43 protein-coding genes, 1 other RNA gene and 2 pseudogenes (1 of these 46 running past the window's edge) are annotated in these 57,671 nt (G+C 64.3%); 21 read left to right on the forward strand and 25 right to left on the reverse strand.

Annotated elements, in window-relative coordinates; translation table 11 throughout:
• The 3 genes from RZV17_RS02940 to RZV17_RS02950 all read right to left on the reverse strand — a co-directional run.
• Nucleotides 1–274, reverse strand: the 5' portion of a protein-coding gene (locus RZV17_RS02940; protein ID WP_355607093.1) for a transposase. Its footprint begins 422 nt before the window's first position; the window shows 274 of its 696 coding nt (coding positions 1–274); its start codon is at nt 272–274; its stop codon lies beyond the left edge, outside the window.
• 261 nt (nt 275–535) lie between these two features.
• Nucleotides 536–1,462, reverse strand: coding sequence for a hypothetical protein (locus tag RZV17_RS02945; protein ID WP_355607096.1), 927 nt, complete (start codon nt 1,460–1,462; stop codon nt 536–538).
• A 44-nt stretch (nt 1,463–1,506) separates the two neighbouring features.
• A complete protein-coding gene (locus RZV17_RS02950) occupies nt 1,507–3,342 on the reverse strand; it encodes a 3'-5' exonuclease (RefSeq protein WP_355609135.1) in 1,836 nt (611 codons plus the stop codon).
• A gap of 176 nt (nt 3,343–3,518) precedes the next feature.
• Between RZV17_RS02950 and RZV17_RS02955 the strand changes: the two genes are divergently transcribed.
• From RZV17_RS02955 to RZV17_RS02980, 6 genes and pseudogenes are all read left to right on the forward strand, one after another.
• On the forward strand, nt 3,519–4,799 hold the full coding sequence (locus tag RZV17_RS02955; RefSeq protein WP_355607099.1) for a restriction endonuclease: 1,281 nt from the start codon (nt 3,519–3,521) through the stop codon (nt 4,797–4,799).
• Between the two features lie 300 nt (nt 4,800–5,099).
• Entirely contained in the window at nt 5,100–5,369 is a 270-nt protein-coding gene (locus RZV17_RS02960) for a hypothetical protein (protein WP_355607102.1), read from the forward strand.
• The gene (locus tag RZV17_RS02965) at nt 5,366–5,782 is read left to right on the forward strand and encodes a SymE family type I addiction module toxin (protein ID WP_355607105.1); all 417 of its coding nucleotides are present in this window, start codon (nt 5,366–5,368) and stop codon (nt 5,780–5,782) included. Before RZV17_RS02960 ends, RZV17_RS02965 begins: the two co-directional genes overlap by 4 nt.
• Nucleotides 5,783–6,958: 1,176 nt before the next feature.
• A complete protein-coding gene (locus RZV17_RS02970; protein WP_355607108.1) occupies nt 6,959–8,467 on the forward strand; it encodes a glycoside hydrolase family protein in 1,509 nt (502 codons plus the stop codon).
• Nucleotides 8,468–8,508: 41 nt separating this feature from the next.
• Nucleotides 8,509–9,664, forward strand: a pseudogene (locus tag RZV17_RS02975) (IS3 family transposase).
• A 24-nt stretch (nt 9,665–9,688) separates the two neighbouring features.
• Nucleotides 9,689–10,027: pseudogene (locus RZV17_RS02980) on the forward strand (XVIPCD domain-containing protein); the annotation flags it as partial.
• 199 nt (nt 10,028–10,226) lie between these two features.
• Here RZV17_RS02980 and RZV17_RS02985 read toward each other — a convergent pair.
• Nucleotides 10,227–11,048 (reverse strand): hypothetical protein, encoded by an 822-nt coding sequence (locus RZV17_RS02985; RefSeq protein ID WP_355607111.1) that lies wholly within the window; start codon nt 11,046–11,048, stop codon nt 10,227–10,229.
• Nucleotides 11,049–11,655: 607 nt separating this feature from the next.
• Between RZV17_RS02985 and RZV17_RS02990 the strand changes: the two genes are divergently transcribed.
• The 4 genes from RZV17_RS02990 (at nt 11,656) to RZV17_RS03005 (ending at nt 18,071) form a co-directional block, all read left to right on the forward strand.
• Nucleotides 11,656–12,228 carry an RNA polymerase sigma factor gene (locus RZV17_RS02990; RefSeq protein ID WP_355607114.1) on the forward strand — a complete coding sequence of 191 codons (573 nt, stop codon included), beginning with the start codon at nt 11,656–11,658 and terminating at the stop codon, nt 12,226–12,228.
• 94 nt (nt 12,229–12,322) lie between these two features.
• Complete coding sequence (locus RZV17_RS02995) at nt 12,323–12,646, forward strand: DUF4880 domain-containing protein (protein WP_355506883.1); 324 nt, start codon at nt 12,323–12,325, stop codon at nt 12,644–12,646.
• 722 nt (nt 12,647–13,368) lie between these two features.
• Nucleotides 13,369–15,816, forward strand: a complete 2,448-nt coding sequence (locus RZV17_RS03000) for a TonB-dependent receptor (RefSeq protein ID WP_355607118.1) — start codon at nt 13,369–13,371, stop codon at nt 15,814–15,816.
• A gap of 68 nt (nt 15,817–15,884) precedes the next feature.
• Nucleotides 15,885–18,071, forward strand: coding sequence for an Atxe2 family lasso peptide isopeptidase (locus tag RZV17_RS03005; RefSeq protein WP_355607121.1), 2,187 nt, complete (start codon nt 15,885–15,887; stop codon nt 18,069–18,071).
• On the opposite strand, the gene RZV17_RS03010 is transcribed toward RZV17_RS03005, so the two are convergent.
• The 6 genes from RZV17_RS03010 to RZV17_RS03035 all read right to left on the reverse strand — a co-directional run bounded on the left by RZV17_RS03010 (nt 18,016) and on the right by RZV17_RS03035 (nt 23,451).
• Nucleotides 18,016–19,764, reverse strand: a complete 1,749-nt coding sequence (locus RZV17_RS03010) for a lasso peptide isopeptide bond-forming cyclase (protein ID WP_355607124.1) — start codon at nt 19,762–19,764, stop codon at nt 18,016–18,018. The genes RZV17_RS03005 and RZV17_RS03010 overlap by 56 nt on opposite strands.
• Nucleotides 19,764–20,441: a lasso peptide biosynthesis B2 protein gene (locus RZV17_RS03015; protein ID WP_355607127.1), complete on the reverse strand. Its 678-nt coding sequence runs from the start codon at nt 20,439–20,441 to the stop codon at nt 19,764–19,766. Before RZV17_RS03015 ends, RZV17_RS03010 begins: the two co-directional genes overlap by 1 nt.
• Before the next feature lie 106 nt (nt 20,442–20,547).
• Nucleotides 20,548–20,700, reverse strand: coding sequence for a benenodin family lasso peptide (locus tag RZV17_RS03020; protein ID WP_276568395.1), 153 nt, complete (start codon nt 20,698–20,700; stop codon nt 20,548–20,550).
• A 47-nt stretch (nt 20,701–20,747) separates the two neighbouring features.
• The gene (locus tag RZV17_RS03025) at nt 20,748–20,888 is read right to left on the reverse strand and encodes a benenodin family lasso peptide (protein ID WP_166743756.1); all 141 of its coding nucleotides are present in this window, start codon (nt 20,886–20,888) and stop codon (nt 20,748–20,750) included.
• Between the two features lie 310 nt (nt 20,889–21,198).
• The gene (locus RZV17_RS03030; protein WP_355607132.1) at nt 21,199–22,014 is read right to left on the reverse strand and encodes a GntR family transcriptional regulator; all 816 of its coding nucleotides are present in this window, start codon (nt 22,012–22,014) and stop codon (nt 21,199–21,201) included.
• 102 nt (nt 22,015–22,116) lie between these two features.
• A complete protein-coding gene (locus RZV17_RS03035; RefSeq protein WP_355607135.1) occupies nt 22,117–23,451 on the reverse strand; it encodes an alpha/beta hydrolase in 1,335 nt (444 codons plus the stop codon).
• A gap of 461 nt (nt 23,452–23,912) precedes the next feature.
• On the opposite strand from RZV17_RS03035, the gene RZV17_RS03040 reads away from it, so the two are divergent.
• Nucleotides 23,913–24,230, forward strand: coding sequence for a hypothetical protein (locus RZV17_RS03040; protein WP_184374673.1), 318 nt, complete (start codon nt 23,913–23,915; stop codon nt 24,228–24,230).
• A gap of 65 nt (nt 24,231–24,295) precedes the next feature.
• Here the strand turns inward: RZV17_RS03040 and RZV17_RS03045 are convergent, their stop codons facing one another.
• Together RZV17_RS03045 and RZV17_RS03050 are read right to left on the reverse strand one after the other, a co-directional pair.
• Entirely contained in the window at nt 24,296–25,183 is an 888-nt protein-coding gene (locus RZV17_RS03045) for a DUF1932 domain-containing protein (RefSeq protein ID WP_355607138.1), read from the reverse strand.
• 379 nt (nt 25,184–25,562) lie between these two features.
• Nucleotides 25,563–27,152, reverse strand: a complete 1,590-nt coding sequence (locus RZV17_RS03050; RefSeq protein WP_355607140.1) for an SDR family oxidoreductase — start codon at nt 27,150–27,152, stop codon at nt 25,563–25,565.
• 360 nt (nt 27,153–27,512) lie between these two features.
• Here RZV17_RS03050 and RZV17_RS03055 point away from each other — a divergent pair, with 360 nt between their 5' ends.
• Both RZV17_RS03055 and RZV17_RS03060 read left to right on the forward strand, forming a co-directional pair.
• On the forward strand, nt 27,513–28,487 hold the full coding sequence (locus tag RZV17_RS03055; RefSeq protein ID WP_355607143.1) for a glutathione S-transferase family protein: 975 nt from the start codon (nt 27,513–27,515) through the stop codon (nt 28,485–28,487).
• 119 nt (nt 28,488–28,606) lie between these two features.
• Nucleotides 28,607–29,785, forward strand: coding sequence for a hypothetical protein (locus tag RZV17_RS03060; RefSeq protein WP_355607146.1), 1,179 nt, complete (start codon nt 28,607–28,609; stop codon nt 29,783–29,785).
• A gap of 92 nt (nt 29,786–29,877) precedes the next feature.
• On the opposite strand, the gene RZV17_RS03065 is transcribed toward RZV17_RS03060, so the two are convergent.
• The 5 genes from RZV17_RS03065 to RZV17_RS03085 all read right to left on the reverse strand — a co-directional run bounded on the left by RZV17_RS03065 (nt 29,878) and on the right by RZV17_RS03085 (nt 33,832).
• Nucleotides 29,878–30,339, reverse strand: coding sequence for a DUF4126 family protein (locus tag RZV17_RS03065; protein WP_355609138.1), 462 nt, complete (start codon nt 30,337–30,339; stop codon nt 29,878–29,880).
• Between the two features lie 282 nt (nt 30,340–30,621).
• Nucleotides 30,622–31,500, reverse strand: a complete 879-nt coding sequence (locus RZV17_RS03070) for a CPBP family intramembrane glutamic endopeptidase (protein WP_179453593.1) — start codon at nt 31,498–31,500, stop codon at nt 30,622–30,624.
• A 73-nt stretch (nt 31,501–31,573) separates the two neighbouring features.
• Nucleotides 31,574–32,083, reverse strand: coding sequence for a helix-turn-helix domain-containing protein (locus RZV17_RS03075; protein ID WP_355607149.1), 510 nt, complete (start codon nt 32,081–32,083; stop codon nt 31,574–31,576).
• Between the two features lie 42 nt (nt 32,084–32,125).
• The gene (locus RZV17_RS03080; RefSeq protein WP_355607152.1) at nt 32,126–33,016 is read right to left on the reverse strand and encodes an alpha/beta hydrolase-fold protein; all 891 of its coding nucleotides are present in this window, start codon (nt 33,014–33,016) and stop codon (nt 32,126–32,128) included.
• Nucleotides 33,017–33,211: 195 nt separating this feature from the next.
• On the reverse strand, nt 33,212–33,832 hold the full coding sequence (locus RZV17_RS03085; RefSeq protein WP_166749625.1) for a YiiX/YebB-like N1pC/P60 family cysteine hydrolase: 621 nt from the start codon (nt 33,830–33,832) through the stop codon (nt 33,212–33,214).
• A gap of 210 nt (nt 33,833–34,042) precedes the next feature.
• Between RZV17_RS03085 and RZV17_RS03090 the strand changes: the two genes are divergently transcribed.
• Nucleotides 34,043–34,378: a DUF3817 domain-containing protein gene (locus RZV17_RS03090; RefSeq protein ID WP_068838594.1), complete on the forward strand. Its 336-nt coding sequence runs from the start codon at nt 34,043–34,045 to the stop codon at nt 34,376–34,378.
• Nucleotides 34,379–34,577: 199 nt separating this feature from the next.
• Nucleotides 34,578–36,539, forward strand: coding sequence for a S9 family peptidase (locus RZV17_RS03095; RefSeq protein ID WP_355607156.1), 1,962 nt, complete (start codon nt 34,578–34,580; stop codon nt 36,537–36,539).
• A gap of 265 nt (nt 36,540–36,804) precedes the next feature.
• On the opposite strand, the gene RZV17_RS03100 is transcribed toward RZV17_RS03095, so the two are convergent.
• Together RZV17_RS03100 and RZV17_RS03105 are read right to left on the reverse strand one after the other, a co-directional pair.
• Nucleotides 36,805–39,129 carry a DPP IV N-terminal domain-containing protein gene (locus RZV17_RS03100; RefSeq protein ID WP_355607159.1) on the reverse strand — a complete coding sequence of 775 codons (2,325 nt, stop codon included), beginning with the start codon at nt 39,127–39,129 and terminating at the stop codon, nt 36,805–36,807.
• A 416-nt stretch (nt 39,130–39,545) separates the two neighbouring features.
• Complete coding sequence (locus RZV17_RS03105; protein ID WP_355607162.1) at nt 39,546–40,637, reverse strand: DUF1615 domain-containing protein; 1,092 nt, start codon at nt 40,635–40,637, stop codon at nt 39,546–39,548.
• A 652-nt stretch (nt 40,638–41,289) separates the two neighbouring features.
• Between RZV17_RS03105 and RZV17_RS03110 the strand changes: the two genes are divergently transcribed.
• A complete protein-coding gene (locus RZV17_RS03110; RefSeq protein WP_355609141.1) occupies nt 41,290–43,119 on the forward strand; it encodes a GGDEF domain-containing protein in 1,830 nt (609 codons plus the stop codon).
• 323 nt (nt 43,120–43,442) lie between these two features.
• On the opposite strand, the gene RZV17_RS03115 is transcribed toward RZV17_RS03110, so the two are convergent.
• Nucleotides 43,443–44,309, reverse strand: coding sequence for an SAM-dependent methyltransferase (locus RZV17_RS03115; RefSeq protein WP_355607165.1), 867 nt, complete (start codon nt 44,307–44,309; stop codon nt 43,443–43,445).
• A 347-nt stretch (nt 44,310–44,656) separates the two neighbouring features.
• Between RZV17_RS03115 and RZV17_RS03120 the strand changes: the two genes are divergently transcribed.
• Complete coding sequence (locus tag RZV17_RS03120) at nt 44,657–45,532, forward strand: DMT family transporter (protein WP_104579194.1); 876 nt, start codon at nt 44,657–44,659, stop codon at nt 45,530–45,532.
• Nucleotides 45,533–45,618: 86 nt separating this feature from the next.
• Here the strand turns inward: RZV17_RS03120 and RZV17_RS03125 are convergent, their stop codons facing one another.
• Nucleotides 45,619–46,386, reverse strand: a complete 768-nt coding sequence (locus RZV17_RS03125; protein ID WP_047697268.1) for a transporter substrate-binding domain-containing protein — start codon at nt 46,384–46,386, stop codon at nt 45,619–45,621.
• Between the two features lie 280 nt (nt 46,387–46,666).
• Here RZV17_RS03125 and RZV17_RS03130 point away from each other — a divergent pair, with 280 nt between their 5' ends.
• Nucleotides 46,667–46,882: a hypothetical protein gene (locus RZV17_RS03130; RefSeq protein ID WP_166743769.1), complete on the forward strand. Its 216-nt coding sequence runs from the start codon at nt 46,667–46,669 to the stop codon at nt 46,880–46,882.
• 457 nt (nt 46,883–47,339) lie between these two features.
• Here RZV17_RS03130 and RZV17_RS03135 read toward each other — a convergent pair whose 3' ends face one another.
• Nucleotides 47,340–49,112: an expansin EXLX1 family cellulose-binding protein gene (locus RZV17_RS03135; RefSeq protein ID WP_104579191.1), complete on the reverse strand. Its 1,773-nt coding sequence runs from the start codon at nt 49,110–49,112 to the stop codon at nt 47,340–47,342.
• Between the two features lie 550 nt (nt 49,113–49,662).
• On the opposite strand from RZV17_RS03135, the gene cycA reads away from it, so the two are divergent.
• Together cycA and RZV17_RS03145 are read left to right on the forward strand one after the other, a co-directional pair.
• Nucleotides 49,663–51,036 (forward strand): D-serine/D-alanine/glycine transporter, encoded by a 1,374-nt coding sequence (gene cycA / locus RZV17_RS03140; protein WP_184441196.1) that lies wholly within the window; start codon nt 49,663–49,665, stop codon nt 51,034–51,036.
• A gap of 270 nt (nt 51,037–51,306) precedes the next feature.
• Entirely contained in the window at nt 51,307–52,218 is a 912-nt protein-coding gene (locus tag RZV17_RS03145; RefSeq protein ID WP_355607171.1) for a CorA family divalent cation transporter, read from the forward strand.
• Nucleotides 52,219–52,584: 366 nt separating this feature from the next.
• Here the strand turns inward: RZV17_RS03145 and RZV17_RS03150 are convergent, their stop codons facing one another.
• Nucleotides 52,585–53,280 (reverse strand): AIM24 family protein, encoded by a 696-nt coding sequence (locus RZV17_RS03150; RefSeq protein WP_039410723.1) that lies wholly within the window; start codon nt 53,278–53,280, stop codon nt 52,585–52,587.
• Between the two features lie 203 nt (nt 53,281–53,483).
• Here RZV17_RS03150 and RZV17_RS03155 point away from each other — a divergent pair, with 203 nt between their 5' ends.
• Nucleotides 53,484–55,550, forward strand: a complete 2,067-nt coding sequence (locus RZV17_RS03155) for an NHL repeat-containing protein (RefSeq protein WP_355609144.1) — start codon at nt 53,484–53,486, stop codon at nt 55,548–55,550.
• 4 nt (nt 55,551–55,554) lie between these two features.
• Here RZV17_RS03155 and RZV17_RS03160 read toward each other — a convergent pair.
• A non-coding RNA gene (locus tag RZV17_RS03160) (sX9 sRNA) lies at nt 55,555–55,630 on the reverse strand.
• A 94-nt stretch (nt 55,631–55,724) separates the two neighbouring features.
• Nucleotides 55,725–57,398, reverse strand: coding sequence for an alpha,alpha-trehalase TreA (gene treA / locus RZV17_RS03165; protein WP_166752977.1), 1,674 nt, complete (start codon nt 57,396–57,398; stop codon nt 55,725–55,727).
• Between the last annotated feature and the right edge of the window lie 273 nt (nt 57,399–57,671).

Here is a 57,671-nt window from a genome sequence, read left to right on the forward strand (position 1 = left end):
GGCGGCCATTGAACAATGCGACGTAGTTTCGCCCAAGCCGCTGCATCAGTTGCCCGATCCGTCCCGCATCAGGTGGCGTGACTAACAAGTGCACATGGTTGTCCATCAATATGAAAGCATGCAGCTGACAGCCTGTGGCGTGCAGGGCCTCATGCATCAGGTGCAGATAGCGCAATCGATCGCCATCATCCAGAAAGCAGGGCAAGCGGTTGTTCCCGCGTTGCACGATGTGCTGCGGGATGCCGGGAAAGTCGATGCATGGAAGTCTGGCCATGGCACAAGACTCGCAGCCCGGCGTTGGTGCTGATAGCGAGGAAACTTCTCGAGAGCTGAAGACGTAGCCTGAAATTTGTGTAGGAAGTGAACCTGACCCCGTTAGCGCGCCATCTTCTCGACCGGCACGAGCTGCCAAATACCAAGGCGTCGAACTAGGGGGCTTCCAAAGAGTAGCCGACGTAAGTGGTCACCGATGACAAGTCCACATCGCCGTTACAGCTCATCTACCATCTACCATCTACCATCTACCATCTACCATCTACCATCTACCAAATACAGAGACTCCTGGAGGTGGTACACCGGGAATGCTATGGATCAAGTGGAATGCGGGATTGTTCGTATCAGAAAATTCTTTGTGTTCGCCCTCGCTAAATGCTGGGTCGATTTCTGGCATCTCATTTGCAAAAAAAATTGCGTTCTTCGCGTATATTTGGACTGTGAGATTAAGTGCGTCGACTTCTTCTCTATTAAGTTCGATCGTGGAAAGTCGCGGTTTGGTTATGTATGCTCTTGGTCGGCAAATAAGTACGCATATGCGTGGTGTGATAGGTGCAAGAATTTCTGGATAAAGTGGTGCTTGGCGAGCAAATTGGACGTTATGATAAAATCCGTCCCCAAATAAGAAATCTTTTTCCGATGAGAATATTACTACGAACTTCGCTTTTGATCCGATGCTGTCGGCAATGAGTCGCTGCTTGCGCCGCATATTCAGTCCAATCAATGTGTTTCGCTCGTTTCCATGTATACGGCCGCGCAGACTCTCGACCAATGAGGCTGACGCTTCCCGATTCATTGGGCTCCTGACAGCAAGCGAGACCACGCATTCAACAGTATCTACCAACTGCGCATTTGTTGCAGAAACTTCTATAAAACGCTCCGAAAGTATTTTGGAAATTATATTTTTGCGATCAAGTTGCTTCAGCCACTCAATTACTAGCGGAAATTTCGTGTCTGCGTCATCGAACTCGGATTCGAAGCTCTCGTCCCAAGGGGTAGGCGTGCCATCTCTAGACAGTTTGACGTGATGTCCGTTGCCGATCATCCCAAGTTTTGATGGCGGAAGACGAAGATGAGTGCCGTCAGGTTTGAGCCAGCCCGTCTTGCCATCCTCACCGGTCCAATGCTTCGATACGCATTCGGGCCACCAATGATGACGAGCTGATTTCAATGGGTTCTTTATTTTCACTTTCCTTCTGCCTCTCCGAATTAAATGGCGTGTCGGAATCAACGCTAAGCGGCTAATCTCTCTCGAATTTGCATGATTGCTAATCCGATTCTCTCTGTAATCGCGGTGCTGCCATGATGCAACATTGTCAAAGAACCAAGAGCCCTAGTCATTGCAACGTAAAGCAGCTTCGCCTCCTGAACCATCTCGTCGTCGTTGGTGCGGATACTCTGCCCGATTTCGCAGATTCCCGGAATAAATACATACTCAAACTCAAGGCCCTTGCTGGAGTGCATCGTTAAAACCTTAACTGCAGGCTCCCCATCGAATAGGTGTCGCTTGTTGCCTTCTTCAGCCAAGACCACTGGAAGTTCTGCAGCTCGGAGTCGCGAAGCTATCTGGGTGGCAAGCGCTTTACTGCGGCAAAGAACAGCGAAGTCATTCGCACTCGCGCCCTTGTTGATTGCTTCGCGTACCTGTTGGGCGATGATGCGTGATTCTTCCCAAATGTTGCTCGCCTGTATCAGCTCGGGGACGGCGCCTCGGCGTCCTGCGCTCTCTGGCGCTATTACGGGTACGTTGTCTTCATCGGCATCTTCCCCGGTCAAGAGCTCCTGGGCGAAGGCTTTTGCAGTGGAAAGGATCTCCAAGGTGTTGCGGTAGTTCAAACGCAAGATGGTGGTGCGGCCCTTGGCCTGGATGCCAACGCTCGCGAAGCTGAACTTTCGACGTCCGCCTGTGCTGTAGATGGTTTGCGCGTCGTCATAGAGCAGCAACAACGAATTGGTTTCCGGGTCGACCATCTGCGTGACGATTTGCAACCACTCGGGCGCAAAGTCGTGGCCTTCATCGATCATGACTGCCGCGTACTGTGCTCGCGGAATATGTTGCGACTCCACTGCTGCAATGACTTTGCTGACCAACGCTTCCAGATACTGCTGGGCGTTTGGTTGTGCGGACGGAGGCTTGATACCGTAGGCCTTCAGCTGCTCTCCACACCATCCATGGAAATGACGCACACTCACGCGGTCCTGGACGCCATGCGCGTGAATGATGTGCTCCAGGCGGCCGGCAAGTGTTTTGTTGTAGCAAAGCACCAGCACCGGCTTGCCTTGACGCTTCGCAATCTCAACGCAGCGATAGCCAAGTATCATTGTCTTGCCAGAGCCGGCCACTCCGTGGATCACGCGATGGCCGTCACCCATCGAGCGAGCAAGCTGTTCTTGCTGCAGGTCCATCACCTTGATCAAGTCGGGAATGGCTATGGGCTTGTCCGGCTCAGCTGAGGCGAACAATTGCACCTGTTCAGGAGGAACGATACGTAGCTGCGGAAACAGATGCCAACGTATCCGCTCGATCTGCGGCAAGCTGATTTGACATGAAAAGGTGGCAGGGAACATGTCCCAGAGCCGTTTCTGAAACGCCTCGGTGTCCACCGACTCGGTCATCTCGTCCCGGCAGATCACACTGCCCGCCGCAATCACATTGCCTAATTCGGCTTCGTCAAACTGGGCGCGGCTGATGTTGCTAAACACCACGCCAAAGCCCCACGGCATGATGAGCTTGCCCTGATATTTGTTTCCTTCCGGAAGGCGCAGGGCTGCATCCTTGAGCATCAGCTTGCCGACTTCGATACAAATGTCGCGCGCTTGGCGCAATGGATTTGACGTTACCTCACGGCCGCGCTCGGTATGGAGCACAGCGGTGTCGCGGTCGATCTCAGCGATTGTCTCCAGCTTCCAGTCCTTGACCTCCAGCACCAGGATCCCGCGATAGGGATGCAGCACAATAAAGTCCGGATGCCGGTGACTGGGGCCGATCGGCACGTCATACCAGCAGATGTACTCATCGTCGAGCTTGTCTTCCAGGCGATGCGAAAAGCGCCGCTCGCCAGATGTCATCCGGCCAGCACTACTGGACCTACTCGGGATAAGCGTAGCCATGGGAGCCCCCTCCTTGGTATAGGTCTAGCCTACCATTAGAAAAACTCCATGGATGAGCACCTCAGCCCAGACTCTGAACTCGCCGAACAACAAGGCTTTAGCTAACCTGGTCTCCTAGCCAGGAAAATATCTTGATGAAACGATTCCGGATGGGTGAGTTGTATCGCTACGCCAGACCCGCTCTGCCAGAAGTGCTTGAGATCGATGGAATTTCAAATTTCCACTATGTCGTTGCAGCTCCTGGCTCGCCTTCATTGCAGCTTGAGAGAGGCATCAATGCGCCGAGCGTAACCCGGGCCATCGATGGAGAGCGGGTCGCCGTGGTTCTGCTGGCGAGTAACGAGCACAAGCGTGGATCGATGGAAAATCCATGGCACGACACGCTCGCACCTGACGAAGGCTTTGCGCGCTACTTCGGCGACAATAGAACTCCCGATGTAGATCCGGGGACTGCTATTGGCAATCGAACCCTGCTTCGCCAATTCGAGTTCCATACTTCTCCGGATCAAGGCAAGCGTGAGCGAGCAGCGCCGGTGCTACTGTTTCGTTCAACGAGGAAAGGCTTCAAGGAGTTTTCGGGACTTGCGCTTATCGTGGGAGCGCGGCGAGTTACGCAATTCTCTGAAAAGAACGGCGGGTTCTTCACGAACTACCTTTTCGATCTGGCCGTCTTGTCTTTGACGGAAGAAGACGAAAGCCTAGCGATGCTTTGGATACATGATCGCCGTGATCCGTCGCGTGCGTGTGGCGTTGCTAACGCAATAGCACCGAAGGCGTGGCAGCGCTGGGTGAAGTTCGGTAGTCCGGAGATTGAGCGTATCAAGCGACGGGTTGCGCGATATCACATCTTGCCCAAGCGGGATCAGGTTGCTCCAGTTAGCTCAGAAGGCGGCAAGACCCTGGAAGCCATCTACAGGTTCTACGAACCGAAGCGGCATCGCTTCGAGGCACTGGCAAGCTTGGCGTGCGAGTCTATGGTTCGCGGTACAGGTGCCGAGTACCACCGTGGTTGGCTAACGCGAGGCACAGGTGATGGCGGCCTGGATTTCGTCGGCCGCATCGATATTGGTGACGGGCTCTGGGGAACCAAGCTTGTTGTCCTGGGCCAAGCCAAGTGCGAGAAGATCGATGCTCCCACCGGTGGCGTCCACATCGCCCGGACTGTTGCCCGTCTGCGCCGGGGATGGCTAGGTGCCTACGTGACCACCTCGTTCTTTTCTGAAGCCGTGCAGCGAGAAGTACACGACGATCAGTACCCCGTTTTGTTGCTCAATGGAGCCGGCTTGGCTGCCGAGGTGACCAAGTTGCGGCTAGCAGGCGGCTTCGCAAGTACGGAACAGTTTCTTGAACACATTGACGCTGATTATGAGGCGCAGGTCAGCAGCAGACGGCCAGAAGAAGTTCTGTGGGAATAGCGCGACAGCTAGCTTAGTCCCAGCCTCGCCTCCGGCAGTTGACATCGTATTTATCGCATCGCAATCTTTGCCTCAAGGAGCGTCGAAACTCCTCAGACAGCGGTACCCACCTCCGTCAAACCGGTGGGTTTTTTGTGCCTGCATCCTGCAGGTACAAGCCGACGCGATGCCTGCGTCGGGAGGGCGGCTAATACAACACCCTTCGGGGAAATACGCCCGCCGGCTGTCTGCGGTTTCGAACCTCCCGACATCCCGTCGCCGTTGGCGGCGGTTCTTGGGTTGTTCCAGGAGGGCGTTGCCATGTCTACCGCACCATCCATGCCGGCACCTGTGCTGGTTGATCTGATGCCAGCCTTCGCTCACCGCCTGCGGTGGGATGTGGGCGAGGTATTGCGCCGGCTCGTCGCACGCGCAGCTGTTGAGCAGGCGAACGACGATCCCGCGCATTCGCCGACTCGACAGCTCGTTGTGTTGCCGCGCACCTCGCGTGGCCAGTTCGAAAGAAGTGCCGTGGCGTTGCAGCAGCGCGTTGCCGCACCCATCACCCTCCGCTGCCCGGAGGCGCCATGACACGCCGCCGCCCACCCACCACATCTGCCAGCACGCGGCCCACCCGCACGCGTACGCGCCCCGCGCCGCCCAAGCGCGTGCAGTGGGTCGTGGTGGAACCCGACCGCACCAATCTGCCACCGATGCTGCCGCCCGACCCGGACGCCTCTCCGCAAGGCCCCGGCACGCTGCGCGCACCCCGCCGCGCCCGCCGCCCCCGCCAATGCACCGTCAGCTACACCCATTACCCCGGCGCCCACGACCACGCCGGCGACCAGCACGTGCCCCATGTCCGCCTCAGCGGCCTATGGCTGGAACAACTGGGCTTTGCCATCGGTACCAAGCTGCGCATCACCGCCAGCGCGGGGCAGTTGTTGATGGAGGTGTTGCCGCCGTTGGAGGTGCCGGCCGCATCCCGCAGAGCGCGACGGTAGCTGGAACGAGGTAGCAGTGGCGGTATCGTGGTTCAACAGGCCAACCGTCCCGACCAAGGATGCTCCATGACGACAACGCGAAGGAAAACGAAGGCTCGGGCCTTACATAACCAGGGGGCTGGGCCAGGTATGCGAATATCGATTGCTTTGCTTTCAGTAGCACTTCTCGTGCTTGGCTGTAGCGCTATGTCCGCTGCGAAGACGCGTCAGCCTGTTGCATATCCCACAGAACTCTATGGGGTATGGGACTTGGGCCCACAATCCTGCGAGCTGCCTGTGAATCCTGATTCGGATTCGCCCATACACATCGAGAAGGCCCAGTTGCGTGGGTACGAGCATCAGGAGAAGCCGGTCTCAGTCAGGCTTGTCTCTACTAATCCGCACGCTTGGGCTATCTCCGCAATCGAGGATTTCGCACCAGGGAAAAGAACTGATAATTTGTACGTCCTGAAGGGCGAACACCTAGTCATTTCTGACGGCGAGTCAGTCAGGCAATATCGTAGGTGTAAGTGATCGAGCTAGGTTGGTGTGATCAAGGAGAACCATCATGTCGGATGAGAATGAAAGCGCAGACTTTTAAACGCACTGCTCGCTCCAAGGCCTGGCGCGGCTGCCTGTGCCAACGGTCGATTTCTGTATGAATTTATTCGCACGCAAGGAATTTTCATGAAAATAAAGTCTGTTGGCTGCGTGGCGCTTGCTCTCTTCTTCATCACAGGATGTACGGTGGTATCCGCGGGCGCGGAAATGAGCGCTCCATCCGGCGACTCGCTTTGTGATCAGTCCCGTGGTTGGGGGGGCGCAGGTTCGACGCAAGCCCTACAAATCAATCCACAGGTCTCCGAAGATGATAGCGGGCGGTCTTATCGCTTTGATCTTGGCGGTCGAGGCGGGTTGAAGCGCTTGGACGCTAGTTGTGGGTGGGGCTCATATGCGGAATGTAGCTTTGAGGCAGTTCCGTCCGATGGAGCAAGTTATCGCTTCTCAGAGATGTCCACGTTTGGCCTCTGGGAGACGCAACAAGGGTTGTATCTTGTTTACCGTATCGTCGCGCCGAAGGAAAAGGCCGCAGAAGGAAAGCGGAGAGTCGTGAGGGTGGGTAATCCGCCTGCAGAGATCTGCAATCAGATCGGGGACTACTCTAATTTAATGTAGTTTTAGATAAGGAGATCAGTGATGCCTACCAACTATCGCGAGCTTACCCAAGAGCAGTACAACGCGCTCACCGGTGATCTGGTCAAGCTCACTGAAAGCTTGCACCCGCGCTCCCAGGATGTCGGCGATGGTCGGGCCACGATTGGCTATGGTTACACATTCAATCGTTCAAACAATGCTGCGATCTGGGCTGAGTCCGGCATCGACCTCTCGGATGCACAGCGCAGGCAATTGGCAGTGATCGATGCTGCAGCCCCTGGGGACCGCACAAGGCTGGGTCTGCAGTTTGATCGTACGCTCAATGCTGCAGAGGGGGACCGGCTACTAGCTGCATCCATGCCTGAGTACGAGCGGCCAATCAACGCGTTGAACATGCCAATGTCGCAAGAGCGCGCGGCGCTTGTGTCGCTCGTCTACAACCGTGGTGCGGGGTCGTATAACGCCAACATGCAGTCATTTCGGGATGCTGTAGTGGCCGGAGATCGCTCCGAGGCCTGGTTTGAAATGCGCTACAACGCCTGGGGAAGTAATGCTGCTGCGGAAGCGGGTCTTCGCAAGCGTCGTGTACTGGAGTCCGAACTCTTTGGCCTTTACAGCGATCCAAATAACGTCACAAGCGACGAAGCGCTGTCTACTTACCAGATGTATCAGCAACATCGCGAGCGCATCAATCGTGACGAAGCTCGCTGGGGTGTGGATATTGATGGAAATCCTGGTCAACGTAACTTGATTGCGGAGGCGAATCGCGACTATGCAACCTTGCTGGAAGGGCGAGGCAATGTGCAAACCCTTGCGGAGTCGTTGGACCCAGCGCGTTTGCGCCTGCTTTCTGACTTGCGCGAGCAGCATCCTGAAATTGCAGATCGCTTGAGCAACGAGGCATTCAACGCGGGCTCGATCCATGTAGACGCGGGGCGAGATTCTGCGCGCGTTGCCGTTGATGCCGATCACGCTTCGACAATCGATGCGACCCGCCGGAGGAACGGCGCAGAGGTCAGCAATAACGATCTGCTGGTTGGAGGCGGAGGTAATGACACGCTGATTGGCGGACAGGGTAACGACGTCCTGATCGGCGGGGCGGGCCATGATGTACTACGTGGCGGGGCCGGTAATGACACCTACATCGTTAACGATGGAGATGTAGTGCAGGATGCCGACCGCAATGGGCAGCTATTTTGGGATGGCCAGCAACTGACTGGAGGCACCCGGCAAGCGGATGATCCAGAGGGCGTCTTTCGTAGTGCAGATGGTCAAATTACCTATCGGATTCAAGGTGCTGATCTGTTGATTGGCAACGAGAGGGGACAGTCGGTAACGGTGCAGGATTTTCAGTCAGGAAGCCTGGGCATCGAACTCGGCCAAGCGCGTGTTCAGCGTGAGGGTGGTGCATCACGGACTGAACCAGGTGCGGTCAGCGTCCCGGAAAGCAGGACATATCAGCTGGCATCGCTATCCCAAGACCCACTCCATCGCCAAGCCGAAGATGCAGTTCGCCGCCTTGAACAGGGTGATACGCCCAGGGTTTCCTAGACATCTCATGGCCATGGAAAATGGTCGATTCGGAGGTGTCTATGAGCAGCAAGCGGTATACGGATGAGTTCAAGATCGAGGCGGTCCGGCAAGTGACTGATCGTGGGTTCAAGGTGGCAGAAGTCGCCGAGCGGGTGGGTGTCACGACGCACAGCCTGTACGCCTGGTTGCGCAAGTTCGGCAAGCCCGGCGTGGTACAGCGCGCCGAGGTGGACCAGAGCGCCGAGGTTCGGCGCCTGAAGGCCGAGTTGCGTCGAGTGACCGAGGAGCGCGACATCCTAAAAAAGGCCGCCGCGTACTTTGCCAAGGGGTAAAGGCAAAGTACGCCTTCATGCAAGCCCACTGCGGGGAGTTCAGGGTGTGTGCGATGTGCCGGGTGTTGCGGGTGAACCGGGCTGGATACTACGCGTGGCTAAAGGCGCCCGACAGTGAGCGTGCCAAGGAAGATGATCGGTTGCTTGGACTAATCAAGCACCACTGGCTGGCCAGCGGCAGTGTGTATGGGCATCGCAAGATCGCCAAGGACCTACGCGATCTGGGTGAGCGTTGCAGTCGCCATCGTGTGCATCGATTGATGCGCGCCGCGGGATTGCGTGCCCAGGTAGGCTATGGTCGCAAACCGCGCTTCCATGGCGGAATGCCGTGCAAGGCGGCGGCCAACCTGCTGGACCGACAGTTCGACGTGACTGAGCCGGACATGGCCTGGGCGAGTGATTTCACCTTCATTCGCACGCACGAAGGCTGGATGTACCTGGCTGTGGTGATCGATCTGTTTTCCAGGCAGGTCGTCGGCTGGGCGATGCGCGATCGGGCCGACACCGAGTTGGTCGTGCAGGCCTTGTTGTCTGCGGTGTGGCGGCGCAAACCCAACGCTGGTTGCCTGGTTCACTCGGACCAAGGGTCTGTCTACACCAGCGATGACTGGCAGAGTTTCCTGGCGTCCCATGGCTTGGTGTGCAGTTGGTGTGCAGCATGAGTCGGCGTGGCAACTGCCACGACAACGCACCCGTGGAGAGCTTCTTCGGCCTGCTCAAACGCGAGCGGATCAGGCGACGGATTTATCCCACTAAGGACGCCGCACGCGCCGAGGTATTCGACTACATCGAGATGTTCTACAACCCCAACCGCCGCCACGGTTCAACTGGTGACCTGTCCCCTGTAGAGTTTGAACGGCGCTATGCGCAACGAGGGTCTTGAGTGTCTACGGAACTCTGGGCGTATCAGGGTCTTGGCAGAGAGTACGACGACAACAGTGCCAGGCTGGCAGCAAGCAGCGCACATCTGGCCAAAGAACACGGACTGTCGCGAATCGATCATGTCGTGCTGAGCGAGAACACCAAGTCCGTGCGACAGGGTGAGAACGTTTTCGTGGTGGAAGGCGCGTTGAACGACCCCGCTCACAAGATGGCGCACATGAAGACCCACGACGCGATTGCACAGCCGGTCGAGCAGTCTCTGGCGCAGTTGCAGGCCTTGAACGAGACGCAGCGTCAGCAGCACTCCCAGCAGCAGGAGCAGCAGCGTGAGCAATCGATCGCCCCGCAGCACCGTATGGTGTGACGCCTCATACATTTGTCTGCCTCGTGCAGTGTTGCACGCATTCTCTTGCGGCCTGCTGCGAGAGGTAGGCGAGATGCTGAGCCGGCTGCTCGACGCCTGTAAACCATCGCTTTACCGCTGAAGGGGGCCCAGCCGTACGCCAGTCGCTATCTGTCGTACGCTACCCGATGTCTTTCGTATCCCAGCCTGTCGGTCACGACTAGCCCTTCTTTTGCCTGGCTAGCCCTTTTTTGCACAACCCAATATTGGTTCTAGCTGCACGGACGATTGCCAGATAGCGATCGGCAAGAACCGGCGGCCAGTTGTCCGTCACCGCATCGTCTGGTGACGCTGCATCTTCAGCGTAGTCGTGCAGCGTTTCCAGGCATTGTGTGTACTGGGAAGTCTTGTACTGGGTGATTGCCAGGTCGTTGCGCATATCTCCTTTCTCGTCCCATTCCAGTGTCTGCCCGCACCGCGTCAGGATGGGAGGCAGTGTAGAGAGTGCTGCATGATAGTCCTTGCGATCGTAGTGCTGCTGAAACACCGCGCGCGTGCGGACAATGGCGTTGCGGTCGCAGCCTGTCGTGGCACGAAGGTAACGCGCCTCAAAACCGCCGTTATAGCCGCACAAGGTTTTGCATTCCATCGGGGTGGGCGTTGTGACGTCGATGCCTCCGGCGACTGGTGAGAACTGAACCTTGCAGCCTGTAGCGCCAGCTTCATCCTCTGCGCTGCCTTGCGTGCCGCGGACGGTACCCTGCAGTGAACACATCGATTGGCCGGTGGTGCTTTCCACGGAGAATCGGAGCGCGCCATTGTCTTTGGTCAGCAGCAACCGGCCCCACCCCGCGTCTGTAATGTATTCACCTGGCTCAAGCGGCCTGGCTTCCACATGCTGCGCAACGGCAGATGTATGGGGAGCTGCCTTCAATGCGGTTGGCCCAGGCTTGCTGATGGTTGACTGTGCAGCAACTGGCGCGATGAAGAGGGTGCCGGCCAGCCCTGCGATCATCCAGGTGGCACGCATGAGGTAGTCCATTGCGTTGGGTTTCCTTTGCTTTTATGCGTGTGGCGTAAGTTGGTTCCATTGGTCTACGCGGTGTCTGAATCCGGATAGCAGCGTGCCCTGATTCCGTCATCAGCACTGCGGACGATAGTCTGCCCGTTTCGCGTTGTATCTGCCGCATGTATGTGCCAACTGACGGCAATGTGCGGTCTTAGTTGCTCCCGGCTATGCATTGGCCTGGTGCACGCGCCGCAGCAAGCGGCGTATTCGCTGGCTGCAGCTGCTGCAGTGTGCCGCTTTGCTGTCGCATGGAGTGCGCGGGGAAAAGCGTTGTAACCGTGCGATGCCGCGGGCAGGACCGCGCTTGCAGCGACCAGGGTGGAGTGCGTGTTGATCTCGACCGATGCTGACTAACGCGCAAAACGTAGGGGGTTAGCATCGCTTGCCGTCATAGAGGAAGAGGTGGGGCTGCGATTCGGGGTGCGGTGCCCACCACCCACTCTCCATCTTTTGGCTGCACTGCTCATGTTCAGATCCACTTGCACGGCCCTTGCGCGCGCATGGCGCTGGTGTGTTGTGTCGCAAGATGCGTGGGGGCGTTGGTGGGCAGCGGCACTTGGCCGAAGGCGCGGCGATCACGATGAGCTCGCGTGACGGGCCGCCTGCGGCGCGCGGCCAGCTGTCGTTTGGGGAAAGGGAGCGCCTGCGTGCGGAGTTCGACCATGCGCTGGCCGCACTGCATCCCGAGCTGTTGGCGTATCTGCGCCGCCGTACGCGCGATGCCGAGACGGCTGCAGACCTGGCGCAGGAGACCTTCTCGCGGATGATGGTGTACCGCGATGCGCCCCACATCGGCGACCGCCGTCTGTTGATGTACCGCATTGCGCACAATCTGGTAATCGAGTTACGGCGGCAGCGTCACCGGCGGCTGGCGGCGCAGCATGTGTCGCTGGATCAGGTGGCGCCGATCAGGGCCGACGAGGCCGGCGTGGACGAGATTGCCGAGGCGCGCCAGACGCTCGATGTGCTGCTCAAGCGCACCTTGCTCGAGCTGCCGCCGAAGTGCCGGCTTGCGTTCAAGCTGAGTCGGTTCGACGGGCTCACCTATCCGCAGATTGCCGCGAAAATGGGCATCTCCATCAAGATGGTGGAGAAGCACATCAGCCGTGCGCTGCTGGCGTGTCGTGCGGCCGTGGGGGAGTTGCCGCAGTAACCGGCCTGCGAGGCGGCTGGCTGGCGCCGCCGGAAGTTGCTGGTAGCATCGTGCGCGAGGGCGCAGGGAGACCGCCCGCCAGGAGTCACCAGCCATGCGTGCAGAGTCCGAGCGCATTCATGCGCAGGCGGCCGCCTATCTCGTGCGACACGGGCGCGAGAACGCGGCCGAGCGCGCCGCACGTGAGGCATGGCTGGCTGCCGACTCGCGTCACCGTGTGGCCTACCAGCAGCTGCTCGAGGTGGACGCACACGCGTCGGCACTGCTGGATGATCCCGAGTTGCAGGCCGTCACTGCACGCGATCTGGAACTGCTGACACCGGCCTCTGCCCGGCGTCGTCGCTGGCCCTGGCTGGTGCTGGCAGCGATGCTGGTTGCCGCGATCGGCTATGCGATGCATCAGCTGTTGAGGCAGTAGTGCGCACTCGGCACTCGGTACTCGGCACGCAGCACACAGCACACAGCACAAAGCACAAAGCACTCTGCACGGCGTGTCGCATGGACCGTTGAATGTGCGCTCTGCTGCAGCGCTGCCTGCCTCTTGCAGACGTTGCTGGTAGGGCATTGCGCTTGCGCAGCATCACTTGTTGTCGGGGGACGCAATGGCGATGGTGCCGCGCCCAGGACGCGAAGGATGCACATGCACGCACGACGGGCAGTAACGGGGAGCGGTGTCGGTTTTGATCATGCACGCAGCAGGCTGGCAGTGGCGGGGATGGCGCTGCTGTCGCTGCACGGCCACGGGGCGCAGCAACACGCTTCCGCCCAAACGCGTGCAGGTACCTGCGGTGGAAGCCGACACGCAGCGCGTTGATGCGCCTGCCAACGTAGCCGTTGCAAGGCGTGTACTGGCGATGGCGATGCGTGCATAGCGCGTCGAACGCGCAGCAGGTGGTGGGGGAGGGCAATAGCGCACACAGCGATTGACGTGTCGGGGCCCGGATGGGTGCCGAGGCACTGTGCGTGCGCGACGATTGCTCGCAAGCAAAACAGTTAGCGATTCTGATCACTGTTCGCCGCGTTGCGGTGACCGTGTTTCAGCAGTCAGGTGCAGGACCGATCTTGCTCAGCTGGCGATGCGCTCCGGGCCGACCGGGCGCGCTGTCGGCGGGCCAACCCAGGCAAGCCAAAGGACGCAGCATGAAGACACGCACATTACGCGACGCCATTTCTATCGCCCTGTTCGCCATGGCGAGCGGAGCGGCAGGTGCGGTGGGGGCACAGGCGGCGACGGCGAAGGTGGCGACGGGACCTGAGGCAGCAGCGCAGAAAACGCCGGCGGCCGTGGCAACGAACGCAGACGAGCCGCCCAGACCCAGCCCGCCGGAGCCTGCGACTGCGGCAGTTCCGCCGGCGCAGGCCGCCGCGACCGAGTTGGAGTCCATTGAAGTCACCGGCACGCGCATCAAGGGCGGTGCAGTTCCGTCGCCGGTAATCGCGATCAGCGCGGCGCGGATCCAGGAAGAGGATTTCAGCGATCTGGGCGAGGTGATCCGCAGCGTGCCGCAGAACTTCTCCGGCGGGCAGAACCCGGGGGTGCTGAGCGGCAATCTGGCCGGGGCCGGCAATGCGAACCAGAACATGACCGGTGGCGCGAGCCTCAACCTGCGCGGCCTGGGCGCCGATGCCACGCTCACCCTGCTCAATGGGCGTCGTCTGGCGTATGGCGGCTTCACCCAGGCGGTGGATCTCAGCGCGATCCCGGTGGAGGCCGTGGAGCGGCTGGAGATCGTGGCCGACGGTGCGTCGGCCATCTATGGGTCGGATGCAGTCGGTGGCGTGGGCAATGTGATCCTCAAGCGCGACTACGACGGAGTGAACGTCGGCACGCGCTTCGGGCGGGCGACGCAGGGCGGGCTCACCTCGCGGCAGTACAGCGTCACCGCTGGCACCACGTGGCGCAGCGGTGGCGTGATCGCAACCTATCAGGACGTCTCCGCAGACCCCATCTACAGCCGTCAGCGCAGTTACACCACACAGCTGGTGGACCCGTCCACGCTGTATCCGGGCAGCGACCTGCGCAGCGGGCTGCTGAGTGCCTACCAGGCGCTGGGCGACAACGCCGAGCTGCGCCTGGATGCGTTACGCACCGAACGCGACCAACTGCATTTTTACGCTGTCAGTGGCCGCAACAGCCGGGTCACGCCGACCACCACCAGCCTGCTGCTATCGCCGAGCCTTGCGGTGTGGTTGCCCAACGACTGGACGCTGACATTGGGCGCCACCGACGGCAACAGCAAGCACGATCAATACCGCCAGGAAACGGCGCTGGCCAGCGGTGCGGTGAGCGTGACCGACCTGTGCTACTGCAACGACAGCCGCAGCTACGAGCTGGGCGCCGAAGGGCCGCTGCTTGCGCTGCCGGCAGGCGATGCGCGCCTGGCCGCCGGGGTGGGGTATCGCAGCAACACGTTCCGCAACATCAACCACGTCAACGGCGTGGAGACGATCGACGGCAGCGAAAGCGCGCGCTTTGCCTATGCGGAGGTGAGCCTGCCAGTGGTGGACCCGGCGCAGGGCGTGCCCGGTGTGCAGCGACTGACGCTGACAGCGGCGGTGCGCGGGGAGGACTACAGCAGCTTTGGCGGGGTGACTACGCCCAAGTTCGGTGTGCTGTATGCGCCTGACAGCGATGTAACGCTCAAGGCCTCGTGGGGCAAGTCGTTCAAGGCGCCGACGCTGTTCGAGCGTAACTACGCGCAGGAGGCATGGCTGTTCCAGCCGGGTGCGTTCGGCGGGGTGGGCTTTCCCGCCGGGACGACGGTGCTGGTGGCCGATGGCGGCAACCAGGATCTGCAGCCGGAGCGCGCCATCACCCGCTCGGTCTCGCTGGCCTGGCACCCCGAGGCGCTGGATGGCCTGGAGGCGGAGCTGACCTGGTTCGGGGTGGACTACAGCAACCGCGTGCTGCAGCCGATCGCCAATGCCAGCCAGGCCTTGCGCAATCCGATCTACGCGCCCTTCGTGGACCGCACGCCGACACCGCAGGCGCAGGCCGATGTGATCGCGCTCGCCAGCCGGTTCTCCAACTTCGCCGGCGTCGCCTACGACCCGAGCCGGGTGGCGGCAATCATCTACACGCAATACGCCAACGTGGCGCAGCAGGACATCGAGGGTCTGGACCTGAGCGGTAGCTACCAGGTGGCGTTGGCGCCCGGCACGCTGACCTTGCGCGGGGCGGCGAGCTGGCTGGATAGCACGCAGCAGACATTGCCCACGCAACCGGTGTTCGATCTGTCAGGCACGCTGTTCAATCCACCCAAGCTGAGCAGCCGCATGGGTGCGGTGTGGAAACAGGGCGGGCTCACTGCCTCGCTGTTCGGCAACTACCGCGGCGGGGTGCGCAACCGCGCCGATGGGGTGAAGTCGGCATCGTTCACCACCTTCGATATGGCGTTGCGCTACGCCACCGGCGCACGCCGCGATGCATGGGCCGGGCTGGAATTCGGGGTGTCGGTGGACAACGCCTTCGATCGCGATCCGCCGCTGTATCGGGTGACCTCGCCGCTGTACGTGGCCCCGTACGACTCCACCAACTATTCGGCAATCGGCCGCTTCGTGAGCGTGTCGGTGTCCAAGCACTGGTGATGCGTCGGCTGCCGCTGCAGCCGACGTAATGGCGATGGTCCTTGAGCGTTGCTGAGAGGAGTGTGTGCGTGAGGAATCACAAACCATGGCGCCTGCTGCTTGCGGGCGTGCTGATGGCGGCAAGTGGGTGCGTGTGCCACGCGCAAACGGTATCGCCTCAGCGATTGCTGGAGGTGGTGGATATCGGCAGCCCCACGCTGTCGCCGGATGGCCGCAGTGTGGCCTTCCGCACCGAGCAGGCATCGGTGCAGCGCAATACCTACGACAGCGTCTGGTATGTGCAGGGCCTGCAGGATGCCGCGCCCAGACGCGTTGCCGATGGCGGCGTGCCGTTGCGCGATTCGGCCGGCGTGTCGTTGCCGGCGCCGGTGGCGTGGTCGGCCGACGGGCGTTGGCTCTACTACCGCGCGTTGATCGATGGCGTGATTGCGGTGTGGCGTGCGGCGGCAGACGGTTCCGGCGCTGCGCCGGTGACGCACGATGCGGCCGATGTGCAGGAGTTCGCGCTGGATGCGGACGGGCGCGTTCTGCGTTACCGCATCGGTGCGACGCGCGAGCAGGTGCTGTCGGCAGAGCAGGACGAGTATGCGCAGGGCATCCGGATCGACGAGACGGTGCCGCTCGGGCAGGGCCTGTTCCGTTCGGGCAATGTCGACGGGCGCCTGGCCACGCAGCGCTTCGGTTCGGTGTGGTTCGATCGTACCGGGCTATCGGCGGGAGTGCCGGCACGGTGGATCGCGCTGGATTTGACGACTGGCACCACGCAGGCGCTCGCCGATGCGCCGCGACCCGAGGCGGAGCCCGACGTCAACACGCTGCGCGGCCTGGCAGGCGATGCGTGGAAATCTGCGCGCGCGCCACAGGGCGGCGCGGTAGCGGTGTTGTCGCGCGTGGGCGACGGCACTGGGCAGCTGTCGCGGCCGGACGTGGTGCTGTCGGTAGTGCCGGGTGCTGGCGCACGCAAGGCAGTGCAGTGCGTGGCGGCAGCCTGCGTGGGCAAGGCGATCAGTGGCATGCAGTGGCGCCCCGGGAGCACGGAGGTGGTGTTCACCATCACCGATCCTGCCTTGGGGCTGGCGCAATCCATCCACCGCTGGGACCCGGCCAGCGGGAAGGTGCAACTGGTGGTGCAGGGCGGCGGGTTGATCAATGGCGGGCGCGATCCATCCGCACCCTGCGGCGCATCGGCCACGGCACTGGTGTGCGTGACGGCCGACGCCGATCACCCACCACGGCTGGAACGCATCGCGCTGGACGGCGGCACGCGCGTCGTCCTGTTCGACCCCAATGCGGCATTGGCGGCGGACATGGCTAAGGCGACGCCCGCGCGTCTGTTGCAGTGGACCGACAGCCGCGGGCGACACTACAGCGGGCAGTTCTTTGCGGCACGCGGCCACACCGACGGCCAGGTGCCATTGTTCGTTACCTACTACAGTTGCCCGGGCTTCGTCCGCGGAGGGGTTGGCGACGAGTGGCCATTGGCGGCGTTTGCGCAACTGGGAATCGCGGCGCTGTGCATCAACCAGTTGCCCGGTTACACCATGGATGCGGTGGAGCGGCACGGCCAGGGATTGGCGGCGGTGGAAAGTGCGGTGGACTTGCTGTCGTCGCACGCCGGCATCGATCGCACACGCGTGGGCATGGGCGGGCTAAGTTTTGGCGGTGCGGTGACCCTGTGGACGGCGACCGAATCGAACCTGTTGGCCGCGGCATCGGTGGCCAACCCGGTGGTGTCGCCGTCTTACTACCTGTTCGGCAGCATGAAGGGTGAGCCCTTTCTCAAGGGACTACGCGAGATGTGGGGGCTGGGAGCACCGGAGCAGACGCCGGAGCGTTGGAAGGCACTGTCGCCGGCGTTCAAGCTGGAGCGGATTCGCGCGCCCATCCTGTTCCAGCATTCCGAGCAGGAGTACCTGTACGCGCTGGATTATGTGATTCCGCTGCTACGTGCGCAGCGTGCCGAACTCTATGTGTTTCCGAACGAGCCACACCAGAAGTTTCAGCCCCGGCACAAGTTGGCGGTGTATGCACGCAATGTGGACTGGTTTCGTTTCTGGTTGCAGGACTATCAGGACGATGCGCCGGAAAAGGCCGCGCAGTACGCGCGCTGGCGTGCAATGAAGGCAGCGCCGGCTGCCGATCGCGGCCGGGGCCGCGATGCGACTGGCGCGTCGTCGCGCATGCGTGACGGTGGCGGCGTCAGCCCTGATGGCGGACCCAGTTCTCGACGGCGCAGAGGTCGAACAAGCGCATGAAGCTGTCGTCGCCATCGGCCGGCACTGCATCGAAATGGCGACGTAGCGCATCCGCATCCAGAAGCCCCTGACCTTGGAGCCGGCCATGTAGCAGATAATCGCGAATCTGGTGGCGGCTCTGACGATAGACCGCGCCAGAGTAGTTCATGAAGGTGCCCTTGCTGCGACGGTACAGGATCTGAGCGGGCAGCTCCTCTGCGAAGGCGTCACGCACCACGGCGCGATTGCGGCCTCCACTGATCCACATCCAGCTCGGCACTGCCAGGCAGGCCTCCACCACCGGTTGCGACAACAGCGGCATGCGCAGGTGCCATGACGCACTGCGCGCCAGTCCGTCCCGGAAGACCTGGGTGCCTGCCAGGTCGAAGATACGTTCGCGGTCGCCGGGGAGGCCATGCGCTGGCGCATTGAACCAGGGGTGGAACTCCAGCGGCATGTCCGGCTGCGAGGCAGGCAAGAACGCGCGCTCCGCCCTGCGTGGCTGGCCGGGCTTGGCGAAGTGTTTCTTCATCGTCAGCCTGGCTGCTTTCCAGAGCGTGCATTGATGTAGTTCGGCCAGCGCATGGATGGCGGTGATGCCGGCACGTACGCCTCGCTCCCGGAAGGCATCCACCGCTGGCGCGGCGGTTCTGGTGTAGCAGAACACCGTATCGCCACCGCCGCCGGAAAAGAAACTGCTGATTGCGAGTTGCCGGGCAACCGATTCCTTGAGTGCGTTGGAGGCATGCTGGAGAAACCAGGTGCTGGGGGCAACCGCATGTGCCGGCGGTGCGAAGTCGATGGGCGCAGCATCGAAACCGAGTGTGTGCACGATCAGCTCGGTGCCCAGAAGATCGGCCATCTGGCGGGCGTAATGGCGCTCGTCGGCCCCCGGCACCGGCGTCACCAGGTTGCAGCACGCGACGCGTGCTGTTGCGGGCTTCAGGCACGCGGCAATGATGGAAGAATCCAATCCGCCGGAGAGCTCCAGCAGGACAGACGCATCGGTCTGGGCCCAATGCGCGACGGTGGACGCGACCGCCTGACGCACCTGGGCCTGTGCGTCACGCAGGTCATGCTGCCGGTGCGGGGGCGCGACGAAATCCCAGGGGTTCCAGAGCTGGTCCACGCTGCCCTGTCCAGAGTGGATGCGCAGCTGACTGCCCGGCAGTAGTTCGCGCACGCCGACAAGCCCGGTGCGGCCGGTCTTGAGATGCGGGTAACGCAAGGTATGGGCGATGTACTCCCAGTCGACCTGCCGCGTATACAGGCCGGCATGGGTGGCGATGGAAATGTCCGAGGTGATGAAGCCGGCCTGCAGCGCGTACACGCAGGCCACGCCACCGGACGGGTCACGCATCACAGTGACGTTGTCGGCGTCGGTCTGCGCGCCGGTATCCTGGTGGGCTGCCTGCAGCATCAGATACTCGCCCCACTGGGTCTGGATGAGCTGCCGCATGCGCTGCGCCGTGGGCAAGGCATGCAGCCATGTAACGTCTGCCAGGGGGCTATTGTCGTGCCGCGAAAAGACGTGGCCAATCAGTGCGCCGCCACCGCAGATGTCGAGTACGGGAGTATCGTTCGATGCATATAGGGTCATGCGCCCACTGTGCAGCCGCGGAAACAGCCCGATCTGGCGCAGCGCTTCATCCATGTCGTAGCGCCTATTGCCGTGCACATGCGCGGGGCCGAGCACCAGCAGATAGCGATACATCACACCACCCGGATAGGTGTGTGGGCATGGACATTGCCAACCGTGTCGTTCAGGACAAGGTCGCCGGTCTGCACCCAGCAATGTGCTGAAAATGGGTTGAGTGCCACGCCGAAGACGATCTGTGCATCGAGCTGGCGCCTTCGCAGGAACTTCGCCAAGGCAAGCGAGTCAAGCAGGCAGCGCATCTCGACCGGCACCCACAGGCGTGCGCGCAGATACCTGCGTGTTGCATTGGCAAGGCGTTGCTCCAGCGCGAAGGTGGATTGGCCGTGCTTGCGTTGCCTGGGTGCTCCGGCAGCGAGACTGGCGAGCACACGCCTGAGCGGATAGCGCTGCAATGCCCGCCGCGTGGCCAGCACAGTCGCCAGCACTTCGATCGTGTCGAGGAGGCGTGGCCGGTGCATGGCGGTAGCGGTCTCCATGGCACTGCGCGCAACGGGTGTGATGACTGGCCGTGAGTGACTTGCTGTGGTCGATCGCTCGACAAGCAGGCCGCGTGCGACAAGGCCGCCGATCTCCGCATCCGACGATGAGCAGGGCTGCTCCAAGTAGGCGAGCAGGGCGCGTTGCAATGCGGCAGGCAAACGGAAATAGCGATCCGTGCCAACATCGAGGAAGACCAGCTGTTCGCCGACGCGGCAGAACGAGAGATCGTCGCGCAATGCGTAGTGGGGCATGGGGTTGTCCTGGTGAGAAAAGGGCGCACCGTGTGGGTGCGCCCGTGACTTGCCGTTGGTTTGAAATGCATCCGATCAACCGCACCCTACCGTGTCTCGGCAGCGCTTAGTCCTGGCTGATGCCCAACGTGGCGGTGCCACCCATCTCTTCTCCGGACAGTGGTCCGCCGCGCGTGTCGATGCTTGCTACACCGAGCACGATGAGGTCCTGCTCCAATGCCGTGGTGCGGGGTGCGTCATTGCTGGTGATATCCATCATGTCTGCTCCTGGATGGGAGAGGCGTGCGCTCAGGCACGCCTCAAGGTTCATGCCTCGGAAATGCCGGGGACGTTGAAACCGCCGATTTCTTCGCCAGCGAGTGGCCCACCTTTGGTATCCGTGCTGGCAACGCCAAGGACGGTGATGTCGTCGGATACATCGGTGTGCGTGTTGTCGTATGTGTTCATCGCTGTCTCCTGGTTGTGTCATGGGGCTCCATGACATGTGCAGGATAGGAAGCGATGTTTTTGATTCTCAAATGATTATCGCGTTGCACGCCGGTAATTAAATCCGGTCTGTGATCAGTTTCAAGGAAGGCTGCGCTGTCCTGGTCGTGGCGTATCGCTCGGCCAAGCAGCCCTGTAATGGGAAGACGGCGTGCAGAGCCCGTTGCGATGCTGCCATTGCAGGGTGGCGCTCTTCTGCTTGGAAACCTGGCCCCTTATGCAGCCGGCAGCCGGCGCGATGAGACGATGCTGGTCCGCGCTGGATGGACGACTATCGCGCGTTACGGCTTTGCTCGTTCAATGCGGCGACGATACGTGGCACTTCCTGCTTGCGTCGTGCGTGGTACGACCGCAGCGCGATCTGCAACGCAATGAAGTCGCGCCGTTGCCAGTGCTGTTCGAGATCCGCTATCTCAGCGTCGACAGCATCGAGCATGCCGTGTTTGGCGCGACGGATCGGGGCCAGCCGGTCATTTGCCTGTCTTACTGCGTGGTGCAGCGACCAGTGTGCGGTACTGCGCGCGATTGCATCGAACAGCTTCCAGGTTCGCTTCACCAGATCGGCGCGGTCGTCTTCCTGCATGATGCCGGCAGGGTTGCGGGAAGGCTGCAGACTGGCGATATCGCACGCCATCAGCAACAAGCGTTCCATCCAGTCATAGAGGTCGCGCAGGGCAACTTCAGTGAGCAGCGGGACCTGCAGGCCGTAGCGCGCGTGGTCGTCCACCAGCCCTTCGCCGACCAGGCGATACAAGGCAAAGCGTACCGGGGTGGGACTGGTGTTGAATTCGGCAGCGAGCTTGCCGGGATCGATCCGATGACCGGGCGGATACCGGCCCGATTGCAGTGCGCGCCTGACGTGCGCATAGGCAACTGCACGTTTGGAGTGGATTTCACTCATGACGGACTCCTTGTCTGACCGCGACTCCTCCCCTGGCTGGATCGTACATGCAAAGGCAGGGTAGGGAGTTGCTGCAGTAGTCCTTTCAGCCGCAGGCTTGTCAAATCGTACCGCGCACGAGGCAGGCTTGGAGCCGATACCCTGTCCCGAAAGTAATAGTTCTAATAACGCATAAAGTGAGACCAAAAAAACATGAGGGCCGCCTGGTCTGCCAGGGCGGCCCTCGTGTTCGTACGTTATCTGTCACTGCTCGAGAGGCACGACCATCATGCCAGGCGGTGTCCTCGCCTAGCGAAACGACTCACGCAGCCGCTTGCCTGCGTATTCCTGCGCGGCTTTCGCCTTGGCGACGACGGCTGCACAGCCGAAGAACTCGTGCGTCACACCGGTGTAGACCTCGCGCTCGACCGGTACGTTGGCCTCCTTGAAGGCGTCTTCCAGCTTGGCGCCGTCGCTGCGCAGTGGGTCGATGGTGGCATTGATGAGCGTCACCGGCGCCAGGCCGCGCAGGTTTGCGTTGACCAGATCCAGGCGCGTATCTGCCTTGTCCGCATCGCTGCGGATCAGGTGGCCGACAAACCATTCGATCATGGCTTTGTTCAAGGGTTTGGCGATCGCGTTTTCGATATAGGACTCTGTGTGCAGGCTGCCGGTTTGCCCGACGGGGTAGACCGCCAGGATATGCGTCGGTGCCTGCAGCCCCTTGTCGCGCGCGGCCACGGCCGTGGCGATGGCCAGGTTGCCGCCTGCGCTTTCGCCTGCGAGCGCAACGCGTTGTGGATTGCCGCCGATGCTTGCCGCGTTTGCCAGCACCCATTCGTACGCGGCGAGTGCGTCGTCCCAGGCGGCGGGGAATTTGTGTTCCGGCGCCTGGCGATAATCGATCGAGACGACGATGGCGCCGGTTTCCTTGGCTAGCCCGCGTGCGCCGCCGTCATACACCTGCGCGTTGGCAATCACCCAGCCGCCACCATGGAAATAGACGATCACCGGCAGTTGCGTGCCGCCGTTGGGGGTATAGATCAGCGCCGGGAGATTGCCTGCTGGCGTCTCCAGCGTGTGAGCCGTGCGTTTGACGCCGGGCACCAGGACTTCCGGGTCGGTGGTCTTGCCCTGGTCCTGCAACACCTTGTTGACCGCATCGGCGATGGTGGGCTGCTGCCGTGCTTCCTGTGGCGTCAATTTTTCGATGGCCTTGGGTTCCAGCGCATCGTGCGCCAGTGCTACCTGGTGCATGTCGTCATCGGCGCGCAGGGTGCCGATGATGTTTGCGAGGGTGTCGATGATGGGATTGGGTTTGCCGTTGTCGGTCATTTGCGCGTCTTCTGAGGAGTGGTGCGACGCTAGCGCCGATCTGATCAATGGTGTGGCAAGGGAACACGACCGTTGTGCACGTGATTGCAACAATTGAGCTCGCTTGGCCGCACGGCGACGCCGGAGCAGTTGGAGCAGGGGCAACGGTCCGCCCTTCCCTGCGCAGGTGCGCTGGCCTGGACGCTGATTGACCAGGGTGTGTCGTCGCTGCTGGCGCTGTGCGATTGCGCTGCGAACCATCTGCTGCGCGCGCAGCGCGGCGACGCGAGCCGCGTGCGTCGACGGATGAGTGCCCGTTTCATGCCCCAAGGCACGGGCAGTCTTGCAGGCGTGCACTGGCGCAGTCGCCCCATCGCCGGATAGGGCAACCAGCCGACGGCGTCTGAAATCAGCTGCCCGGACGCCGAACGCCGTACGGCATCGCAGCGCGGCAATGTACCGAGACGCGCCGACCTAGTGCAGGTGCGTGAAAACCCAGCAGGCGCCACTCAGCAGCGTGACGTAGCCAGTGACAAGTGCCGCATGGATGGCACGTTGATGCGTTCTGATCAGCTGCATGCTTCCCCTCGCACACAAACAGTTGCTGTTGGCATGCCGGCTCTGGATGTGCTCCGCATCCCACGAGATGAGCGGCCCATGGCATCGTGTCCGACAGCGTGATGTTGGTGTGAAGGTGGGTGCCAATCCAATAGAAAATTCCTATGGCTCGATTCCAGAGCGTGCCCGCCGGCTCACGGCGTCTCGACTCGCCATTTCCGATCATTGCGCGCATGAATAGTGGTAACCAGATCACAGCGCGAACCGTGACTGTCGCGCCCGGCGACACGGGGCGCGCCGGCAGCAAGATCACCGTCGAATTGTCTGCCCATCCCGACCCGCGGTGGCAGGCGTGCTTCCAGTTCGTGGTGCAAGGCCGCGACGGGTTTTTCATGGAGGCCAGGCCGGTGTTCGACCGTGGCAGCTTTGAGGGGATGGTGCCGCCCGCACACGTGGATGAGTTTCGTCAGGAACTCAATGACGTCATCGCAGCGGCCAATGTGCTTGCACGTGCGCAGGTCAACAAGGACGCGCCGCCTCGACGCCGCTGAGCCTGGCGGGTGCGGGTTGATTTGCGAGGGCGGGGGGCAGGCCGCGAGGATGCGCGCCCGCGGCGTCACCGCTGGCCCAGCGCCGCGGAGACTCGATCCCACCGCTCGCTCAGTACCTCACGACCGGCATCGAGCGCGGTGTTGCCGATCCGCTGCTGCCACGCGGCAGTCGCCGCTGCCATCTCGGCGGGCAGGCCCAGGGCGGCCACGGTGGCGGCAACCTCGTGCATCTCTGCCGCGCGGCGGACACCGTGCACCATCATGCGTTCCATGTTGTAGCTGGCCTGCTCGCCCCAGGTGCGTTGCGGTGCAGACGCATCGAGTGATGCGATGACCTGGTCTTCGACCCCTGCACGCCGGGCGGCGATGAAGCATTCGGCGCACAGCGCCTCGATACCCTTGACCATCACCGAGCGCAGCATCTTGATGGACGACGCTTGGCCGACGAGGTCGCCAGCGATCTCGGGCCGCATGCCCAGCGCCTGCAGCACGGTCAGTGCGGCGGGCGCATGCGGGCCGCTCACCAGCAGCGGTACGTGGTGCCGTTGCGGCAGCACCGGGGCCATGACCGCAACGTCGACATAGCGGCCGCCGGCCGCTTCGATCACGGCCGCTGCCGCCTGTTTGGTGCCGGGTGCACACGAGTTGCAGTCCAGCCAGAGCGCTGCCTTGCGCAGGGCGGGCGCTGCTGCGTGTGCTGCCGCTTGTGCACAGTCGGCAGTGACCAGGCTGAAGACGATATCTGCCTGTTCCACTGCGGCTGCGGCGCTTTCGCAGCCCACCACGGCATGGTCGAGGTAGCGCGCATGCATGGCAGGTTGCGTCTCGGGGTGGTCGCTCTTGATGTCGTAGGCCGTGATCCGGCGCTGGCCATCGAGTGCCCAACCCTCATGGAATGCGCGTGCGGCTTCGCCGAAGCCGATGAAGGCGAGTGCGCCGTACGATGCTGACATGCAGGAACTCCTGTGCCGCGGGTGGTCGATCGGGCGGGTGTGGGTGTCCGATGCAACGCTAAGAGGTGCCGGCAAGCCGGACTGTCTTGGGTTGGATGGGGTGGCCGACTCATGCGTTGGCTCGTTGATGCAACTTCAAACGCGCCCGGGGGCCCGGCGACGCGTTACATGTCTCTCATGTGTCTTGCACATCGGGCTGGCGACGCGCGGGAAGACAGTTCAGCATGCATGCCGAACCGGCACGGGGCCGGAGCGCGAACTGACGCGTGGTTCCGCGAATCGATGCAACGCCACGTGAGGCCTGCGCACGCACTGGCCGGCGCGTACGTGCGGAGCTGGCATTGCATCACGATGCGGTGCGCCGGTGCGGCCTGATCCATCACCAATCCGTCGGCGCGTAATCCTTGAGGAACTGGCCCCACACGTGCTCGCCGGTATTGAAGCCGTGGATGATCGGGTCGACGATACGGGCGGCGCCGTCGACGATGTCCAGCGGCGGGTGGAAGCGTTCCTGCTGGACCTTGAGCGCGGCAATGTCGGCCGGATCTTCGTCGGTGACCCAGCCGGTGTCGACGCTGTTCATGTGGATGCCGTCGTTTTGATAATCGGCCGCCGAGGTGCGCGTCATCATGTTCAACGCGGCCTTGGCCATGTTGGTATGCGGGTGGCGGGTGGTCTTGAAGTTGCGATAGAACTGGCCTTCCATCGCCGAGACGTTGACGATGTGCTTGTCGCGCTCGGGCGTGCGCAGCATCAGTGGCTTCAGGCGCGCGTTGATGATGAACGGCGCGATGGCGTTGACCAGTTGCGTTTCCAGCAGCTCCACCGATGGCACTTCGGCCATCAGCAGGCGCCAGGAGTTGCGTCCGCGCAGATCGACCTGCTGCAGGTCCTGGTCCAGCCGACCTTCGGGGAACAGGTGTTCCTGGCCCACCAGCTCGTCGTCCAGCAGTGCGATCTGCGACAGCTCTGCAGCGCGGGTGAGGCCGTCTGCATCGTCGAGACCACGCCCATGCACCGCCGGCAGCGCGGTGGCCGATGCGTCGCGCAGCAATTCGGGCGTGCGCAGGCCTTCGTAATGGCCGACGAGTTGTTGCACCGTGTCCGGCAGGTCATGCAGGGCCGCGGTTTCGTTGGCCATCATGTGCGCATAGAACTGCGGTGGGCGGCGCACGGTCTGGCAGGCGTTGTTGATGATGAAATCCAGCCGCTCGCGGGTGGCCAGCAACTGGCTGCAGAAGGCCTCCACGCTGGGCGTGTGGCGCAGATCCAGGCCGAAGACCTGCAGGCGGTGACCCCACTGCGCAAAATCCGGTTCTTCCGCATAACGCGCGGCCGAATCGCGCGGGAAACGCGTGGTGACGATCAATTCCGCGCCGGCACGCAGCAGCTTCAATCCGGCCTGATAACCGATCTTCACCCGCCCACCGGTGAGCAGCGCCACGCGCCCGCGCAGGTCGGCGGTTTCGGTGCGCTTGAAGAAATTGAGCTCGGCACAGGCCGGGCACATCTGGTCGTAGAAGTGATGCAGCTGGGTGAACTTCTGCTTGCACACATAGCAGTGCCGCAGCTCCGGCGAGTGCAGCTGCTCCGGTGCCTCGGCGGCGTTCTCGCCGTTGTGTGCGTCGTGCAGGCCGGCGGCATGCGGCGGAAAGTAGTTCGGCGTGCTGAACACCGGCTTGCGCCGCAGTGCGCGGATGCCACGCTGCTCCAGCAGTGCTTCGGCCTTGCGCACCTTTTCCTGATGCCGCTCGCGTTCGCGCTGCTTGAGCAGCTGCCGCCGCGCCTTCGGCTCGGGGTGATAGACCTTGGCGACCACCTGATGCAGGCGCACGCGATCGGCCTCGGGCAAGGTGTCGAGCACACTGCGGTCGGCCTCGATGGCCTCCAGCAGATCCAGCGCCGCGCGCAGGCGGTCTGTCAGGGGCAGGTCGTCGTTGGCGGGCAGGGGCGGGGTAGTGGTGTTCAAGGCAGATCCGGGAAAGACGTTGGGCATCGGTCGCGTGCCAGGCACGCGTGAAGGAGGCCGCGGCAGGGAGCGGCGAGCGTGCGCGCCGGGCGGCCCCAAGGCGCGATGACGCGTTATTTTCACCGATCCGGGCAGGTTGGCGCCAATGCCGCCGGCCGGGTGGCCAGCCACCTAGCTACGACGATGCGTGACCGGCAACCGAGCGGCTGCCAGGCGCTGCCCGCCGCGGATGTGTGCAGCAGGCCCGTCACCGCTGCCTTCGCCTAGCGGCAAGCGGTGCGGTGTGGATGGCTTAGCGCTCACGCACCCTCCAGTGCTGCTGGGCTAGGGTGGCCGTTCATGCTGTGGCGGGAGAACACGATGGGCCTGTTGGTCGATGGCAAGTGGCAGGACCGGTGGTACGACACCGACAAGAGCGACGGGCGATTCGAGCGTTCTCAATCGCAGTTTCGCAACTGGGTGACACGCGATGGGTCGGCCGGGCCGCATGGCGAAGGTAGGTTCAAGGCGGCCGCGGGCCGCTACCACCTGTATGTGTCGCTGGCCTGCCCGTGGGCGCATCGCACGCTGATCTTTCGTCGGCTGAAGGGTCTGGAGCCATTGATCGATGTGTCGGTGGTGCACTGGCTGATGGGGGAGCAGGGCTGGACCTTCGACCCTGGTCCGGGCGTGGTGGCCGATCCGGTCAACCATGCCACGCGCTTGTACGAGGTGTATCTGAAGGCCGATCCGCGCTATTCCGGCCGCGTGACGGTGCCGGTGCTCTGGGACCGTGAGCGCGGCACGGTGGTGAGCAATGAATCGGCCGACATCATCCGCATGTTCAATAGCGCCTTCGATGACGTGGGTGCCCGCGCTGGCGATTACTTCCCTGCGCACCTGCGTGAGCAGATCGATGAGGTCAACGCACGCGTGTACGACACCGTCAACAACGGCGTTTACAAGGCGGGCTTTGCGACCACCCAACAAGCCTACGAAGAGGCCGTGACGCCTCTGTTCGCCTCACTGGACTGGCTTGAGGCGCGCCTTGGCCAGCAGCGCTATCTATGCGGCGACACCTTGACCGAAGCAGACTGGCGCCTGTTCACCACCTTGGTGCGGTTCGATGCCGTGTATGTGGGGCACTTCAAATGCAATCTGAAAAGGATTGCCGATTACCCGCAGTTGTTCGGCTTCCTGCGCGAGCTGTACCAGATGCCGGGGATCGCCGAGACGGTGAATTTCCAGCATATCAAAGGTCACTATTACCAAAGCCACGGCATGATCAATCCGACCGGAATCGTGCCGATGGGGCCGCTGCTGGATCTGGATGCACCCCACGGGCGTGGCGGTTGAGGTGCAGGGCGTTTCAAGCAGCGCATGTGTTCGATTGCAGCCAGGCGCCCGCGCCCTGTCGTCGCATGTGCTCGACGACGCTGCCGACGCGGCGCGTGGCAGCCTGACCTTGCAGCCAGATGACCCCGGACACGCCACCTGACGCAGATGCATCCCGGTCCCGCGTGCGGGTGCTGGTGGGGGTTGTCGTCGATGCGCTGGCGCTGCTGTTGCCGTTTGTCATCCCGCTGGTTCTGCCAGTCGGGCTGATGTGGATCTACCTGGCGGGCGCGATGGTTGCGCAGTGGGTAGAGCATCACCTCCGCGGTGTGGTGGACGTCACCTGGCTCTGGTGGCTGGGCGCCTGTGTGGGTGCCAGTGTCGCGGTGGGGCGGCAAGCCGATGCGGTCGTCGCAGGGGTGTTGATGGGCGGCGGCGCGTTTGTCGCGCTTTTGCTGCTCGGCCGTGCGTGGGAGAAGATCGCCCGGCTGAGCGTTGCGCACGACGACCCGGGCCCGACGCTGGCGCGGATCGCGGGTGTCGAAAGGCCGAGCCGCAGTGCCTGGCTGGATACGGGGCCGCTGACGCCGGAAGGCGGGCGCCTGCGCATTGTTGGCTGCCACGAGCCGCGCAACAGTGCGCCCCTGCAGTACGACTATCTGTTTCCGGACGGGAGCGTGGTGTTTGGCGCAGGCGCCTCAACGGGCTTTTCGCCGGATGGCCGCTACTTCGTTTCGCCAATGCCAACGACGGGCTGGTGGGGGCTGTTGATCTATGACCGCCATGCGCAATGCATTTACCGGTGTGACAAGGTCGAAACCTTCGTGGACATTCACGCAGTGACGCAGACGCATGTCCAGGGCTGGGGGAGTCGGGTTGAACAGGACAACCGCATGCTGTCGGCCAGCCTCGACGATCTGATTGCGCACTCGGTGCGGGAGCCGATGGTGGAGATGGCTGATCTCAGACTTCCGCAGAGTCAGGCGGAGCACATACGCAGGCAGCAGGAGGTGGAACTTCCAACGGCACCACCAGGGGCACCGTCACTGGTGCTGGCGCCTTATCTGCCTGCGTGCCTGATGACACGCGACGATCCGCTCGACCCGCTGTTTGCACCATGGCTGGAGCCGATTGTCGATGACCGGCCCAGCGGCTTGCTTGTGTCGGCGCGTCATTCCGCATTGCGCTGGGGCGACACTGGCCAGACGCTTACCTGCCTGGCCAGGCCCAAGGGCAGCGACGAGGCGCCGCGCCATTGGCGATGGAGTGTGCAGCAAGGGTGGAACGCAGTGGCCCAGGCGCCCGAAGAGCGCGCCTAACGCCAGGCGAGTGCTGCAGCATGACCATGCTGCGGCCACGATGCAGAAGTCGAACCATGGTGCAGCACCGCATGCAGGCACGTCAGCGAGGATTAGCGCTTTGCGGCGTCCCGGATGATCAAGGTGGCCGCGCCCACCGAGATGGCATCTTCGACAATGCCGGTGCTGGTCTGGCCGTAGCGTTCGATGGCGCGCATGCGGGCGTTGAAGGTGAGATAGGCGGCGGCGACCGCGGTGGTTGCACCGAGCAGGGCGGCCGTGCCACGTTGCTCGCGCGGCGCCAACGCAGTGCCGACGATGACGCCGGTGGCGATGCGGGCGATCATCCCGGGGAGCACGATGCGGTCGGGGGCGGTCTTCATCTTGTCGCCCGCCAACTCACCGCCGGCCAGCGCCAGCATGCCGGCCGAGGCGACCGGGTTGGCAAGCAACGACGGGGCGCCATTGTCAGCAGGAAGCTTGCCGGTGCGGGCGGCGTTGGCCACTGCTGCCAGCGGCGTCATCGAGCGCATGCCGGCGACGGCGCTCATCAGGATGGAATGAATCAAAGCCATGTGCACCTCTGCCTGTGGTCGACGAGCGCAAACCAATGGCATTGCGATCGTCACGCTGTTGTGGATCGCCACACACTAGGGCCGGGCATGTGTGGGCGCTGGCAAGACCTTGTGCACGCCGCGCATCGGTTGCGCCCGTATGCCGGTGCTTGCTGTTCGCCACGCGCCGCCGGGTGGCGGCGCGTGGCACCGGGTGGTGCGTAGGTCATGCGGCGCGCAGCCTCTGCAGCTGTCGGGGCACAGCGAACGGATCAATAACGCCTGCGAGATGCGGGCGCCACCTTATTGCCTGGCGAATTGACCACGGCGCCATGCCAGCCACACGACCGAGAGGCCGACGGCGAGGCAGACCAGCATGCCGACCAACGATGCTTCGGGGCCGAACGTGCCGCCGGTCAGCCATTCCGGCAGCGCGGCATTGAACGTGCTGCGCGCGATGGCCGGGCCCGCTGCCACACCGGAGACGGCGGCGCCAAACAGGTAGCCCTGGGTGAAATTCCAGGCGGCATGCGCACCGATCGACACCCAGATGCGCCCGGTGAGCGCGTAGAAGGCGCCCATCATGACCCCGGCTTCCAGTGCGATGCAGAGCGCGGCAAACACCGTGGCATTGGGGTTGCCCAGATGGGAGATGCCGAACACTGCCGAGGACACTGCAAACGCCGTCCACGGGCCGAATGCACGCCATACCAGACGCAGAATGGCCGCACGCATCATCAGCTCTTCCACCACGCCGGCCTGCAGCGCTTTGCGAAGCGGCGTCCAGGCCGATGCCGGGCCGACGAACTGGATGTCGTACAGGCCGAACAGCGCCATGATGCCCATCACCGTGGCAAACATCGCGGCACCTGCCAACAGGCCGATGGTCAACTGCGGCAGCATGGGGCGTAATGCGATTTCCGATGGGGTGCGTTTTTCGGCCAGGCGGACCGCCAGCGTATAGATGCCCAACGCGACCAGCGCCCCGACCAGGCTGACCACGAACTGCACCGGCTCATTGGTCTTTGGCCACAGGCTGCCGAGAAACCGCGTGACCACGCCGGTTGGAATGGCCACCAGGAAGAACAGCGCCACTGCCCAGCCGCATGCGCGCAGCCAGCGCAGCCGGCCGGGGCGCAGGACGCCACGCTCGCCCAGTTCGATGCGCTGCGATGCCTGCATTGCTGGAGATGCCGCGAGGGGACCATTGGATTGCGTCATTGCATGCATGTGCGACTCCTTGTGGATGCTGCGGCTATGGGGCAGGTGCGGTCGCTGCCGCGGAAATACGGGTGGCGAAGGAGCGTTGGTTCAATGCGGCAATGGCCTCTGCAAGCACCGCAGACAAGGGAACGGACAGCTCCGCGTCCAGTTGCGCGGCGGCTGCATTGGTGGCCGCCCATTGCCGTTGCAATGCCGGAATCATCTGCCTGGTCCTGGCGGTGAGCACCACGATGCGCTCGCGCGCATCCGCACCGGGCTTGAGGGCGACCAGGCGCTGCTTGACCATCTGCGCAACGGTCTGGCTGGCGGCGGAATGGGTGATGCCGATCTCTTGCGCAAGCACCTTGATGGAAACGGGGCCCAGCCGCATGAGCACGCGCAACACCGGCGTATAGCGCGGCCGCCACGTCAGCCCAGAGGCTGCGTAGACCGCTTCCAGGTCGCCGTCCAGCAACTCGATCAGATGCCGGACCAGGGTGCCGAGGGTGGGTGAGGGCGTGCTCATGACACGAATATATAAGCGCTGTTGTAATTGCGCCATGTGCCGGAAGTCGGGGGGGGGGGCAGACCTTGGGTCGTCAGCTCAGCGGGGGGCGCGCTGCGCGGTTGCGGTGCCCAGCAGCGCCTTCAGCCCATGCGTGGCGCCGCGCGGGGCCACGCTGAGGTGGTCTTCGTCGTTGAGCACATCGAGGTCGATCCGCAGCGACGGATAGTGGCGGGTGCGCAGCGTCTGCACCATGCGCCGTGCATCGGGGACCATGTCGTAGTTCTTGTGGTAACGCACCTGTTCGTACTCGCCGACATACAGGTAAACCTGCGCGGGGAGATCGGTGTGGGTGGTGGCGTAGGTGGCTTCACGCTGCGCCATGACATGCGCGCCGTACCAATACGACGGGCTGCCCAGGATGTAGCCGGAAAACATCTGCGGTGTGCTCAGCAGGATCTCGGTTCCGAGCAGGCCGCCATACGAATGGCCCAGATACAGGCGCCGCTGTTCGTCAGTGCGGTAGTGCTGCGCGATGAAGGGCAACACCTGTTCACGCAGGTACGCGATATACGCCGCGCTCTTGCCGTGCGTGGTGACCGGTGGCGCGCCTGGGCCCTCTTCCGGGGTTGGCGTGTAGTCGCGCCTGCGGCTGGGCATTGGCTCATCGCCAAGCGCGTACGACAGGCCCACCAGGATGAAGTCCTCGATCGCCGGGCCTTCGCCGTTCAAGCGCCGGGCGATCGCCTTGACCAACGGAAAGGCATAGTCGCCATCGGTGGCATACAGCACCGGGTAGCGGCGTTGCGGGGTGTCTGCATAGCCACGCGGCAGGGCAACGAACACCTGGTAGGTGCGGCCGGAGACGGGGTCGGGCACGTTCCAGACCGCGGTATCGGCGAGTTGGTAAGGGTGGCCTTCGCCGCGTTGCTGGCCAGGTGCAGCGGTCAGCGCCGGTGCCGCGGGTTGGACAGTCGGGGAGGCCGCCATCGCGCTCGGTGGCGCTGCCTGTGGAGTTTGCGTACATGCGGACAGCATCAGCAGCCATGCAGACAACAAGCATCGTTTCAAAGCGTCATCCCGTGGTTGAAGTGCGTGCTGCTTGCGCCAGGGTGTGTGCCCGGCGTCTGAGACCAGCGCGCCGCGCCGCTCACCGGCTGCGTCTCGACGCCTTGATCGCGCATCTCAGTTCAATTGCCCGACCACGGCGAGCGCTGGTGCGCGCGCCATATCGTTCGGGTTGCTGCCGGGTACGTCCTGCGGTACCTGCATGCCGCGGCTGCGGTAGAAATCGGTCCAGTATGGCGAGATCCTGCCGGTCTGCAGGTTCTTGAAGTTCATCGGCTGCAGCGCAAAGACGTGGTGTGCCCGGAACGCGCGCTCGATGAAGTCCGAGCAGTAATAGCTGTCTTCGTTCGGCACATAGGTGTCGTTGTAGGGTTTGCCGAGCATGCGACGCGCCTGGGCAACGGCGTCTGCAATGGCGGGGCGATGCTCCGGCGTGAGGCGATACACGATGATCTGCCGGTGCTTGGCGGTTGCCTCGTCGATGAACGTGCGCAGCGATTGCTGGCGCGAGCCCTGTTCGTCGGCGTGCAGGACGATCTGCGTGTTCCCTTCGTGCGCGACCAGTGCCACATGGTCGAAGCTGGGCGCGCCCGGTCTTGCGGTTGCATCGTCGATCGCACCACTGAGGCCGGTACGTGCGGCGGTGACGAACAGCAGGTCGCCCTCGTGGACGCGCAGGGCTGATGCCGTGACGGGCAGCAAGGCGAGCAGGAGTGAGAGCAGCAGGGCGAGACGCATGGTGCGGGCCTGAGGACAACAAGACCTGCATTATTGCCTGGACGGGCAACTGGTGCGTTGCTCCAGCCAGATGCACTGCAGGAGTGGGCTCGAACGCTCGGCAGCGGTGCGCCCGCACCCGCTGCGGTCACCACCTGTAAACTCGGTGGGCCAGCGGGCGTCGCCGCCGCCATCGCGTCGCGGCAATCCCTGTGTCCACTGGAGTGTTGCATGCGTTCTGCTGCTGCGTTGTCGCCGATGGGTCGGCTGTTTGCGGTTGCCGCGTTCATTGAGGGTGTGACCTGGGCCGGCTTGTTGCTGGGCATGTGGCTCAAGTACGGCACACAGACCACCGAGGTGGTGGTGTGGCTGTTCGGTCGCCTGCACGGCGCGGCCTTCCTGTTCTATCTGGCGGTGAGCGTGCTTGCCGCGCTGCGGCTGCGCTGGCCATGGTGGGCCTGGGTGCTGAGCCTGCTGGCCGCAGTGCCGCCGCTGGTGACGGTGCCATTGGAGATGTGGTTCCGGCGTATCGGATTGCTGGGGCAACGGCGGGTTGCCGCGCGCTGACGCACCGGCTTGCGTGCGTGACACCACCCAGCGTCAATCCGGCATTGGTGTGCGGCGCGCGTAGCGACCGTGACACGGGGCTGCGCGTTGGTTGCGCACCTGCCGCAGATGGCATCGAGAGCGACGGCTTGCCTGGGCATGGACGCCACCGCATGCCTTTGCCACCATGGCGGCCTCAAGGACAGATCGTGGAGGCGCTATGCGGTGTTGGGTGATGGGAGCGGTGTGTACGTTGGCGCTGGTCGTGGCGTCGCCGGGGCGGGCGCAGGAGGCAGTGGACCTGACGCCGTATCTCAAGCATGACACGTTCGAACGGATCAAGATCTCGCCGTCGGGCGCGTACTTTGCGCTGACGATGCCGCTGGAAGATCGCACCGTGTTGGGAATCGTGCGGCGCGAGGACAAAGTGGCCACCGCCAGGGTCACTGGTGGCGTCAACAGCGTGGTGGACGATTTTTGGTGGACCAGCGACGAGCGCATCGTGGTGTCGATGGCGCAGCGGCTAGGCTCGCGCGACGAACCGGTGGCCATCGGCCAGCTGCACGCCATCGATGCCGACGGCAAGAATGGTCGCCTGCTGGCCAGCCCGTATGGCACCAACCCGGACATCAACGGCGCCCAGCTGAAGATGGACCTGGACCCGGCGACCTTCATGCTGGATACCTTGCCGGGCGACCCGCGCAACATCCTGGTGTCCACGGTTCCGTTCGTGGGCGACCCAAGCATCCGCATCGACAAACTGGATACCCAGACCGGTCGACGCAGCACCGTGGCCACCTCGCCGGTCCGCCGCGCAGGCTTTGTGACCGACCAGCAGGGGCGCATCCGCTTCGCCAATGGTTCGGACCTCAGCAATGTCAGCAAGTTGTATTACCGCGATAACGATACTGCGCCGTGGCGGCTGATCAACGATTCCGCCAGCAGCAAGCATCGTGAGTTTCCGCTGGGCTTCTCGGCCGATGGCAGCCGTGCGTATCTGCAGGTGGAACAGTCTAGCGGTCCGGATACGCTGGTGGCCTGGGACCCGGCGACTGGCACTGCAACGCCGGTGCTGCGCGACGACACCGTCGACCCGTACCGGATCCTGCGCGACCTGGATGGCGCCACGCCGATCGGCGCGTCGTACATGAGCGACCGCGTCCGTAATCGCTTCTTTGACGAAGCCTCGCCCACTGCCAGGCTCTATCGCAGCCTTGAAAAGGCGTTCGACGGCAACGCGGTGTATATCACCTCGGCCACTCGTGACCGCCACCTGGTGCTGGTGTATGTGTGGAGCGATCGCAACAACGGCGATTACTATCTGTTCGATACGGTCAGCAAGAAGGCCGACCGGGTGTTCAGTCGCCGCGAGTGGTTTGCACCCGACGGCGTGCCGGCCAGCAAGCAGGTGAGTTTCAAGGCGCGCGATGGTTTGGTGTTGCACGGTTACCTGACCCAGCCACTGCATGCGGCCGCCGGAAAGCCGTTGCCGCTGATCGTGATGCCGCATGGCGGCCCGTTCGGCATCTTCGACGAGTGGCAGTTTGACGACGACACGCAGTTGCTTGCGGCCGCGGGTTACGCCGTGCTGCGCGTCAACTACCGCGGTTCGGCCAATTACGGGTACGCCTTTACCCAGGCCGGCGCCAAGGAGTGGGGCGGGCGCATGCAGGACGATGTCACTGATGCCACCCGGTGGGCGATTGCCGAAGGCATCGCCGATGCGTCGCGCATCTGCATCTACGGCGCCAGTTATGGCGGTTACGCGGCACTGATGGGCGTTGCCAGGGAGCCTGCGCTCTACCGCTGCGCGGCCGGGTACGTGGGTGTCTACGATCTGGAGATGATGGCGCGCGATACCGCACGTTACGCGCGGTGGGCCAAGAACTGGACAGTGGATTGGCTGGGCGCGCGCGACACATTGGCCGCGCGTTCGCCGGTGACGCTGGCGCGGCAGATCAAGGTGCCGGTGTTCCTTGCCGCCGGCGGCAAGGACGAACGTGCGCCAATCGAACACACCAAGGCGATGGAGCGCGCGCTGAAGGGCGCCGGCGTGTCGGTGGAGTCGCTGTACTTCCCCAACGAGGGCCATGGTTTCTACACCGAAGCACACCGCCGGGAGTACTACACGCAGCTGCTGGCCTTTTTGCACAAGCAGCTGGGTGGCGGTACGGCACAGTGAGGTGCTGCTGCACCATCCGCGGCGTGCCTGATGGCGTGGTGGCTGGAGTTGCGCTGTCGTCTGGTGGTGTGGATTGCCCGTCATCGCCGAGAATGCGATGTGCGCGAGCGGCAGTTGTTGGTGATGCTGACTGCCGCTGGTGCGGTTATCGCCGGTGCATCGCGGGGCATGGGGCGCTCCTACGAAGAGCGGGGTGCTGCGTGCTTTCGATATGGCTTGAAGACGCGCCGCGCGGCACCGATGGCGGTGCCGCGTTGCGGGGTGGTCACTCCTTCGGCATCGGCTTCATCTGGTACTGCGCCGGCGGTGTGGCGCCGAGCAGGTACTGCACGAAGTAGTCCCAGCGGCGGCGGGCGACGTATGGGGTGAGGTCGGCGTAGCCGTGCTTGGCGTTGGGCAGCATCAGCATGTCGAAGTCCTTGTTGGCCTTGATCAAGGCATCGGCCACCAGCAGGGTGAGGTAGGGCGGCACGTTGTCGTCCAGGGTGCCGTGTACCAGCATCAGCCGGCCCTTGAGTTTGCCGGCGTGGTTGGCGTTGGCCTGGTCGTCGTAGTTGGAGCTCCCGTCTTTGTTGACGATGTGCTCGCCGTGATACTTCTCGGCCCAGTCGTCTTCGTAGCCGCGGTTGTCGTGGTTGCCGCTTTCCGACCAGGCCACCTTGAAGAAGTCCGGGTAGCGCAGCATCGCTGCGGTGGACGCATTGCCGCCGCCGGAATGGCCCCAGATGCCGACGCGGTCCAGATCGATCCATGGATGGCGCTGGCCGAGCTCCTTCAAGCCGGCCACCTGGTCGGGCAGGGTGTTGTCGCCCATGTTGGCGTACCAGGTGTCGTGGAAGGTCTTGGAGCGCCACGGCGTGCCCATGCCGTCGATGGCGACCACGATGAAGCCGAGTTCGGCCAGCGATTGATTGTCGCCGTGGCCGGCCAGGAAGCTGCGGCCGCGCACCGAGCCGGTCTGCGGACCGGGGTAGACGTAATCGATCACCGGGTATTTGCGCGTCGGGTCGAAATTGCTGGGCTTGAACATCAGCCCGTACAGCGTGGTCTTGCCGTCGCGCGCCTTGACCGTGATCGGTTCCGGCGGCACCCAGCCGGCGGCCTTGAGGCGGGTGATGTCGGCAGTGGCCATCGTGCTGACGGTGCGGCCGTCGCCGGCATCGCGCAGCAGCGTGACCGGCGGGGTGACCGAGGTGGAATAGGTGTCGACAAACCGTGCGCCATCCGGTGACAGCGCAATGCTGTGATCGGCTGCTTCGGGGGTGAGCAGTACCGGCTCGCCACCGTCCAGGCTCACTTTCCACAGCTGCTGGTAGTAGGGGTCCACGCCCGGGCTGCGGCCGACGCCGACAAACCATGCAGTGCGGCTCACCGGGTCCACGCGCAACAGCTCGGTGACGTTGCCTTCGCCGCTGGTGATGGCGCGCTTGGGTTTGCCGGTGGCCAGATCGTAGAGATACAACTGGCCCCAATCGCTGCGCTCGGAAAACCATACCGCTTCGTTGCTGGCTGGCAGATAGGCCCAGTTGGCGGCGACCTGGCCGCTTTCGTAATAGGTCTTGGCGGTTTCCTCAAACGCGGTGCGCACGGCGCCGGTGCCGGCATCGGCGATACGCAGCCAGGTCTGCTTGTGGAAGCGCGAGGTGGAGGCGAACGCCAGCGTCTTGCTGTCCGGCGCCCACTTCACGTCGTCCCACAGGCCCGGCGAGCAACTGACGTCGTCGCACAAGGTGGAGCGGTGCTGATCCGGCGGCAGCTTCAGACGCACCATGCTGCGCGTAGGCACGTCGATGATGACGCGCTCGATCATGGTCACGTCCTTGTCGCCGGCCAGCGGGTATTTCCAGGATTGCAGTTCCGGATGCCCGAGCTTGGTGCTGACCAGGTACATGTCGCCGGTCTTGCGCTGGTCCTGCTGGAAGGTGGCGATCTTTCGCGAATCCGGCGACCACGCCACGATGGCGTTGTCGCTGTGCTGCCAGCCGGCGTTGTCGGTGGCGTAGCCGAAATTTTCCACGCCGTCGCGGGTGAGCTGGGTTTCCTGGCCGCTGGCCAGATCGCGCACCCACAGGTTCCAGTTGCGGATGAAGGCTTCGCTGCGCTTGTCCGGCGATGCAACGCCGGGCTCCGACTTATCCTTTGCATACAGCTTGCTGCAGCGTGCGTGCGCATCGCACACCACGGTCGTGTCGCGCACGGTGAGGCGGTAGCGGCCGTCGGCAGTCAGTTTGACGGCCGGTGCAAACGTGTCGACCGTGAGCGGCGTGTCGCCGGTCTTGAGCAGCGTATTGAGCGCGGCGACCAGCGCAGACGTCTTGAACAGCGGCGCGGTCTTGCCGGTGGCGGTATCCAGCTGCAGCACGCGGTTGCCCTTGGCATCGTGATCGACATAGGCCACATGCGTGGCATCGAGCCAGGTGACGCGCGTGGGGGCATGGTCGAGCAGTGGTTGCGCGAGATGGTTGATCAGGCGTTCGGCGCGCGCGTAGTCGGCCTCGGTGACGCTGGGCGCTTGCGCGCTGGCGATGGCCGGTGACACAGCCAGCGCGAGGGTGGCGAGCAGGTGCCGCATCGGCAACGGGGTGGGCATGTAGGACTCTCCGGGACAAGGGCGCGCACGACCACGGTCAGCGCGACCGACCGATGCTATCGGCCGGGGGCGGGGCATGCCTCTGCCAGAAGTCGTGCCGGTGCACAGGCCAGTGCGCTGATGCATGCCGGCCAGGGCGGCATGGCAGGCGAGACATCGGCAGCGCCTGTCGCCGTGCGGGTGCCGGCCGGGTCGGCGGCGCCGCGCCGCAGTGCCGCAGTGCACGCAGCAATGGTGGCGATGCGACGCAACTGTGCGGCTTGCCAGCGTGTGCGCAGCGTGCACCGTGCGAGGTGGGGCGCCCGGTGCTTCGCATGGTGGGCGCCGTTGCAATCACGCGATGGCGCAGCCTGCCGCAGGCAAGGCGCAGGCAATGACCGCTGCTGCCGCGCTTGCCGGCCAGCACTTTACCGAGCTCACTTGCCCATGCAGCGCTTCCAGCGTTCGTTCACCCGCTGGGCGAACCACGCCGTGGTGAGGGTGCGGGTGATCTTGGGGCTTTCCAGGGTGATGCCGGGCAGCACCGCACGCGGCAAGGGCGCGCCGGCGGTGCGGTCGGCAAGGGCGAATACCTCGCGGTACAGCGAGGTGTCTTCGAACTCCAGCGTGTCGCCGGCCTCCAGGGCGCGACGGATCTGGCGGTCGTTCATTGCCAGCTGGCTGGCGAGCGCGCGTGCGGCGCGTTCGGTGCCGCCAGGTGCTTCCAGGCTGGCGCCGGGCGTGAGCAGGTCACCGTCCAGCGCAAGTGCGATGCCGCTGGCCTTGCTCAGCGCGGCCTGGAAGGCGGCGTTGCGGCTGGCGTACCAGCCGGCGTTGAAATCGGCGAAACGGTACAACAGCGCGTCGTAGGTGGCCGGGTACCCAAGCAGATGCAGGGTACCGAACCACAGCCCGCCACGGCGGCTGAACACCTCGTGGCGGACGGTGCTGTCGGGCGGGTACGGGTAACGCGCGGCGTGCTGCTCGGCAAAGGCGATGCTCACCTGCATCGGGCCGGCGGTGTGCACGGGGTTGAGGCCGTCGAACAGGCGCGCCCCCAGCGGCACGCTGCCGGTGAAGTCTTCGAAGATGCGGCTCAGCTCCTGCTCGGTGCGGGCGGCGGCGATACGCGTGGCGTAGCTGCGGCCGTCCGGCGAGGTGATGCGTAGCGCCGCATCGACCATGAAGGCGGGAATGTGGTGCGCGCCGGCGCGGCGATCGATTTCCGCGCGCGAGATCTTGCCCAGGTTGGGCACCGTGGGATTGGCCTGATAGGTGGACTCCTGCTCGGTGACCGCCAGCACCGCGCAGATGTGCTCGGCGCTGGTGTCCAGCGCCTGCGACGACAGCGCCACGTAGACATCGTTGGCCCAGCCGGCACGGTCGGGCAGGTTGGCTGGCAGGCGCCGTGCGATGTCGGCCTTGACCGTCTCCGGCGAGCGTTGCGGTGCGCGCGGCGCCTGGGTGGCGCAGGCCGACAGCAGGGCGATGGCCAGCAGCGTGAGCAGGCGGGGCAGGGGGCAGGTCACGGTGTCTCCAGGATCGATGGCAGCAATCGCCGTGGCGCAGTTTACGTGGCCGGGGTGTGGCGGTTTTCATGGCGCGCGAGGGGAGCGCGTGGCGGCCGGCGGTATCGCCGATGTCGATCGTGTCGGCTGACCGGCAGGACGCACCGCTTGCGCGCGCGGCCTGCAGCACCGCACGGCCGCCAACGACAACGGCGATACACCCTCCTCGGCTGTGCGCGGACGAGCCGGTGAGTGACCTCGATCTGCGCAGTGAACCTCGGGCGCCGTGCCCAGCGGGCCACCTGGTGTGCCACGGCCGTCCTGCGTGCGCAGGCCGCGCCCAACCGATTCATGCAGCCCGATTCAAGACGTGCGCAATGCGGCCGATAACGGGCTCGACCCAGCCGCGCGCTCACGTGACCTGCCGTGTCTGCCAGTCATCATTGCAGCCGCAAGACATCGAGTGCGCCGTGCAGGCGGCTCACCGGATTCCACCGCTGTCAGACCAAGGGAGTGCCCGAGATGCCGCAGCAAACAGCCAGCCAGGGCCAGGCCACGGGTCTTGCCATGTGTCTTGCCATGGGTGCGCTGCGCATGCGGTCTGGTCCGCCGCGAACGTGAGCACCGGTTGAGCAGGGCCGCGACCGCCTGGCGAGGTGTGCTCACCGCGTGCATGGTGCTGTTGTTCAGCGCACCGGCCTGGGCGCAACCGCAGCCGTGGAAGACCATCGAATCGGCCACGCTCGACGACCCGATGCAGGCCCTGCAGATCGCCCGGCAGGCGCTGCAGCGGGCGCGTGCCGATGGCGACAGCGATGCGCAGTTCTGGGCGCAGCTGGCGCAGGCCCGGGTGCTGATCTCCCTGGAAGACACCGACGCGCGACAGGCAGCGCTGGCGCAGGCGCGTGGCCTGCTGGACCAACTGCACGGCAATGCCGCGCAGGCGCGGCTGTGGCTGGAGATCGTGCAGGCGCTCAGCGACGTACGCGAAAATCCCAATCGCGGCATGGTGGCGCGGTTGAATGCCTTGCGGCAGCAGGCGCGCGCGCTGGGGCGCAGCGATCTGGTGTGCGAAGTCGAAGCCGTGGACATGTGGAGCATGCTGGCCTCCGGCAGCAGCGACGAGGCCTGGAGCGCTGCGCAGACCAGCTACCAGTGCGCCGCGCGCGAACATCAGCTGGGTCTGGAAATGGACGGGCTGACCCAGCTCGGGTCGTTGGCCAGCCGCGTGGCCGGCCGCGTTGCCGACGACACCGACGCGCAGGATTACCTGCAGCGTGCCCTGGCGCGTCTGCAGGGCCAGCCGGCGCGCTTCCAGCGCAGCCTGATCGAATACGAATACGGCACCTCGCTGGCGCAGCAGCAGCCGGCAGCGGCCTTGCTGCATTTCCGGCGCGCGCTGGCGCTCAGCCGCGAGCTGGGCGATCAGGCCGGCGTGGCGGCGGCGCTGACCAGCGCCAGCGAGGCATTGATCGACACCGGCGATGCCGCGGCGGCGCTGAGCATGGCGCGCGAGGCGCTGCCCTTGATGCAGACCCAGGGCAATGTCGGCCGGGTCGCCGCGTGCCACACGGTGCTGCTGCGGGCATTGATCGCGCTGAAGTCCGCCAGCCTGGGCAGCGCAATCATCGCTGCCAGGGACGCGGACGACCCGAACCTGACCCTGAGCCGGCGCGCAGAGCTGGTCGAGGCCATCGCCCAGGCACTGGCGGCCGAAGGCCGGCATGCCGAGGCATACCAGGAGCTGCAGCGTGCCAACGCACTGCGCGCGCAGAGCCTGGAGCGTCAGCGCGACACGGTGATGCTGCGCCTGCAGGCACGTTATGAAGATGCGCGCCGCGAGGCGGAAAATGCCGAGTTGCGCCGCCGTAGCGAAACCGCGCAGCTGGCATTGCAGGCGCGCGAAGCCGGCCAGCGCGCGCTGTGGATCGCGCTGTGCGCGGCCTGCCTGCTGTTGCTTGGGGCGCTGGTGGTGCTGGCCTTCGGGGCGCGGCATCGCCGGCAGCTGTCGCGGCTGGCCATGCGCGACGAACTCACCGGCCTGCCCAATCGCCGCGCCATCCGCGCCGAAGCGCAACAGCAGATCGAGCAGGCGTTGCGCGTGCACACTCCGTGCATGCTGGCCTTGATCGACCTGGACCACTTCAAGCTGATCAACGATGTGCACGGGCACGCCATCGGCGATGCGGTGCTCAAGGCCCTGGCCAGCGCCTCGACCCTGGCGCTGCGTGCGCAGGACCGCCTGGGCAGGCTGGGTGGCGAAGAATTCCTGCTGGTGCTGCCGGGCTGCAGGCCGGATGAAATTCCGGCGGTGTTTGCGCGCTTGCGCAATGCGGTAGCCGCGATCGAGATCCCCGGCCTGCCGGCAGAGCAGCCGGTGCGCTTCTGCATGGGGGCGGTAAGCGTGGCCCCGGCCACCGGGCTGGATGTGCTGCTCGGTCAGGCCGATCTGGCGCTGTATGCCGCCAAGACGGCCGGGCGCGATCAGTGGGCGGTGTGCTGAACATCTGCGGCAGGCCGGCCGTTGCACCACGCGCGCGGCGGCCGTGCGTCACGGGTCGAGGCCGATGCCTGCCCTGCGGGCCGCTGCGGTCAGCGCTGGGTCTGGACGCTCACGTACACCGCACGGCCATGAGCAGGCTCGCCGCTTGGGCAGGCGTCGCAGCGGCTCGCCGCCGCGGCAGCGTGTCACCGTGCAGGGCTGAAGCGTGCGTGCAGCGGCGGCACTCGCCTGTTGCGGACGGCGATGGCTGCTGCAGGCGGTCCTGACGGCCGCCATGTCAGCGTGGTGCGCGCAGATTGCGCACGCTGCGGGTAATGGTGCGGCTAGCGCCGGGCCGGCAACGTCGCGAGTACGCCATCCAGCGCCAACTGCGCACTGAACCCGGCCTTGGTCAGGCGCTTGCTCACTTCATTGGGCACATCGCGCCCACTGGTGAGCTTGTTGGGCGCGCCGGTGTAGTGAAACAGCCGCCCGCCTCGGCGCAGCACGCGTGCCAGCTGATCGTAGAAGACCTGCGAATACAGCTCGCCAGCAATGCCGAAGCGGGGCGGGTCATGCAGGATGGCATCGACCGAATCGTCGGCCAGCGTGGCGATGTGCTGCGCGACATCGGCATGCACCAGCTGCAGCCGCCCGCCGGCAGCGGCAGCCTCCGGATCCGGCGACCATGGGTTGAGCGTGCGCAGCCACAGCACGTCGGCGTTCTTTTCGAACGAGCGCACCTGCGCTACGCCTTCTTCCAGCGCGCAGGCTGCGAAGTAGCCCAGGCCGCCACAGGTGTCCAGCACGCTCTTGCCGCGCGGGTTGACCAGCGCCACCTTGCGCCGCGCATCCTCGAACGGCGAGAGTTGTGCCGACGGCAGCATCTTGATGCCGTCGATCTCGAAGGTGGGCGCGCCCCATTGGGTAGGCACCAGCTTGATCAGTGCGCTGTCGAAGCGCGAGATCGGCGCGAAATCGTCGCCATCCCAGAAATAGAGCGTGCGGTCCTTGAGCTTGCCCGGATACGGGTAGCCGCGGCCGCGCCATTGCCAGGTCTGCGCATCCAGCTGCGCGGTCCCTGTGCTGCGGCCCAGATCCAGCGACCCCGTCCACGCGGCGCGGCCGGCGCCACGCGCGGCCAGCAAGGCCTGGGCATCGGAAAGGGCGAGCAAGGGTCCGGAATAGTGGGGCACGGCAGGCAGGGACATGGAGGGCGGGCGCTGCGCGAGGCGGCGCGCAGAGGGCTGGCATCGTAACCGACCTGGTGCTTCCGGGCATGGCCTGGCAGGTTGGCGAGGAGGGCCAGCGTGAGAGAGACCACCGCCTGCATCCTGCGGGATCGCTGCGGTGCTGGCATGTGCCGGCCCGGGAGTTCACCGCTGCCGCGCAGTGCGCTGCACGGCTGCTGCCAATGCGTGCCCTGCCGCACCCGGCCGAACGCAGCGAGCACTGCGTGGTGCTTGCGCGCGGTTCCGCTGACACACCCCGCACCGCATACTGCGGGCCGTCCGTATCGATACCCGCATCGATCGGCGTCAACCGTGGAGTATCGGCAATGCTGAAGGGTGTGGTGTTGGGGTTCGCCTGTTACGCGGCCTATTCGATCAGCGATGCGTTCGTGAAGCTGCTCGAAGGCACCTTGCCGGTCTACGAGGTGTTGTTTCTCGGTGCCCTGCTGATGCTGCTGGCAGTGCCGTTCCTGAAGAAGCCCGACGATCAGCTGCGCGAGCTGGTGATGGCAAAACAGCCTGCACTGTGGCTGCTGCGCGCCTTCACCGGGGCCATCGGCAACCTTACCTCGGTGATCGCCTTCACCACCTTGCCGATGGCCGAAGCCTTTGCGTTGATCTTCCTGATGCCGATCTTCGTCACCGTGCTGTCGGTGATCTTCCTCAAGGAAGAAGTGCATTGGCGGCGGTGGTCGGCGGTGATCGTCGGCTTCATCGGCGTGCTGATCGTGCTGCGGCCGGGCTTTCGCCATCTCACCCATGGGCATGTGGCAGCGATCGTGTGCGGCCTGGTCGGCGCCATCTCGGTGATCACCTTGCGCATGGCCGGACATAGCGAAAAGCGCCTGACCTTGTATGGCGCCGGCGTGATCGGCCCATTGGTGATGGGCGGGATCATGATGCTGCCGAGCTTTGTGTGGCCCACGCTGTACCAATGGGGGTTGCTGGCCGGTTACGGCCTGCTGGCCGGGCTGGCCGCCATCTGCATGATGTACGCCACGCGGCTGGCACCGGTCAGCGTGGTGGCGCCCACGCAATACAGCCAGATGCTATGGGCGATCGCCTTCGGCTACCTGCTGTTTCACGATCATCTGGACTGGCCGATGGGCGTGGGCATCGCGCTGATCCTGGGCGCCGGCCTGTTCACCCTGGTGCGCGAGGAACAGGTTTCCAGGTGGTGGCGGCGGACCAAGATCGTTTGAGGGCGGGGATTGGGGATTCGGGATTGGGGATTCGTAAGAGCACCGCCAAAGGCGTTCGATCCACTGCTGTTCCGATTCCCTATTCCCTATTCCCGCCAGGCGGCAACGATGCGCCCATATTCGCCGCTGGCCTTGCTCAGATGCAGCCACTGATCGACATAGGCCTTCCAGCTTTGGTCGTCGCGCGGTAGCAGGAAGGCCTTTTCGCTGTATTGCAGGGGCTGCTCGGGGGCGATGGCGCACAGGCCCGGCAGCCGGGCCTGCTGGTACAGCGCTTCGGAGGCATCGGTGATCATCACGTCGGCGCGCTGATGCAGCAGCTCGTGGAAGATGGTGGTGTTGTCGGCAAACAGGCGCAGCTGCGCGCGTGGCAGGTCGCGCCGCGCAAAGGCTTCATTGGTGCCACCGGGCGGCTCGATCACGCGGACCTCGGGGCGATTGAGTTGCTCGATGGTGCGGTAGCGCTTGCGGTCTGCACACCGCACCAGCGGGATCTTGCCGTCCACGTCCAGCACCGCGCTGAAGCTTGCCTGGCGCTGCCGTTGCAATGTCACCGAAATCCCGCCCACCGCGATATCGCAGCGATCGGCCAGCAGGTCGGGCAGGAGCGTCGGCCAGCTGGTCTGCACGAATTGCACGCGCACCTGCAGGCTATCGGCCAGCGACTGCGCCAGCGCAATATCGCTGCCTTCGAAGCGGCCATCGGCGCGCAGCAGCGAGTACGGCCGGTAGTCGCCGGTGGTACAGACGCGCAGCACACCGGCCTGCAGTACCGCATCCAGGCGGGACGTGGGCGTGGCCGCCTGCGTGCTGCCGATGGTCATCAGCACGGCGAGAAGGACGCAGTAGCGCATGGCGTTGCCTCGGAGGTGAGTGCGCATGATAGCGGTGGCACGACCGGTGAGGCTGGCGTGCTGCGGAGCTTTGGTCGCCGGGCCGCTGTGCAGCGGTGACCTGCAGCACCGGCTGTCAGCGTCGATGAAAGGGGGAATGCGCTGCGGCTAGCGTGGTGCAGGAACACTGCGCTGGGCGGGACGCGTCAACAAGGCGTCACGAACGCCACCAGCCGGCTCACAGCCCGGTAGCACCGTGCGGCCTAGCGTTGTCGCTAACGTCAACCGCAAGGAGTCAGACATGCATCTCAATCCACGCACCGCGCGGCCTATGACCTCGTTCATGGCAGGTCTGTCGGCCCACGGCACACCGGACCCGGATACCAACGAGGAACAGACTCCTCTGGAAGAGCAGCCGCCGCAGAAAGGCGGCCTGCGCGATGAAGTTGGTGACCTTGAACAGGATGACGACCAGGCGCTGCCGGGACGTGTAGGCGGTGGGTTGGCTGGTGGTTGATGGATTGGTGAGTGCTTGAGTAGTGCGCGCGGTATGGATGTGTGGCGTGCGTTGAAATGTGCGGTTTCAGCTCTAGTGCATCGCATTGGAGCGTGTTGCACCGCTTTGAATGAATGCGATGGGATGTGCCAGCGTGATTGATGCTGCGTAATGTGCGTGACCGGTGCGGCGGCCGTACCCTCACCCCAACCCCTCTCCCGGTGGGAGAGGGGCTTTTCGCATTGCGGTTTTGCACAGTGTTGGCGATGGTTGGCCTGAGTGCCACTCGCTAGATGCGCAGGAGTTGGATTGCGCTAGCTAACGCTGGCTTGCACTCACGGCATCAGTTGGCTTGCACTATCTGCGTCGCGTCCGCCTGCATCACGCACGGCCATGCGAAGTTGCTTGACCATGTGGATCACCGCTGTGCCGATGCTTCTGCACGAACAACGAGACACATCGATCGGTACGCAAGTTGCTACGGAAACTGCACCTGACCCGGCTGGAAATACGCCGGATGGCTGCCGTCTTCATAGAGCGCGGGAATGGTATCCAGGATGGCCTTGCCGCGGATGTCGGTGATGCGGATGGAGAGGGGTTGATTGCCGAGCTGTTCGCCGAGGAAATGGTTGTAGTCCATCTTCTGCAGGCTCTTCCATGTGCTGCCTTGTTTGACCTCGAACTTGACCACCGGATAGGCGTGGTTGCGCACCTGGATCGCGGCCCACCAGCGTGAGCTGCCTTCCTTGATGCGGTACTGCACGTTGCCGCTCACCGGTGCGCGCACCACCTTCCAGCTGATCGGGATGCGCCCGTCCACCATGTTGCCGATCGCAGCGAACGCGTTGTGCGACAGATCCAGCCCACCGGAGGCGCCTTCCGGATAGAGATCGGTCACATAGACGGTGGTCTTGCCCTTGGGGCCGGTCACCTCCAGGTAGGCGCCGGCCAGCGCAGCCTTGACGCCGCCGAAGTTCAGCTGCGTCGGGTTGAGCGCGGTGATGAAGGCGGTGCTCGGGATCGGGTCCAGCAGCAGCGCGCCGCCGGAGTAGCCGGAGCCGGTATACGTGGCCGTGCCGGTGAAGGTGCCGTTCCAGGCGGTTGCCTTGCTCGCATCCTTCGTGCCGGCGGCCTTTGCCGAGGCAACCGACCCCGCTGCAGGGCCGATGCCCCACGCCTGATGCAGCACCTGCAGTTTGTCCGCACGCGGGCTGCCGTCCGGCCCGAGCAGACCACCGTTGTTGGCATTGCCCACCTCCCAGCGACCGAGAAATGCGCTGCGCATGCCACTGCCGGAGAGATAGCTGCTCAAGGCGGTCTGCCATGCAGCATCACGCGGATCGCCATCGCCCAGGCCGCCGCCGATGCTGACCGGGATCACCGCGTGGTCCACTGCGAACGTGCCGAAATCGCGTTGCCAGATTGCGGGCAGCAGCTGCGCAAAGTTGGGTGCCGCAAACGCCTCGGCCGCATCACGATCGGGCCCGGCCAGCTTCGGCATCAGTACCAGCTGCCGCGCCGGAATACGCAAGGGCACGCAGGCCAGCGGTTGCAGATTGCTGCCTGCGGCCTTGCGTGCGGTGTCGCTGCACACGGCGTTGCTGCCGACGCCTTCCACGCCCACCACCCAGCGCGGCGCCTGCGCAAGCACCGCTGTGGCGGCGCGCGAGGCTACGCGGTTCCAGTCCGACCCTGCGGCGCTTCCCGCCCAGGTCGCGTTGCGATAACCGCTGCTGCCAAGGTCCACGCCCATCACGCCGGCGTGGTTGCCGTAGCGGCGTGCGAGGGTGACCAGATCGCGTGTCCACGCCTGTGGATGGGTGCCCAGCTGCGGCGCCTCCTCGTCGCAGCCGCCATCGGCAAAGGCAAACAGCACCTGCATCCCGCGTTCGCTGCTGGCACGCACCACCGCATCGAGTAGTTGCAGGGAATTGAGCGCGTGCAATGCCGGGTCGCCGGCCACTGCCGCAGCGAGCACCGGCCTGCCGTGCAGCGCCGCTGCGCAAACGGGCAGGCGCACGGCGTTGATGTCGGACGCCTGCATCTGGTCCAGCAGCTGTGCCAGTGTGCGGCTGTGCAAGCCGGCCGCCACCAGCGTGCTGCGATCGAATCCCGGCCAGGTCACGCCGCGGAGCTGCAACACCCGCCCCTGCACATCGACAAGCTGCCCGCGCGAGTCGACCTGCATGGCCAGCGGTGTGACCGGGGCGAGCAACGCGAGGGCGAGCAGTAAGTGGGCGCGTGAGTGCATGTAAGTCTCCTGGGTGGTGGCTGCGCAGGAAACCAGCTAGTGCCCGCGCGGTCCGTGCGCCCAGTCAAGGAAGCGGGCGCGAGTGCGCCTGCCACACGAAGCGGACCGCCGCACTGGAATGGGGATCGCTGTTTGTGCGAGATGCCGCACCGTCATCGTCGTGACGGGCACAGTGGGTGCCGCCCGGGAGTGCTGCCGCAGTGCCGGTTGCCGCGCGGGCCAATCACAGGGATCTGTGGACGGGGACCGACGCGGCGATGCGCTGGTCGGGATCGCTTCGACGTGTGACGCTGGCGTCGCCCGGGTGGATGCCGGCCTTGGCACACCGCTACGTGACAACGGTGGACGTCGAGCTGCATTGATCGGTTGAGCCGCTGCATGCAGTGCATGCCGGCATGCGAGCGGGTCGCACTGCGCACCATCATGGGGCGTGCCGCCAATCGTTGAGTGGCCGGTTCGTTTCGATGCAGGCAACTCCAGTCAGACCCCTGGTGCCAGCCGGCGCGATCTCGTATTTTTGACGGCTTGTTCACTTGCCGGTGCCGTGCCCATGTCCGATCCGTCCGCACCCGATCATCTGCAACGCAGCCTGTCCAATCGCCACCTGCAGTTGATCGCGATCGGTGGGGCGATCGGCACCGGGCTGTTCATGGGCTCGGGCAAGACGATCAGTCTGGCCGGGCCGTCGATCCTGTTCGTCTATCTCATCATCGGCGCGATGCTGTTTTTCGTGATGCGCGCGATGGGCGAGTTGCTGTTGTCCAACCTGGAGTACAAGTCGTTCATCGACTTCTCCACCGATCTGCTCGGGCCATGGGCCGGGTTCTTCTGCGGGTGGACCTACTGGTTCTGCTGGATCATCACCGCCATTGCCGATGTCATCGCGATCGCTGCATATGCGCAGTTCTGGTTTCCCGGGTTGGCGCCATGGATACCGGCCATCGCCTGCGTGCTGTTGCTGCTTGCATTGAATCTGGTGACGGTGAAGCTGTTCGGCGAGATGGAATTCTGGTTTGCGCTGATCAAGATCATCGCCATCGCCGCGTTGATCATCACCGGCGCCGGCCTGGTGGCCTGGGGCTTCCGTTCGCCGTCGGGCAACGTGGCCTCGCTGTCGAATCTGTGGAACGACGGTGGCATGTTCCCGATGGGGATTGGCGGTTTCTTTGCCGGCTTCCAGATCGCGGTGTTCGCCTTTGTCGGCATCGAGCTGGTCGGTACCACCGCTGCAGAAACCGCCGACCCGCGCCGCAATCTGCCCAAGGCGATCAATTCGATACCGGTGCGTATCCTGATCTTCTATGTGCTGGCCCTGATCGCGATCATGGCGGTGACGCCGTGGCGGCAGGTGGTGGCCGACAAGAGCCCGTTCGTGGAGCTGTTCGTGCTGGCCGGTGTGCCGGCCGCGGCCAGCCTGATCAACTTCGTGGTGCTGACCTCGGCCACCTCCTCGGCCAATAGCGGCATCTTCTCCACCAGCCGCATGCTGTACGGCCTGGCCGAAGAGCAGCACGCGCCCAAGGGCTTTGCCAAGCTCTCGCGCGCTGCGGTGCCGGCACGTGGACTGCTGTTTTCCTGCGTCTGCCTGCTGCTGGGCGCGATGCTGGTGTACCTGATCCCGAACCTGGTCACCGCGTTCACGCTGGTCACCACGTTGTCGGCGGTGCTCTTCATGTTCGTGTGGTCGCTGATCCTGTGCGCCTACATCGCGTACCGGCGCAAGCGGCCCGAGCAGCACGCGGCCTCGGCGTTCAAGATGCCCGGTGGCGTGTTGATGTGCTACGTGTGCCTGGCGTTCTTCGCCTTCGTCATCGTGCTGCTGACCTTGCAGGCCGACACGCGGCAGGCGCTGCTGGCCAGCCCGGTATGGTTTTTGATCCTGGCGATCGGGTATGCGGTGAAGGGGCGACAGGCGCGCGCCTGAGCCAGAGGCGCGACACTGCCGGCGCGCTCCAGCATGCCGGCAGTGCCCGAGCGGCACTGCGTTGCCAGCGTACGCACCGTGGCGTTTACTGCCGAATGCCTTGCGGGTTCGATCGGTGCGCGGCGCAGCAGCCCCGTACCACCGGGCCGCACCGCGGCTGCACGTCGCCACGATGAAGGCCACTGGCAGCTGAGTGTGCGTGTGGGGTGGCGTTGACGCCGATGGAGCGGGGCCGGATGCTCGCGGCCATCCATCGCCACGGCCTGCCGCATGATCACGATCCACCCGATTGCCGGAACTCACCACGCGCAGGGCTGTTGGGTGGACCTGTGCCAGCCGAGCCCGCAGGAGCTGGCGCAAGCCGCCGAAAAGGTCGGCTTTGCGTTGCCCGATCGCGCGGCGATTGGCGAGATCGAATTCAGCAGCCGGGTGCGCCGCCAGGGCGATGTGCTGTTTCTCAATGTGCCGCGCTTCCAGGATGACGACGGCCCCACCGCGCCGCTGGGGTTTGCGCTGTCGCCGACCATGCTGGTGACCCAGCGCGAGCAGCGTATCGGCTCGCTGGAGGCATTGGCAGCGCGCCTGGAACACGCGCCCTGCCATAGTTCGGACGACCTGTTGCTGCGCATGTTCGACCAATTGGTCGGGCGGCTGGCAGACCGCCTGGAAGCGCTGGAAGCGGCGGTCACCGACACCACGCGGCTGGTATTCGACAACCCGCATAAGACCAAGGACCTGGAACGCATGCTGCACCAGGTCGGCGGCATGGGCCGTCAGCTCGGCGGCCTGCACAACGCCGGGCAGGGCCTGCTGCGTCTGGTCACCTATCTGGATGGCGCCACGCCGGACTGGTTCGGCGCCGATGCGGCCAAACGCATCACCCTGCTGCACAAGGACCTGACCACCTTGAGCGAATTCCAGCAGCACATGGACGACCGCATCGAGTTCCTGCTCGACAGCGTGCTGGGCATGATCAACATGGACCAGAACAACGTGATGAAGGTGATGGCGGTGGCGTCGGTGGTCGGCATCCCGCCCACCGTGCTGGTCGGCATCTGGGGCATGAACTTCGCCTACATGCCCGAGCTCAAGGCACACGATGCGTACTTCTGGGCGCTGGGTGTGATCGCGCTGAGCGTGGTGATTCCGCTGGCGTGGTTTCGCAAGCGCGGCTGGGTGTAACGCATCAGAGCCATAAACCCGTAGGAGCGCACCCGGGCGCGACGTGGCGTTACCGATAAGTCCCTCGCGCCCAGGTGCGCTCCTACGACGCGTCGCCATCGCATCATCTGTTGCGCATGACTCGCGACCGCGCACTGCCAAACCAGTGCATCTCGGTAGCTGCGCAGCGCGCGGCAGACTATCAGAAACCCGTAGGAGCGCACCCGGGCGCGACGTGGCGTTACCGGTAAAAGTCCCTCGCGCCCAGGTGCGCTCCTACAAGGGTCTTGGGTGCGCAGTTGTCACCGCGCACCGTGTCGTTACTGGAAAACTGCCTAGCGTGCGACCAGGCGATGCGACTTGCTGGTTGCTACGGGGCGCGCTGTATCAGCCCTTGGCCTGAAAACTGGCTTCTTCGTACGGCTGCACCACCACCCAGCCTTCGCCGGCGAAGCGCATCTGCAGGCTTTCGCCCGAGCCGCGGCCGAACAGCGTGCCGATCGACACGTCGGTGACCAGCTCCGGGGTCAGCGTGCCCGACCACGCCACGGTGGCATTGGGGTCGGTGAACACCGGGCCGCTGGCGGCGGTGACCGGCAGGGTCAGCGGCTCGTAGTGCGAGGTGATCGCCACGATGCCGTGGCCGCTCAGGCGCACGTTGAACAGCCCGCCCGACAACATGCCGGCCACTTTGCGCATCATGGTGATCTTGTGCTCGACGCCCGACTCGAACGCCAGCACGTCGTTGCCGTTGACGAAGATCGCCTCACCATTCAAACGCAGCAGCGTCACCAGCTTGCCGACGTCGGCCAGATACACGCGGCCCTGGCCTTCGGCCTTCATCAGTTGCATGCCTTCGCCGCTGACGGCTTTTTTCAGCAGATTGCCCAGCCCTTGTTCCAGCAGCCCCTCGCGGGTGAACTTGACGGTGCCGGTGCGCGCCACCATGGCGCCGGCCTTGGACCACACCATGCCGTTGAGGCGCACTTCCAGCAGATGCGGGTTTTCCAGTTCGAACGGATCGGGGCTGACGTCCTTTTCCTTGGAATGGGCGAGAAATTCGTTGAGCGTGCGTACGGCCATGGGTCCGTCCTAGAAGCAAAAGAGTGCGCATGATACGCGGGCGCCTGCGGAGCAGTCGCACGGGTAGGTAGGCGGCACGCGTGCCACGCCACAGCCCGCTTGCTCCCCACGAGCATGCAACCCGCTTACAGTGCGAGTCCCCTCGACAGGTCCACGCAACCGGTATGGCACCACGACGCGCACGATGGATCAGCTTGCTGCTTGTGCTTGTTGCGGCCACAGCATTCTCGTTCTGGTGGTCCGCACGCCTACCTTCGCCTGCTCCTGCAGCGCAGCCGAACGCACCAGTCGCAACGCCGCTGGGCTGGAAAGCGCAACTGCAATGGGTTGCCGGCAGTGGCGTGCGTGGCGCAGCGGATGGCCGCGCCACCGACGCGCAGTTTGCCGATCCGTATGGCCTGGCGGTCGATGCGCTGGGCACGCTCTACATCGCCGATGGTGGCGACACCAACCGTATCCGCAGCCTGCGCGCGGATGGCCATGTGCACACGCTGGCCGGCGGCCGCGAAGGCTTTGCCGACGGTATCGGTGTGGCGGCGGCGTTCAATACGCCTTCGGGCATCGCCCTCGATAAGGCCGGCAATCTGTACATCGCCGATACCGGCAACCACGCCATCCGCAAGCTGACCCCGCAAGGCAACGTGACCACGCTTGCCGGCGACGGTGTGGCTGGCGATCGCGACGGCGCAGCGGCACAGGCGCGCTTCAACGGGCCGGTCGGTGTGGCGGTGGATACCTACGGGCGCGTGTATGTCGCCGACACCTACAACGATCGTATCCGCGTGATCGACGCCGATGGACAGGTGCGCACAGTGGCCGGTGGCGCGCTGCCGGGCATGGCCGATGGCCTTGGAATGCAGGCGCGGTTCGATACGCCAACCGACTTGAAAGTGGATGCGCAAGGCGATGTCTGGGTGGCGGACATGCGCAACGATGCGATCCGGCGGATTGCACCCGATGGCACGGTCAGCACCTTGATTGGCGGCGATCCTGCCGACATAAGTCCGCTGATGCATCGCCCGATGGGCCTTGCGATCACCCACGACGGCGTGCTTTACGTGGGCGATGCGAGCGGGCGCGTCTTGCAGGTCTCGCGTGCGGGGCACGTGCTGACACTCAGCGGCGCAGAGGTCACGCAGCGTTTGTCGCGCCCGGCCGGCATTGCGCTGGACGCACAGGGCGCGGTGTATGTCAGCGATGCCGGCAGCGCACGCGTGCATCGTCTGGTGCCGTTCGACGACGCGCTTGCAAATGCGGCGCCTGTGGTCGGGCCGGCGCCAGCGCAGCCATTGCCTGCCACGCAGGGCCGGTGGCCGCTGCAACCGCAGGACGGTTGGCACGAAGTGGTCGGCACGCTCGGCGAGGTGCGTGGCAACTACCAGGGTCTCAGCCGCGACCATCTGCATGCGGGCCTGGATATTCGCGGCGATGTCGGCCAGACCGTGTTCGCCATCGCTGATGCCAAGGTTTCCAGTCCGTACGCGACGTGGGGGTTGGGGCAACTGGGCGAGGGCATGGCGCTGGATACAATTGGCTACGTCCATATGCGTGTGGGCCGAACCGCGCAAGGAAAACCGCTGGATCCGCAGCGCTTCCACCTGATGACGGATGTGGACGGCAAGCCCGAGCGCATGCGCGTGCTGCGCGGTACGCGGTTTCGCGCAGGCGATGCGTTGGGCACGCTCAATGGCATGGCGCACGTGCATCTCACTTCCGGTGCCAATGGCTTCGAGCGCAACGCGGTGCAGTTGGGATTTGTCGGCTATGCAGATCATGTGGCGCCGCATATCGACAAGGTGAGCCTGCTCGACGCTGCGGGTCAGCCACTGCCGGTGACCGATGGGGTAGCGCAGGTGCCGGCAGCGGTAAGCGTGCAGATCGTGGTCGAAGCCTGGGACCAGGTGGATCGCAATCTGCCGCGGCGCCGGCTGGGGCTGTATGCGTTGGGCTACCAGGTGCTGGATGCGCACGGCGTTGCGTTGCCGGGCGAGGAAGCGCCACGCATGACGCTCGTGTTCGACCGCATGCCGGCCGACCCGGACGCGGTGCTGACTGCGTACGCACCCGATAGCGGCATCACCGTGCACGGCAGCGCAGTCACGCGGTTCCGCTACATGGTCAGCAACACGGTGCGCGATGGCCGCATCGGAAATGGCTTGTGGCAGGCCGGCGCGCTGGCGCCCGGCGCTTACGTATTACGCATCACCGCGCGCGACTACAGCGGCAATGCGGCAATGGCCAATCGCGATCTGCGCGTGCGGGTGCAATAAGAGCGGCTAACAAAACGTAGCGAGCAGTCGTCAGGTAGGTGTGGACGGCGCACAGGAACCGGAGTGTACGAGTGGTACATGAGGATTCCAAGCACCGGCCGCACCTGCCCGGCGGCTGCGTAGTAGTTTTGTTGGCTGCTCTGAACCACGCAACGCGTAGCGGCGGCGCAGCCGTCAGCGCGTCGCCGCCTCTGGCTTGCGCACGCGCTTGGCGGGTGCAGCCTTGGTGTCCTTGCCCGGATACAGATTCAACAGCATCAAGGTGACGCCGTTGGTCCAGCCAAAGCCGTCCTGCAGGGCGTATTCGCCACCGCCGCCGCCGGCCGCATCGGTTTCCAGGCCGTACTTTTCGACCAGCTTGTGTTCGCGTGCGAACAGCGCCTGTACCTGGGCGAGAAAGCGTTCGCCGATGGTGCGTGCCAGCGCGTCTTCGCCATAGCGGCGCAGGCCGTCCACGGCCACCCATTGCAGCGGTGCCCAGCCGTTGGGTTCGTCCCATTGCTGGCCGGTCTTCACTGCGGTGGTGGCCAGGCCGCCGGGGCGCAGCAGCGTTTTGCGCACGGTGCTGGCAGTGCGCTTGGCGTGATCGTCCGAGGCCAGGCCGGCGAACAGCGGATACAGCGCCGCGGCGGTGACCTGGTCGCTCAGCGTGCGCGCCTGCCAGTCGTAGTCGGCGTAATAGCCGGCCTTGTTCCACAGATGCGCGTCGATGGCCTGCTTGCGCTGCTGTGCGAGTGCGGCGTAGTCGCGCGTGCAGTCTGCGCCCGGTTGCGCACAGGCCTGCGCCAGGGTGCGCTCCAGGTGGTAGAGCAGGCTGTTGAGGTCGATCGGGATGATGGCGGTGGTGCGGATGGTGCGCAGGTTCTGGCCGTCGGCCAGCCAGCGGCTGGTGTAGTCCCAGCCACTTTCCGCACCGGCGCGCAGGTCGCGGTAGACCTCGGCAGCGGGGCGGTCGGTCACTTCGGCGGCGGTGCGGGTGTCGTGCAGCCATGCTTCCGGGCGCGGGGTGTCGCGCTCGTCCCAGTAGCGGTTGAGCATGCTGCCGTCGGCCAGGCGCACCACGTGGCGCGCGGCCTCGCCCGGCTTCAGTCCATCGCTGCCCTGCATCCAGTACGCGTATTCCTTCTGCAGCTGCGGCAGGTAGCGCTGATACACCGCCTCGCCTTCCACGCCGGCCTGCAGTTCCACCATGTAGGAGAAGAACGGCGGCTGCGAGCGGCTCAGGTAGTAGGTGCGGTTGCCGTTGGGAATATGCCCGTAGGTGTCGATCAGGTAGGCGAAGTTGTCCAGCATCTGGCGGCTGAGCGTGGTCTCGCCGCTCTTCACCAGGCCCAGCATGGTGAAGTAGGAATCCCAGTAGTACACCTCGCGGAAGCGCCCGCCCGGCACCACGTACGGGTGCGGCAGCGCCAGCAGGCTGCTGTGCGGCGGGACGTGGGTCTGGCTGCGCACCAGCTTGGGCCACAGCAGGTCGATGTGCTCGCGCAGCGCGGTGTCCTGGCGGATCGCGTCGGTCTGCACCGGCGGCGACTCTTCGAAATTGGCATCCACGAACTTGCGCAGGTCGAAACCGGGGTGGTCGTGCTGCGCCAGATAATCGGCGTTGATCAGTGCCGGGTCGCGCAGCGGCAGGAAGTCGACGAAATGCTTCTGGTCGTCGAACAGTTCCCCGCGCTGCACGGCCTGGAACAGTTCCGGGTAGGCCAGGTCGGGCGTGGGCGGAGTGGACGCCGGCGCATTGACGACCGGAGTGTCCAGCGGCGCGGCGGTCAGCGTGCACGGCGCGACGAACATGCTCAGCGACAGGCCAAGCAGCGACGTGCAGCACGGGGGCGCGGCAGAACTCATGGCATCTCCAGAACGGGCAGTGACGTGGGGCATGGTAAACGACCGAAGTGGCGGGCGGGACCGCGTGGGTTGCCGGAGTGCCGGCAGACTTCGCGCGGTGACAACAGGGTTCAGCAAGGTGATCCGGCGCGCCGCCGCAACGTGCGCCGATCCTGGCGTATCGGCGCGGATCGAGGCAGCTTGAGCGCAGCACCCGTGCGCAGGATCGCCGGTGTCGGTGCAAGAAGTGCGCCAGGGTGCGGGATGCGGAGGTGTCGCAGACAGCGCGCGTGC

The sequence above is a fragment of the Xanthomonas cannabis genome (assembly GCF_040616535.1).
Taxonomy (GTDB): Bacteria; Pseudomonadota; Gammaproteobacteria; order Xanthomonadales; family Xanthomonadaceae; genus Xanthomonas; species Xanthomonas cannabis.

What these genes read in the sequence shown, in the direction of transcription:
- RZV17_RS03115 (WP_355607165.1), bottom strand. Translation starts at nt 44,309, where the DNA reads ATGTCCCTGCCTGCCGTGCCCCACTATTCCGGACCCTTGCTCGCCCTT.
- RZV17_RS03025 (WP_166743756.1), bottom strand. Translation starts at nt 20,888, where the DNA reads ATGAACACATACGACAACACGCACACCGATGTATCCGACGACATCACC.
- RZV17_RS03010 (WP_355607124.1), bottom strand. Translation starts at nt 19,764, where the DNA reads ATGTATCGCTATCTGCTGGTGCTCGGCCCCGCGCATGTGCACGGCAAT.
- RZV17_RS03135 (WP_104579191.1), bottom strand. Translation starts at nt 49,112, where the DNA reads ATGCACTCACGCGCCCACTTACTGCTCGCCCTCGCGTTGCTCGCCCCG.
- cycA (WP_184441196.1), top strand. Translation starts at nt 49,663, where the DNA reads ATGTCCGATCCGTCCGCACCCGATCATCTGCAACGCAGCCTGTCCAAT.
- RZV17_RS02950 (WP_355609135.1), bottom strand. Translation starts at nt 3,342, where the DNA reads ATGACATCTGGCGAGCGGCGCTTTTCGCATCGCCTGGAAGACAAGCTC.
- RZV17_RS03075 (WP_355607149.1), bottom strand. Translation starts at nt 32,083, where the DNA reads ATGGCGCAATTACAACAGCGCTTATATATTCGTGTCATGAGCACGCCC.
- RZV17_RS02965 (WP_355607105.1), top strand. Translation starts at nt 5,366, where the DNA reads ATGACACGCCGCCGCCCACCCACCACATCTGCCAGCACGCGGCCCACC.
- treA (WP_166752977.1), bottom strand. Translation starts at nt 57,398, where the DNA reads ATGAGTTCTGCCGCGCCCCCGTGCTGCACGTCGCTGCTTGGCCTGTCG.
- RZV17_RS02960 (WP_355607102.1), top strand. Translation starts at nt 5,100, where the DNA reads ATGTCTACCGCACCATCCATGCCGGCACCTGTGCTGGTTGATCTGATG.
- RZV17_RS03100 (WP_355607159.1), bottom strand. Translation starts at nt 39,129, where the DNA reads ATGCCCACCCCGTTGCCGATGCGGCACCTGCTCGCCACCCTCGCGCTG.
- RZV17_RS02970 (WP_355607108.1), top strand. Translation starts at nt 6,959, where the DNA reads ATGCCTACCAACTATCGCGAGCTTACCCAAGAGCAGTACAACGCGCTC.
- RZV17_RS03150 (WP_039410723.1), bottom strand. Translation starts at nt 53,280, where the DNA reads ATGGCCGTACGCACGCTCAACGAATTTCTCGCCCATTCCAAGGAAAAG.
- RZV17_RS03060 (WP_355607146.1), top strand. Translation starts at nt 28,607, where the DNA reads ATGACCCCGGACACGCCACCTGACGCAGATGCATCCCGGTCCCGCGTG.
- RZV17_RS03045 (WP_355607138.1), bottom strand. Translation starts at nt 25,183, where the DNA reads ATGTCAGCATCGTACGGCGCACTCGCCTTCATCGGCTTCGGCGAAGCC.
- RZV17_RS02995 (WP_355506883.1), top strand. Translation starts at nt 12,323, where the DNA reads ATGCGTGCAGAGTCCGAGCGCATTCATGCGCAGGCGGCCGCCTATCTC.
- RZV17_RS03120 (WP_104579194.1), top strand. Translation starts at nt 44,657, where the DNA reads ATGCTGAAGGGTGTGGTGTTGGGGTTCGCCTGTTACGCGGCCTATTCG.
- RZV17_RS03085 (WP_166749625.1), bottom strand. Translation starts at nt 33,832, where the DNA reads ATGCGTCTCGCCCTGCTGCTCTCACTCCTGCTCGCCTTGCTGCCCGTC.
- RZV17_RS03000 (WP_355607118.1), top strand. Translation starts at nt 13,369, where the DNA reads ATGAAGACACGCACATTACGCGACGCCATTTCTATCGCCCTGTTCGCC.
- RZV17_RS03070 (WP_179453593.1), bottom strand. Translation starts at nt 31,500, where the DNA reads ATGCAGGCATCGCAGCGCATCGAACTGGGCGAGCGTGGCGTCCTGCGC.
- RZV17_RS03110 (WP_355609141.1), top strand. Translation starts at nt 41,290, where the DNA reads ATGGTGCTGTTGTTCAGCGCACCGGCCTGGGCGCAACCGCAGCCGTGG.
- RZV17_RS03130 (WP_166743769.1), top strand. Translation starts at nt 46,667, where the DNA reads ATGCATCTCAATCCACGCACCGCGCGGCCTATGACCTCGTTCATGGCA.
- RZV17_RS02985 (WP_355607111.1), bottom strand. Translation starts at nt 11,048, where the DNA reads ATGGACTACCTCATGCGTGCCACCTGGATGATCGCAGGGCTGGCCGGC.
- RZV17_RS03040 (WP_184374673.1), top strand. Translation starts at nt 23,913, where the DNA reads ATGAATAGTGGTAACCAGATCACAGCGCGAACCGTGACTGTCGCGCCC.
- RZV17_RS03020 (WP_276568395.1), bottom strand. Translation starts at nt 20,700, where the DNA reads ATGATGGATATCACCAGCAATGACGCACCCCGCACCACGGCATTGGAG.
- RZV17_RS02990 (WP_355607114.1), top strand. Translation starts at nt 11,656, where the DNA reads ATGAGCTCGCGTGACGGGCCGCCTGCGGCGCGCGGCCAGCTGTCGTTT.
- RZV17_RS03095 (WP_355607156.1), top strand. Translation starts at nt 34,578, where the DNA reads ATGCGGTGTTGGGTGATGGGAGCGGTGTGTACGTTGGCGCTGGTCGTG.
- RZV17_RS03015 (WP_355607127.1), bottom strand. Translation starts at nt 20,441, where the DNA reads ATGCCCCACTACGCATTGCGCGACGATCTCTCGTTCTGCCGCGTCGGC.
- RZV17_RS03065 (WP_355609138.1), bottom strand. Translation starts at nt 30,339, where the DNA reads ATGGCTTTGATTCATTCCATCCTGATGAGCGCCGTCGCCGGCATGCGC.
- RZV17_RS03080 (WP_355607152.1), bottom strand. Translation starts at nt 33,016, where the DNA reads ATGGCGGCCTCCCCGACTGTCCAACCCGCGGCACCGGCGCTGACCGCT.
- RZV17_RS03125 (WP_047697268.1), bottom strand. Translation starts at nt 46,386, where the DNA reads ATGCGCTACTGCGTCCTTCTCGCCGTGCTGATGACCATCGGCAGCACG.
- RZV17_RS02955 (WP_355607099.1), top strand. Translation starts at nt 3,519, where the DNA reads ATGAAACGATTCCGGATGGGTGAGTTGTATCGCTACGCCAGACCCGCT.
- RZV17_RS03145 (WP_355607171.1), top strand. Translation starts at nt 51,307, where the DNA reads ATGATCACGATCCACCCGATTGCCGGAACTCACCACGCGCAGGGCTGT.
- RZV17_RS03055 (WP_355607143.1), top strand. Translation starts at nt 27,513, where the DNA reads ATGGGCCTGTTGGTCGATGGCAAGTGGCAGGACCGGTGGTACGACACC.
- RZV17_RS03090 (WP_068838594.1), top strand. Translation starts at nt 34,043, where the DNA reads ATGCGTTCTGCTGCTGCGTTGTCGCCGATGGGTCGGCTGTTTGCGGTT.